Origin of the sequence: Sphaerospermopsis sp. FACHB-1094 (genome assembly GCF_014696195.1) — a bacterium.
GTDB classification, from domain to species: Bacteria; Cyanobacteriota; Cyanobacteriia; order Cyanobacteriales; family Nostocaceae; genus Sphaerospermopsis; species Sphaerospermopsis kisseleviana.
In genome coordinates this window covers 1-57,671 of record NZ_JACJPT010000023.1, presented here as the reverse complement: position 1 = coordinate 57,671, position 57,671 = coordinate 1, and the positions used below count along the sequence as shown (strand labels likewise).

Below are 57,671 nucleotides of genomic sequence, written 5' to 3'. Positions count from 1 at the left end.
GGTAAGGAGTTCATGGAAAAAACAACCGTTAACTACTGACGAACTGCAACAGTTGAAAACTGCACTGGATGAGTTAAACCAAGAAGCGATAACTACTTTTCAAAGGGGAGATAAAACCGCTGCTTTTGATATTTGGAATAGAGAATTACGACTGCTGCGCTTTTTAGGTTCTTTAGCCCAGGTGCAAGCTTTATCAAGGGTGGGGGCGATCGCTTGGCAGGAAAATGAGCGTGAACAGGTAATGTATATTACTCAGCAGTTGCAAGAGATTGAAAAACAGATGTTAAAGGAGAAAAGTACAGATTTACAATTATGGCGATCGCTTGGTGAAGCTTACCAAAATGTGCGTATTCCCAAATTAGCTGTAGGTGCTTACGAGCAGATTTTAACATTGGTGAGACAACAAAAAGATGTTAATACTGAATTAGCAACTTTAAATACTCTGGGGGAATTACATTTAAGTTGGTTTGATTATTCTCAAGCTGCTAAAACTTACGAAGAATTGCTCAATTTGGCTATTAATAGAGGTGATAGAAACAATGAATTAGCATATTTGCAACAACTAGCTTATATTTATGAACAGGGTAAACAACCCCGACAAGCGATCAATGTTTTGAATAAGTTAGCGGCAATTTATAATAGAAATAAGAATCTTACTCAAGTTCCGGCTTTAAAAATCAAAATAGCAGAAAATTATCAATCTTTGGTCAGAGAAAATCCCAATTTTCTGCAAGAAGCTTTTAATAATTATCAAGAAGCTTATGTTATTGCTTGGAAATTAGAACAGTATGTGGCGGCGAGTGAAGCTTTGCAAAAGTTAATTAGGTTGTATCGTTCCCAAAATCAAATTAATGAAGCTTTGCAAGCTAGTAGGATTTTGTTGGAAACGGAAACATTAGCAACCAATTTGTATGGTTTGATGCAAACTTATGATCAAATGGGAGAAATGTATTTAGAAAAGAAAGAAGAGGGAAAAGCATTAGCAGCGTTTGAAAAAGGGTTAGAAATAGCCAGACAACTTAAACATCAAGAGATATATTTTGCCCAGAAGATTGAAACATTGTCAAAAAAGAATTTGTAATAAGTAGTCGTGCAAAATAAATTTTATATTTGGGAGAGGGAACAGAGAACAGTGAACAGGTAAGGAATACAGACATTAGACATCTCCAGAAAAGAAATTATGGAACCTATTTATGGGGGCAGGTCGAAGCTTATGGGATATCTAGATGTCTGATTTTTCCGTTAAATTATCGCCCATAAGCTTCGCCCCTACAACTTATGACAAATTAATACATTCTATTTTGGAGAGGTCTATTTATCAATCCCTAGCCGCATTTATTTGCGTTTATCTGCGTTAAAATATATTCTCATAAAATCAAGATTTAGGAATTAAACAGTGCAGCAAGTAATCGGTATAGACTTAGGTGGAACAGCAATTAAGTTAGGACGTTTTACAACAGATGGTAAATGTTTACAATCTATAACTGTGGATACTCCCCAACCAGCAACACCAGAAGCTGTATTATTAAAGATGATAGAGGCGATCGCACAAGTTGATCCAGATAATCAAAGTATAGCTATCGGTGTGGGAACTCCCGGACCTGCTGATGCTGCTGGCAGAGTTGCCAAAGTTGCCATTAATCTGGTAGGATGGCAAGATGTACCCTTAGCAGATTGGCTAGAAGCAAAAACTGGCAAACCCACTATCCTAGCTAATGACGCTAACTGTGCAGGTTTGGGAGAAGCTTGGTTAGGTGCAGGCCGTAATTTTCAACATTTAATTTTATTAACTTTGGGAACTGGGGTTGGTGGTGCGATTATTCTTGATGGTAAATTATTTGTGGGACATCAAGGAGCAGCAGCAGAATTAGGTTTAATTACTCTCAACCCCGATGGTCCAATGTGTAATAGTGGTAATCAAGGTTCTTTAGAACAGCATACATCAATTGCCGCTATTCGTCGTCGCACAGGAAAAGAACCCGCAGAATTAGGTAAACTTGCCCAAAATGGTGATATTGAAGTCTTGACATTTTGGCAAGAATATGGTAAAGATTTGGGAATTGGTTTAACAAGTTTAATATATGTACTCACACCCCAAGCGGTAATTATTGGTGGTGGTGTAAGTGCGAGTTTTCAGTATTTCTTACCAGCAATGCAAGCAGAAATAGAAAAGCGAGTTTTACCAACATCCCGTTTAGGTTTACAAATTTTACCAGCAGAACTAGGTAATTCAGCGGGAATGGTAGGTGCTGCTAAGTTAGCTTGGGGACTGGTGACAGTTGACAGTTGACAGGTGACTGGGGAAGAAGCAGAGGAACAGGGTGCAGGGTGCAGGGGGAAATTATTTGTATTTTCCCAGTCACCAATCACCAGTCCCCAATCACCAATCACCAAATTAGGAAACCTGCACTGGTTTAGATGTATTCTTACTGTGATGAGTACGGGAAATAGCAGCTTCCATGAAACCTTTAAATAAAGGATGGGGTGTACTCGGACGAGATTGAAATTCTGGGTGAAACTGACAAGCTATAAAAAATGGATGTTTGGGATATTCAACTATTTCTACTAACCTTCCATCGGGAGAAGTACCACTGACAACGTAACCAGACTCTAATAAAGCATTGCGGTACAAGTTGTTAAACTCATAACGATGTCGGTGACGTTCATAAATGACTTCTTCTTGATATAAATCAAAGGCTATTGTACCCGGTTGCACTCGACAAGGATACAAACCTAAGCGCATTGTTCCACCTAAATCTACTACGTCTTGTTGTTCAGGTAAAAGATTAATAATGGGATTTGTGGTGTAGGGGTCAAATTCGGCACTGTTAGCATCTGCTAAACCTTCAACATTTCTCGCCCATTCAATCACAGAACATTGCATTCCTAAGCATAAACCTAAAAAGGGGATTTGGCGATCGCGTGCAAATTTAATCGCGGCAATTTTGCCATCTATCCCCCGACTACCAAAACCACCAGGAACGAGAATACCATCCACACCTGCAAGATAATTTTCCGCTGACTCAGTTTCTAGGGTTTCTGAATTTACCCATCTTATTCGTAAATCACCGTAAGTAGAAATCGCCGCATGACGTAAGGATTCAACCACAGAAAGATAAGCATCACTTAAACGCACATATTTACCAACAATGGCAATTTCCACGCTGTATTTAGGACTATACATTCTTTCCACCATTGTTTCCCACTGACTTAAATCAGGCTGGCGTTGTTCCATTTGCAACAAATCTAAAGTTTGTTGTGCCAGTCCTTCTTTTTCTAAAATCAGAGGTACTTCATAAATGCTACTAGCATCTTGGCAAGTAATCACACATTCTACCGGTACATCGCAAAATTCCGATAATTTTTGTTTTAAACCCACACCAATGGGGCGATCGCAACGACAGACTAAAATATCTGGTTGAATACCAATGGATCTCAATTCTTTAACAGAATGTTGTGTAGGTTTGGTTTTCATCTCCCCTGCTGAAGCAATCCAAGGGAGAAGGGTGACGTGCATATACAAAACATTCTGTCTTCCCACCTCTTTCCGCAACTGACGGATAGCTTCTAAAAATGGTAGAGACTCAATATCACCCACAGTCCCGCCAATTTCCGTAATTACTGCCGCTGGATTAGTTTCCTTAGCAACTCTTAAAATTCGGTCTTTAATTTCATTGGTAATGTGGGGAATTACTTGTACAGTCCCACCATTATAATCTCCCCGGCGTTCTTTATTAATCACAGATTGATAAATCAAGCCAGTAGTAACACTGTTTAACCGGGACATAGAAGTATCAGTAAAACGTTCATAATGTCCCAAATCCAAATCTGTTTCTGCACCATCTTGGGTAACAAAAACTTCCCCATGTTGAAAGGGACTCATAGTACCTGGATCAACATTAATATAAGGATCAAGTTTGAGAATAGAGACAGAATAATCTCTAGATTTTAACAACCTCCCCAAACTTGCTGCTACAATGCCTTTACCAATACTGGAAACAACGCCTCCAGTTACAAAGATAAACTTAGTCATATTATTTTCAATTTCTAGCAACTTCTAAAAATACATCCTGTCTCTTGAAGGATCAAGCGTGCGCCCAAGGGCTAAATATGAAGTAAACATTCAGCTAATGCTTAAAGGTAAGCTACCTCGTCAGCTTTTAGCAGTCAGGTTTTTAACGGTTACGCCAAAAATCATGATTCGTTCATTTACTGATTTATCAAATATTCTGACTCCTGACTCCTGACTTCGGAATTTTCACTTTTTATGCTTCATTCTTTATCCTTTATTGCCCATTGTCTCACAGTCATTATCGTAAAATCTTCTGTGTTTTGCCGTGAAAAAACTCTTAGGATTAGTAGTATTTAACTGTCTGCTTACCTCCTCCGTTGCTTTTGCACAAACATCGCTCCTAGTAGTTTTTCCCCCAACAAACTACCAAACCAGTAAAGAAAAAATATTTTTTATCGGTACTGCACCACCAGATGGAGAAGTTCTCATCAATGGTAGACTAATTAACCGCAGCAAGGCTGGTCATTTTTCTCCCAGTTTCCCTTTACAGTTAGGGGAGAATGTATTTAAGGTACGTTACCAAAATCAGGAACGAGAGATTAAAGTAACAAGGCTTTCTACTCAACCAGAATTACCACAAGGTTTAGGCTTTGCTAAAGATTCTCTGACTCCTGCTGTTGATATTGCCAAACTACCGGGAGAACTGATTTGTTTTGGTGCGGTTGCACCTCCTCAAGCTGGTGTTTCTGTCAAGTTGGCCGAACAAACCATTCCCTTATTACCACAACCACCACAGGCGCAATTACCTGCTAATTCAGGTGTACTAACGGGAAGAAATCAACCCACAACTTCTAGTCCTAACAAATATCAAGGTTGTACAACAGTGGCCAATGCTGCTGATTTAGGACAACCTCAATATAGTTTGACATTGAATGGTCAGACTATCACTGAAACTGGTAAGGGCAAAATTGAAATTCTTGCACCTGCACAGTTGCCAGTTGTGGAAGTGTCAGCAACATCAGGTGTTGCTCGCACAGGTCCTAGTACAGATTATTCTCGACTGACACCACTACCACAGGGAACAAGAGCAACAGTTACAGGTAGAGAAGGTGACTGGCTTCGCTTAGACTATGGGGCTTGGATCAATAGTAAAGAAACTAGAATTATACCAGGTGCAGTACCACCACATACTGTAATTCGTAGTGTGGGATATCGTCGCTTGTCTGATAGAACAGAAATCAGGTTTCCTTTACAAATGCCCATACCTGTAAGTGTGGAACAGAGCGATGGACAAAGCCCCACCTTCGGCGATCGCACTTTTAGTCTCACCCTTTACAATACTATTGCTCAAACAGACACCATTCGCCTGGATGATGACCCCTTAATTTATCGCCTGGATTGGCAACAGGTGAGTCCTAAACAGGTGAAATATACCTTTAACCTCAAAAACTTCCAACAGTGGGGATATAAGCTGAAATACGACAACACAACGCTGGTTTTGACCTTGCGCCATGCACCTAAGATTCACAACAGAAAACGCCTACCTTTATCTGGTATTAAGATATTACTTGATCCTGGTCACGGTGGTAAAGAGTCTGGTGCAATTGGTCCGACTGGGTATCCAGAAAAAGATGCCAACTTGGTAATTTCTAAGTTACTGCGGGATGAGTTGGTAAAACGGGGTGCAAAGGTGGTGATGACAAGGGAAGATGATCGGGATGTGTCTTTAGTGGAACGTCAGCAGATAATTGAAAAAGAAGAACCGGCGATCGCCCTTTCTATTCATTACAATGCTTTACCAGATGATGGCGATGCCGAAAAAACCAGAGGTTTTGGGACTTTTTGGTATCATCCACAAGCACATAGTTTAGCAATATTTTTGCAAAATCATGTAGTAAAAACATTGAAGAAACCTCATTATGGGGTATTTTGGAATAATTTAGCCCTGACTCGTCCTGCTGCTGCACCTTCAGTATTATTAGAATTAGGTTTTATGATTAACCCCCAGGAGTTTGAGGAAATAGTCAACCCCCAAGAACAGAGGAAAATGGCGCGGACTTTAGCGGATGGGGTGACAGAGTGGTTTAAAGCTGCGAAGTAGAAAAGAGTTTCGCGCAAAGACGCAAAGGAAGAGAGGGGGAAGCATTCAGGCAAGAAATTATCAATTTTATGACCAGGCTATTTTCCTGTAAGGGCGAAGCATTCGGGCAAGAAATTATCAATTTTATGACCAGGCTATTTTCCTGTAAGGGCGAAGCATTCAGGCAAGAAATTATCAATTTTATGACCAGGCTATTTTCCGAATGCTTCGCCCCTACTTCGCCCCTACGACTCCTGCTATATAGGAATTTTCACAGTAAAAGTTGTTCCTACACCCACTTTACTTTCTACAAAAATTTCTCCTTGATGTCGATCTACACATTTTTTCACAATTGGTAATCCTAACCCAGTACCAACAATACCTTCAACATTTTCCGAGCGATAATAAGGCTCATAAAGCCTCACCTGTTCCTCTGGAGAAATACCGATACCTTCATCTATCACTTGAAAAATAGTAGCATCCTGTTGAGCATTTAAAAACAAGTAAATTTTACCCCCTGGTGATGAATATTTGATAGCATTTAACAGTAAATTACTCAAAATAGAATATAGTAACTTTTCATCTAGATTAGCCCGAAAAGATTGACCATGTTTGATAAACTTAATAGTATGAGTTGTGCGACTAAACATTTGCACATCTTCCAGCAAATTTAAACAAAAATTTTCCACATTAATTAATTGAGGTTTATAATCTAGTTCACCTGCCTCCGCTCTAGTCAAAGTTAATATATCTGTTAATAGGTGATTCATTAACTTAGCAGAAGACTGAATCCGGTAGAGATTTTTTAACTCTTTTTCATCTACTAATTCTATCAAAATTTCCCTTAATAACTGACAAGATAGCAAAATTACACTTAAAGGAGTACGAAATTCATGGGAAATCATAGAAAATAACTGAACCTTGAGTTCACCAATCTTTTTTTCTTGAGCTAAGGAAGCTTCTAAAGATTTAATATGTTCTCGTTTCACCGATTGACTCTCAATTACAAAACATAAAATGCAAATTACTAACAAACTTAAAAAAGTTCCTATAATTTCCATGATTATTCGTAAGTGAATACCATTTTCTGACTGCTGGAGATAAGTTTTCAAGTAACTTTGTTCTTCCCCTTGAATTTCTAAAAATATCGTTATAATTTGCTCTCTGAGCTTAACACTAAGTTCGGTAATTTTATTTTGCCGTTGCCATGCGTTTTCATCTTTTTGATAAAGTTTTATAGATTCTTCTAACAGAGATAATCTTTGATTAAACAATGATTTTAAATTGTTTAACCTCTGTCTTTGATTGATATTTTTATGTATTTGAATATCTAATAGATTGAGGTCATTTTTAATATTATTGATAGCAGTTTGATAACGATCCAAATCTTGTTGACTGCCCAAAAATATATACCCCCGTCGTGCTGATTCAGCCACAGTCATTGCTGCATAAAAATCTGTCAAAGTATTGAGTGTTTGAGAAGTATGTTGAACTTGAGCAACATTTTCCTTAATTTCGGTAGTGTTGTTTAATGCAGCGAAAGTAACCAAAAGCATCAGAGATATAGCCAAAGAAACTCCCGCAGAAATCCAATTTACTGAAAAATGCAATTTCATAAATTACCTTTTTATTCAGATAGTCAATTTAAGTTAATATTTCCCTCATTACTTCATGACTTGCTGTGGAATAAGGAATAAATTATGCGAATTTTAATAGTTGAGGACGATATTCAACTGGCAGAAGCACTAATAGAAGCTTTAACCAGACGAAAGTATATAGTCGATGTTGCTCAAGACGGAGAAGCAGCTTGGCACGCAGCAGAGTCAATGAAGTATGATTTAGTGGTGCTGGATGTCACTTTACCAAAGTTAGATGGCATCAGATTTTGTCACCGCTTACGCACCACTAGCACCAACAGTCCAGCACATCGTAATTCAGCAGCACCCGTATTAATGCTAACTGCCCGTGATACCGTAGCCGATAAGGTTGCTGGTTTAGATGCCGGCGCAGATGATTATGTAGCAAAGCCCTTTGACTTAGAAGAATTAATGGCTCGGATACGTGCTTTACTCAGACGTGGTAGTGCTGCCAGTACAGTCAGTTTATCTTGGGGAAAGTTAACTTTAAATCCCAGCACTTACGAGACTACCTATGATGGTCATCTTATGTCCTTGACTCCTAAAGAGTATGCAATTTTAGAATTGCTGGTTGCTAATGGTAGAAGGGTATTGAGTCGTTCTAGCATCATTGAGCAGGTTTGGTCTGTTGATGACTCTCCAGTGGAGGAAACAGTAAGGTCACATATTAAAAGTATTCGACAGAAATTAAGAGCTTTAGGTGCGCCGGAAACTTTGATTGAAACTGTTCATGGTTTGGGATATCGTCTCAACTGATACAATTGATACAAAATTATAGGGAATTTGTTGTTAATCTGTTCAATGTAGAGGCGATTGATAAACTGTCTCTACCAGATTTTTATATCTCACAGGTTTCATTTATTAAATGCATTGTTAGAAAAGAATCAACTCACCATCATCATACAACTTTCTAGAAAATTTGATCTGCACAAATTCTGCACAAATCTTGCACAGTAATTGCATATATAGGTTATATCCTGAGAGAGTAAAAATTATTTTTGCTCAGGAAAGATTGGACTAATGAATTAGCATTTGAGTGATGATTGATTACTAAGAACAACAACAAAAACGCCTTTCCTCTATCTTCAAATCATGTATTAATCAAATTACTAGTTATCCAAGGTGCGTGAACTAAATCACATTATTTTCATCAAAGGAATAAAAAATGTTAACGAACATTGTAGACGATGGTCGTGGCAGTGGTAGGTTTACTCTAGGTGGTTTACCTTTTTGTGTGCCTGTGTAAAATTGGCATAGCAAACAACCCCCAAGCTAAACCAGTAATTAAACCAAAAGGAGTAACAATATAATTGTTAAAATCCCACAAACTAAAAACTTGCGCTGCTAACTCCAAAGGATAAGCCATCATTAACACACTAGCAAAAGCAGCACCGATCCAACCATATTGATGTAACCAGAAACGGTTTTTTCCCTGGGTAAAGATATACAAAATACGAGTAATTAACAACCCTGTAACCGTGCCATAACACCGCATACACACCGCCATAATGTGAGGTGGTGCTAACTCCAAACCCATAGTAGGTTGAGGACAGACATGATTACCCATAAAATAAATAATATCCCCAATATTAGGCAGTACCAAAAAACCAGAAGCGGCTAAAAAGGGAGCAATAGGAGGACCAAAAACCATTCCTACTAACAGGAAGTCAGCAAAAAAACTCACCCAATTAATTTTTTGAAGTTGAAAATTTTGTGATACAATAGCCCGTTGCATCTTCTCTCTGTGTCCTCTGTGGTTCGTTTGTTTGTAGATCCCCGGCTTCTTTTATATAAGTCGGGGATCTTAATGATTATAAATGATCCTCTGGATTTATACCCAATTCTCGCAATTTTGCAGCTAACTTTGCAGCTTTACTTTCTGCTTGTTCAGCCCTTTGTTGTTGTTGTTCAGTTCTCAATCTTTCTAACTGTGCTTCTTCCTTACCGACCAATAATAAATTACCCTGATTATCCCACCAACGCAACCAAACTTGATCGGGATTATTTAAGTAACTTCCTTGCCATAATCCTAATTCTACACCTAATGGCAGAATTGGATAATGTCCCCGTTCATTAGGTTGCATTTTGTAGTAAGAAAAATCTACCAAATGATAAACTTCTAAATTGCCACTATTAACTTCATAAATGGCATAGTAGGGAGCGCGAATAACTCTTTCATAAACCCAAAATTTACCAGGTTTTTCACCTGGTTGTAAACCCGCTAAAGGTGTTTTATCTCGTTCTTCTTCACCATTACCACTGGCTAATTCTATGACAATTAAAGGGGGAATATATTCCCGCCATAGAACATAGGATCGGCGAATTTTACCATCTAATCTTGGTGGAACATCAGGGACATAAAACCAATCTGGTGCTACTGTTCCCTTTTCCGGTGGTTCTGTTTCTCGCCAATAAATCCCGCAATCTTGACCTATACAAAATTGTCCATCGGGATGTAACTTTTGTAAAGTTTGAATAATTGAATCTGTGATGATTATGCTTTGGGGATGTTCTTGAAAGTTCTTCACGAATGTACCATCAGACTCCGGTAGTTGAGTATGATCAGGAAACTGCGGTGGTATAGCAATATCAGCCAGGGTTTCACTCATACTATTTAAAGGATTGCAGTAATCAGCAAAAGTGTAAGATTGGTTAGAATCAATTATTGGTTTTTTTCCATAGTTATTTTTTTCAGCTTCCATGTTTTCACAAGCTAATTTTGAGTTAATTATGTTTTTTCTTAGTTTTCTTTATATTATAACTCTCTGCGTTCTCTGCGCCTCTGCGTGAAAAAACAAAGACACAAAAACGCACAGAAAAAACCTTTGCGTCTTTGCGCCTTTGCGTGAGAAAATTCTTAACCTACATTAGCAACATAAGGACTCGTCAACTTATCCAACTGTTGAATTAACAAACTCAGAAACAAACCCACATCCGTAACCACACCTACAGACTCAATTGAACCGCGATCGCTCAATTTTGTCACCACCGCAGGGTTAATATCCACACATACCATCTTCACCCCTGCTGGTGTCATATTTCCTACACCGATGGAATGCAGCATAGAAGACAGCATCAATATCATTTCCGCACCTTGAATGATTTGAGCATATTCTTGCTGTGCTAAAATCAAATTCATCTGCGTATCCGGTAGGGGTCCATCATCCCGAATTGAACCAGCTAACACAAAGGGAACGTCATTTTTCACACATTCATACATCACACCGCTAGTAATTACCCCAGCATCTACCGCTTTAGTGATGCTACCAAAACGGCGAATGGCGTTAATTACCTTTAAATGATGTCGATGTCCACCACGTACAGCTACACCGCGTTTCATATCCACACCGAGAGATGTTCCCATCATATTTTGTTCGATGTCATGAACTGCGATCGCATTTCCCCCTAACAGTCCTTGAACATAACCTTCACGAATCAATCTAGAAAGATGTTCTCCGCCGCCCGTATGAATTACCACTGGACCAGCAGTAACAACTACTTTACCGCCAGCATCCCGAATTTTACGTAATTCCCAGGCTACCTGTTCCACAACTAATTCTACCCGTCTTTCACTGGAAACACCAGAAGACATAAAGCTAAATTCCTGGGCGTTGCGTTGTTCGCGGGATTCGGTTTTGCGGATAGTGCGGATACCTTGAACGTCAACTACTACCTGTTCACCAATTTCTAGATCACGCAAAATTTTACATCTAGCAACTAACCCATTGGCTGTACTAGAAATAGCGATCGCCCCATCCATGCGTTGATTTTCTACTTTCAGCCATTTTCCATTTACCCTTACTTCGGTAGGATAAATCGTACTTACATAGAAATCATCAGGAGCAACACCCGCTTGTAAAACAGGTTCGAGTTTTGCATCTCTTTCATCTTGGGGTAAGTCAACCGCACCCAAATCAATCAACTGGGATATAATCTCTTCCATCACCTCGTGAGATGGTGCAGAAACCCTGACTTCTGCTGCTGAAGTGCTTTGACGTTGTTCTCCCAAGTTGAACTTGAGAACTTGGAAACTCCCCCCCATGTCTACGATCAAATCTAAAGCGCGGTTAATTAAACCCGCATCTAATAAATGACCTTCTAAACTAATTATCCGACTTTCGACTTGAGTTGTAGCGTGTACTTCTTCCCGTACAGGTTCAGTCACTCGTAAAGTTAAGCATTTAGCCGCACCACCAGCTTTGAGAAATTCAGTTAAAGGGGTTTCAATCACTTGAAAACCAACTTCCGCTAACCGTGATTTTAAACTATCACTGGCTTTGTTCATAATCACGATGCTTTCGATGTTCACCGCATTACAAGCAAAGTTAACCGCATCAGCTTCTGCAATGGCAATACGTTTTTCTGGTGCAACGCGCATTTCTATCACCCGGTTAGAGTAGGAGTCAAATGCACCGGGGTAATACAGCAAATACCCATTAGCTAGGGGACAGAAACAGGTATCAAGATGATAAAATCTTTCATCCATCAACCGCAGAGAAATCACCTCAATATCTAGCCATTTAGCCAAATAGGGGTGAGAATCTAACTCAGAACGGAAACCATACCCCGCCCATAACCAGCGCCCTTCTCTGTCTAGCAGTGCGTCACCTGCACCTTCAAAGGGTAAGTCTTTAGGAAGTGTGTAAACCTTAAAACTATTATTTTCAAACCACTGTTGAAAATACGGTTCTTCTCCTTGGCGTTCTTTATGTAAAAAACGGCTGAGAACCACATTTTCACCAAGAACTAAACCAGCATTGGCACTGAATACCATATCTGGCCAACCTTTTTGGGGTGTCACTAAATCGACAATGGCGTGATTTTTGATAACATTGTATAATTTATTCCACTGTTCTACAGCGCGATCGCGTGATGATTTGTGAATATTCCCTTCCATCCACGGATTAATCACATAGTCTACATCGTAGTGGTCGGGAGCGCACATTAAAAACCGAATTTGGGAAACCATAAAAAATTTTACTTTGCTTTTCAGTAATCTCTTCTGGATACAGAGTTTTGGTGTTCTAAGTCTGTCAAATCTGCTACTTAATTTCTACCTTTTGCTCTTGGTAGGCTTTACAAGGATATCGTTTTTATTCTATTACTGCTATAGGGAAATAGAGGGGGAGGAGGGAAAAATGAATTGTGGGGGATGTAAACTACTGGCACTTACATTTTCAACTAACTCATACTGAGTTAATTTTTATGAAAATTTGTATTAAAAAAATAATTCATTTTATGTATAACGACTGATTGCAAAAACTTACACTGAATCTAAAATCATAATTGTCACAATTAAGCACTTACACACAGAAGAATACCTATTGCATGAACCACACAGTCTGTTTGAGGATTTCCATATTAAAATTGTAGTATGACTTGATATTTACGAAATGGAGAAGATACCTATGTCAGCTAATCATATCTATCCACCAGAAATCAAAATTCTTAAAGAAGGAGAAGAGGTGCTGAATTTATGGCCTACAGATACAGGCTACCACGTTGTTATCAAAAATCAAAAAGGAGAAGTATCTGTGATGTCCATAAGTCTAGATGAGGATAAAATTCCCAGAATTAACCAAACTCCCAACTTAATTATTACTCACATGGATGAAGCTGGCATCGCAGAAGTAGTTACTAAGCAAGAAACACCAAACGGCACAGTAACAATGTCTAATTTCTAGAATATAGTGTCATGTAGTTTTGTATTTTGTATCCACTCAATCAAGGTGTTAACCATATCCAATAAATCAGATAGAAATAGAGCGATTAATGTCAGAATTGATATGTTAACAGAAACGGAACAAGAACAGCTTGCGAGTGGAATTAAAAAACTAAAAAAGCAAATTGCTCCTGAAGCAAGAGGTACAATAGTTGAAGGTAATATGAAATCTCTTCCTGCTAAGGAATCGAAATTACTGGATTCAAGTGACAGTAATGAATAATTACTTTTAGTTATATGTTATGAATTAAATTTCATCCTCTCCTGTTCTGTCAATTAAAAATAAATAATTGAAAACATCTAGAATAGGGGAGGAAATAATTTTTGATTGATAAGTTATCAGGAACATCGAAATGGGAAAAAAAAGATCTTACGAACATAGAAAAGTGCAAAAGGAAGTAAAAGAAGTTGATGGATACCAGTGTATGGTTTGTGGAAAAATAACACAACAAGCGCATGGACATCATCTGATTCCTTACAGTGAAGGAGGAGAGGCTGACCTGCAAAATATGATCACTTTCTGCCCAGAGTGTCACCGTAAATATCATAGTGGTGAATTGAATATAGATATTGATAGGTTTTGATTTAGTGGGATAATGATCAGTCAATTAACATTGAGATTACCAGCTACATTACACCAACATTTAATCAAATTAGCTGAAACTGAAGGTATTTCATTAAATCAATATATAGTTTATGCTTTAACCCGCCAAGTTGTATCCACAGATTTTGTTCAAGCAACACCAGAAAAAGAAATAAGTGAACAGGAACAAAGTTTTCAAACACTACTACAAAGACTAGGAAAAGCCTCTGAAGGTCAAATTCAATCAGTTTTAGCTGAACGTGAAGTTGTAGAACCAGAAGAAGAATTAAGTAATGAAATTATCGCTTCTCTTCAACAAAAAATAAATAACGCAATCAACAAAGGACACAATAACCAATAAAAATAAAGAATTTTATATAAGCGTTACCGGATTAGGCGTTAATGTAATTAGCTTAAACGGATAATTTGCTTAGATGTTAATTGTTCACGTAACGATATGTAAAAGTTTCTGTCACTTCTTCCCCGAAAGTTAATTTCCGTGCCATGATGAGAAGTGAGAAGTAATTCGGCGACGGCGTTTGTTTTTAATATTAATAGGTTTTTTCCTTTTGGTACTTACAGACTTTTCTCCGAAATCTAAATCTCTACACTTTTATGATTTTGGAGAAAATCTATGTCAATTTATGTAGGCAACCTCTCTTATGAAGTTACCCAAGATACTCTAACTGCGGTTTTTGCAGAATACGGTTCTGTAAAGCGCGTTCAACTACCTACAGATCGTGAAACAGGAAGACTGCGCGGTTTTGGGTTTGTGGAAATGAGTACAGATGAAGAAGAAACATCTGCTATTGATGCCCTTGATGGTGCTGAGTGGATGGGAAGAGATTTAAAAGTTAACAAAGCTAAACCCAAGGAAGATAGAGGTGGTGGTAATCGCAGTGGTGGTGGTGGTTATAATCGCAATCGCTACTAAGTTATAAAATCAAGCATTTTTGCTAATGCAATAGTTTTAGCAAATTAATTGAATTAATTAAAGGCTCAGGTATGACAAAATAGTAATACTTGAGCCTTTTTAATGAATAATCTCAGATTAGGGCTGTTCAGAAATCTGCACAATTAATTTACCCATTTTTTCACTATTAAAAAGTTTGAGAATAGCTGTAGGTGCATTTTCCAAACCCTGGACAATTTCTTGCTGATATTTAAGTTTTCCCTGTTGTATCCATTGTCCCATCTCCCTAAAAGCAAGATCCCATTGACTCACATAATCAGTGACAATGAAACCTTTTATTAACACCCGCTTCATTAAAATCTGACTGAAATTATAAGGTCCAGGTAAAGGTTCTTCAGTATTATAAGTAGAAATCAAACCACAAAGAGGAATGCGGGCATTTAAATTCACTTGTGTTAAAACAGCGTCGAGAATTTCCCCACCAACGTTTTCAAAATATATATCAATTCCATTGGGACAAGATGCAGCTAAAGCGGGACTTAAATCTGCGGTTTTATAATTTATTGCAGCATCAAAACCCAGTTCTTCTAATAAATAGCGACATTTTTCATCGGAACTGGTGATCCCCACTACATGACAACCTTTAATTTTCCCTATTTGTCCGACTAATGAACCTACAGCACCAGAGGCCGCTGAGACTACCAAAGTTTCTCCTGCTTGAGGTTTTCCTATATCTAAAAGTCCAAAATAAGCGGTGCAACCAATAAAGCTAAGAACTGCCATAAAAGCAGTGAGGGGAACTGTTAAGGGTTGGGGAATTTTGGTGATGTAAGGAAGATTTCCAGTAGTAATTAAAGCGTAATCTTGCCATCCTAACAGTCCAGAAACGAGATCCCCCCGTTGAAAGTTGGGATTTTTAGATTCTTCCACTATACCCAGAACTAAACCACGCATGACTTCCCCAATTTCCACAGGTGGCATATACTGGGGGCGATCGCTCATCCAAATGCGATGGGTAGGATCTAAGGAAAGATAGATATTGCGGATCAGTATTTCGCCTGCTTTTGGTGTGGGAATGGGTTCTTGACGATACTCAAAGTCACTTACTTTGATGTCACCCACAGGACGAGATGCTAAACGCCATTGACGATTAATAGATGATTTCATAAATTTGAGTTTGTTTGTCAGGATTTTTGCAGATTAGCAAGAATTTTTATTAAAACTTAGCATAATTATCGGGCAGTAAGTAAGGGCAAAATGTCAGCATTCAGCCGTCAGCCAGAAACTGAAAAGTATCAGTAATAGGCTATAATCTACTCTCATGAACACTGATGTAAGTTAACAAAACTATGCATCTTTTTACTAACTCAGTCTTACTCAAGACAAAAGCTGTTAGCGTAGCGTGGCGTAGTCATTTACTGATTACTGATAGCTGAATACTTACGGCAAAATTAGTCACAAAATGTTAATTTATAAAATTATAACTAATTATAACTAAGTTAAACTGCTCTATATCTACCAATGCCTTATCTTACTACTGCTGCGGAAATCCGTTCTCAAATTGCTAAATACACCAAATCTAAAACTCTTTGGATAGATACAGAAGTGGCTGATTATAAAAGTCGTAATCCTCGATTATCCCTGATTCAAATATTGGATCATCCTCAAGATATGACTGGTGACAGTGTTTATATTTTGGATGTTTTAAATAAGTCTGATGTGATTGCTGCTTTTATTGAGCAAATCATGATGAATGAATCTATTGAAAAGGTTTTTCACAATGCAAGTTATGACTTGAAACTTTTAGGCAATAAAAAAGCCAAAAATATCACTTGTACTTTAGAAATGGCTAAGTCCATACCATATCATATTCTACCATTGCCTAATTATCAACTGAAAACTTTAGGTAATGTGTTGTGTAATTTTTATGGTATTGATAAACAGGAACAAGGTAGCGATTGGGGTATAAGACCTTTAAGCGATGAGCAATTAGAATATGCTTATTTTGATTGTATTTATCTGGCTCAAGTACATTCAAAATTATTAGCTTTACAGTCTCAAGTTATTACAAAACCAGAAACGGAAGATTTATCTGTACTTTCCCAAAAATATACAGAAGTGGAACAGCAAAAAAAACTGATTAATTCTGAATTTGATTATTTACAAGAAAGATTAAAAAAAGCGATGCAAATTCAAAATGTATCCGAAACTGAATATTATCAACTCAGTGGTTATGAACGGAAATCTGTTAAGGTGAAATTTACGGAGTTGGTGAGATTAGTAGAAAATGAAGATATTGATTTGGATTTTACCATTACTTTAACTGAGAAATTACAAAAAGAATTAGGCAGAAATTTAGAACAATTAGATGTAGATATTGAAAAAACTTCTGTTTGGCGGTTAATTACTAAATCTCAGGAAGAAGATGTTAAAAATGATTAATGGAATGCAAAAGCCAGAATTTATTATATTTTGAACTCACAGAACCCTGACTTATTTAATAAGTCGGGGTTTTAATTATTTATATTTACGTAAATGTATCTTAATCAACATTTTATAAAAGCTGAAATAGAATTATTTATACATTAAATTTTCCAATTACTGGTTAAATTTTGAAAAAGTAATTCATGGAATCTATTAGTTTCTTTTAGTTTCTATTAGATTTTGGTAACAATTTTTTCCGGGTATGCAAGTGATTGATAAGAACTTATGAAATGGCAGTTATTGACATATAATAGACAAGTGCTAGGTAGAATATTAAAAATAACAGTGATTACTGTTTTCAGTGGAATTTTATGCGTTTCTTGCAATCAAAATCAGGATGTTTTAGTAACAGAAATAGGGGTTAGTCCTCCGAACCGACTGACATCTAGAACATCCAAAGCAGGAGAGTTTTATATTCAGGGACAAAATCAGCACGCTAAAGGTAATTCTGAAGCGGCTATTGCTGCTTATAGTCGTTCAATTAGTCTTAATTCTCAATATGCACCTGCGTTTAAAAGTCGGGGTTTAGCATATTTTGATATTGGTAATAAAGAAGGTGCGATCTCTGATTATAATCAAGCATTACGTCTTAATCCTAATGATGCAGAAACCTATAATAATCGTGGTAATGCTTTTGCATCTTTGGGAGATCAGCAAGCAGCTATTTCTGATTATAATGAAGCGATTCGTTTAGCTCCAAATTATGCCGAAGCTTTCAATAATCGCGGTAATGCCCGTGCAGCCATAGGTGATAGAAATGGGGCAATAGAAGATTATACTGAAGCAATTAGAATAGATGAAAATTATTCTGTTGCCTATAATAACCGCGGAAATGCTTACGCTGCCCTGGGAGATCCACAAAAAGCGATCGCAGATTACAATCAAGCCATTCGTTTAAATCCTAATTTTGGTCCTGGGTTTAATAACCGAGGAAATGCTTTTGCTGCTGCTGGAGATAAACGCAGTGCATTACAAGATTTACAACGGGCAGCAGCTATTTTTGATCGAGAAGGTAACAAAGAATTGTATCAACAAGTAATGAAAAATATTGAAGATTTGGGAAGGTAAAAAGAATAGGAGTCAGGAGATCAAGGAGTCAGGAGTTAGAAGAAAGATAAATATTCCCAGTCCCCAATTACTATTCTTCAAAACTAGGAGTGCGTAAATCTTCCACTAAAGCTTGAATATCTTCAGGAGGTGGAGGAGTAAAACGGGAAACTATCAAGGTGACAATAAAATTAATGACCATTCCTAAAGTGCCGATCCCTTCAGCAGAAACGCCAAAAAACCAAGGTGTCATTCCGGCAAACTTCACACCAATAATATAGATGATTGTGAAAATTAAACCACTCAACATTCCCGCAATAGCACCTTGAGAATTTGTCCGTTTATCAAAAATTCCTAACACTATCACCGGGAAAAAACTAGCAGCAGCTAAACCAAAAGCAAACGCCACTACTTGAGACACAAAACCGGGAGGGTTAACACCAAAATATCCTGCTAAAATTAAGGAAAAACCAACAACAACTCGCCCCACAAATACCCGTTTTTCTTCTGAAGCTGTTTCATCAAAAATACGATAATAAAGATCATGGGCGACAGAACTGGAAATCACCAATAATAAACCGGAAGCTGTGGATAATGCAGCAGCTAAACCACCCGCAGCTACTAAAGCTATAACCCAAGCTGGAAGTTTAGCAACTTCAGGAGTTGAAAGGACAATAATATCATTGTCAATGGTAATTTCGTTAGTTTGTTTATTCGGTGTTAACTGCAATTTTCCATCTTGGTTTTTATCTTCAAACGTCAACAGTTTAGTTTTTTCCCACTTATTTACCCAGTCTAATTTTCTCACTTCCTCAATTTTTTGATCATTAAAAGTCTGGATCAAATTGTAACGGGCAAACATGGATAAAGCTGGAGCTGTCGTGTAAAGAATGGCGATAAATAATAAAGCCCAACCTGCGGAAAATCTCGCCGCCCGCACATTAGGAACAGTGTAAAATCGGACGATAATATGAGGCAACCCAGCAGTTCCCACCATCAAAGCAATAGTGATGAATAGGACATCTAACATAGTTTTATTAGCAAAAGGTTGGGTATATTCTTTAAACCCTAAATCCACCTGAAGTTGATTTAAATTATTAGCAACATCACTAAAAGTAAATGCTAATTGGGGAAAAGGATTTCCTGTAAGTTTATTTGCAATAGCAATGGCAGGAATTAAATAAGCTAAAATCAAAATGCAATATTGGGCAACTTGTGTCCAAGTAATACCTTTCATTCCTCCCAAAACTGCAAAAAAACCAACGATCACAATACCGATCATGACACCAGTATTGATATCAACTTGCAAAAAGCGACTAAATACAATTCCTACCCCGCGCATTTGTCCGGCAACATAGGTTAAAGAAACGAAAATTGCCGCCACAACTGCAACTAAACGAGCGAGATTTGATTTATAGCGATCGCCTACAAAATCTGGTACTGTATATTTACCAAACTTCCGCAAATATGGGGCTAATAATAAAGCTAATAAAACATAGCCACCAGTCCAACCCATCAAATAAATTGAACCATCATAACCCAGGGAAGAAATTAATCCAGCCATCGAAATAAAAGAAGCCGCAGACATCCAATCTGCTGCGGTTGCTGCACCATTAGCAATAGAAGGAATACCCTGTCCAGCTACAAAAAAATCCTTGGTATTTTCTACTCTTGACTGCCAACCAATGTAAATGTAAAGAACAAAAGAAAGTCCTACTAAAATAATCGTCCAAAGTTCAACTGACACCGTTTATCCTCGCTTTGTTTTATTTTTTGATATTATATTTTCGGTCTAATTTATCCATTTGGAAAGCGTAGGTAAAAATCAAAACTACAAAAATCAAAATTGATCCTTGTTGTGCCATCCAAAAACCAAAAGGAACACCAAAAAACTTGATTGTGTTTAATGGTTGAACTAATAAAATGCTGAAAACTATGGAAGCTAAAGCCCAAATAATTAACAGATTTCTGATTAAATCAGTGTTAGCACGCCAATAAGCACGGCGTTGTTCTTCATCCATTGTTGTTATCCTGGTTGAATCATAGATAATTTCAATAGCCGTTATTATCTAACAAGAATCCAATTTTTCATGTTAATTTTTTTGAATTTTTGTAAATTATCTTTTGTAAATAAACTTCCGCAAAGTTGATTAACCATACTATGTACATATAGGAATCTGATTTGATATCTGAAATTATCTATGTAGGCAGGCAAGAGGCAAAAGGGTTTTAGAGAATTTAGGTGTACGGAGTTTTTTTCAAAAATCAAATATTATTCCTATAGTAAAATACAATTATTTCTAAATTTTTATTTCATCCTACATTCCGCAGAAGCGTAGAGTTAAAAAATAATTATCCCCAAAAGCCTTTATTGGTAATGATTTTCAGGATTTTAGTTAAAATGAACCATTATTCCCAAACTTGAAGAAAGTAAAACTGTTCAAACGCATATAAGATGTCATTTTTAACAAACTAAAATTGATACTGTCTCCCTTTGTTGATCAATATCATCAATAATAAAATCATATACTTGTCTATCAAATTGTTTCAAATTTTCAATATTATCGCCGCCAAGTTGGCAATAAAATTTATATTCATAAGTTGTCAGATATAAATTTTCGTCAAAACTAACTATAATTAAATCGTCTTTTTCAACATTTCCATTAGTTATAATAAAATCATTGTCAACAATTCCCAAATGTTCGTCTTTTATAAACCAGCTTTTCTCAACTGAGTTAGCTTTCATCAATCAGCAAATGTAATAAATATGCCTAATATGCAAACTATGACTCGAATTCGAGACATTGTACACACAGCTTTAACTACTGGCTATTTAACTTTGGCAGCAGAAAATCAACTTAGGGAACTTTTAACTACCCGATATGACAGTGAGGATTTTAATGCCTTTATGGCTTTGCAAGAAGCAGCAATGATGGGTCAAATAAAACAGGAGTCAAGAGAATCAAGAAAGCAGTTTAGCTTAAAGCAGACCGAATCACAAATTTCTGTGTCATAAACTTACTAGCGAGGACGTTCATTATTATCATCAAAATCTTCCTCTTCATCTTCAAAAAAACCCCAATCATCATCACTTTGATCAGTAGTTGGGGGTTGATAAGGAGGGATAATTACTCGGTAATCAGCATCATAAATTGATTCGGTTTTTCCTACACCAGTATTTTTCGGTGATTGAGAACTGTAGGAGTAAACAGAATCAGACTGAGATACATTTTTCCGAGCTTGCTGATTTGGGTAGGGTTTCGGGCTTGGTGTCTCGGCTGGTTCTGCAAAATCCCAATCATCAGCTTGATTAGGATCTGTTTCCCAATCATCAAATTCATTACTGGTAGTGTAATCGGTTTCTGTAACTGGCCTGCGTGGGCTACTGGGAGATGGTATAGTTTCTTCCCTGGGATTTGTCTTAACACGCGGTGCTGTTCTCGTTGACCTAGATGAAGATGCTTTTTCAGTAAAATAAGTAGTAAATTTAAACAAGGTGGTAATTAAAAAAGATGTTACACCACCAGCAGCAATGCTAAATAAAATCCATAAAGCCAGTGGTAATGGTTGAGTTCGCATCCCCAAAAATACTAAGGGGAGGGCAGGAGAAAAATTTTGAACTAACAATAGTGTTAGTCCCCCCAGCACCACTACCAACAAAATTACACGAATTCCAGCCATTTTTGTTATTAGTTATTAGTCATTAGTCATTAGTCATTAGTCATTAGTCATTTTTATCCAATCACCAGTCCCCAGTCCCCAGTCCCCAGTCCCCTTAAATATGACCTTCCCAGCGTTGAATGGGAATACAATCAATATCTAGTTGATCTAAAGCACGGGCTACGACAAAATCAACTAAATCTTCAACTGTTTGGGGGTTGTGATACCAGGCGGGAATGGCGGGAACAACTCTCACTCCTGTTTCTGCTAAGGTGGTTAAGTTCCGCAGGTGAATCAGGCTAAAAGGCGTTTCTCTGGGAACAATCACCAGTTTACGCCCTTCTTTGATCTGTACATCTGCTGCCCGTTCTAGTAAGTCTGAACTTAAACCCACTGCTAGTTTAGCTACTGTACTCATGCTACAGGGGATAATGATCATCCCCAAAGTTTTGAACGAACCACTAGCAATACCAGCACCAACATCACTCCAAGGATGACAGCGTAGTTGACCAGATAGGGTTACTCCGGCTTGAGTTCGCCAAAATTGCTCTTGTGCTTGGGGATCTGCTGGCATTCGGATATTTTGCTCTGCTTGCCAAACCATGTAAGTTGATTTAGATGCAACCAGTTCAATTTTATACTCAGCTTCTAAAAGAAATTTAAGAGCGCGAATGGCGTAAATCAGTCCGGATGCACCTGATACGCCTAAAATAAGTGGTTTACTGTTATTGGACACGAAAATACCCAGAAAATTTACCTAAGAAGAATTTAGAAGTCAGGAGTCAGGAGTCAGGAGTCAGAATGAATTCTGTGCAACTGGTGGATGAATCGGGGTTTAAAGCCCCCAGATTTATCCGTGAAGAAAAGAAAAAATTTTCGCGAGGTGTTACCCCTGACTATGCCTAGGGCACGTCTACGACGAACAGGCATGGGGTATTCTGACCGCTGAATTCTGACTTCTCTTCATTCATCTTCACTATAGGGATCTAAATCAAAAGATTTGATGTGATTTGGTAAGTAAATATCTGTGCCATCTTCATTAGCAACACTTACTCCTGAACCTTTGACCATACCATCAGCGCCAACTGTGACTAAATCAATTTGTTGACGGTAGTAGTCTACACTTTTGACTTGTACGGAGACGCGATCGCCTAATCTATAGGAAGCGCGATTTTTCCGCCCAAATAGTGCTTGTTGTCTAGCCCGATATTCATACCAATCATCTTTTAGTGAACTGACGTGTACTAATCCTTCTACCCGCAAAGGTGTACTTAGTTGAGAGCCGATTTCTGACTCTGTAGCTGGGACTTCGATTTCTACAAAGAAACCGTAGGATTGAACGCCTGTAATTACACCGGGAAAAACTTGACCGATGCGCTGTTTCATCAGTTGGGCCTTTTGTAGTCCAGCTAAATCGGCTTCAGCTTCTTGAACTTCTTTTTCTCGGTCATTAATCTGGACAAGGACTCTATTTAAATCGCTTTGTAGTTCTTGTTGTAGTTCTGGTGGGAGAACGTTCCAGTTAATTTCCAAATGAGAAGAAGAGTGACGCAGGTTAACACGCTCTTTAACACGGGTGTTGCGGCGATCGCGCCCATATTCCAATAAGGCATGATATACCCTTTGCATGAGTAAATCTGGGTAACGCCGCAAGGGTGAGCTTATGTGAAGATACTGTGGCAGTGCTAAACCAAAGTGAGATCCTTTGGTGGTGCTGTACATAGCAGGTTTGAGAGTATCTTGCAGCAGGTAGGTAAGAACTTGCTCAGATGGTGATTCAGCGAAAATACCGGTTAATTGCTGATAATCTAGGGGTTGAATTTCCAATTCTGGATCAAGTGTTAATTCCACACCTAAATTAATTGCCAGTTTCAGCATTTCCTGGACATCTTCAGGATCAGGTGTACCTTGAACTCGCCAAATAGCAGGAACTCCCAAGGCGCTGAGTTGATCTGCCATTAGTTCATTTACCATCAGTACAAACTCTGTGATGAGCGATCGCACTGATGAGTCATGAGGTACTACCGCCCCCATATTACCTTCATCATGATAAGGATTTTGGCTAGGTGGTAGATTCAACTGCAAGCTACCGCGAGATAAGCGAGCTTGTTTGACTGTTGTCGCCAAAGTTGCCAAATCACGTAATATCTCTGTACTTTCAACAGATGCTTTTGTTGATTCACCATTGAGTATTGCTTCCCCTTGCTCTTTGCTTACAGCCGTATCAACATTAATCACACTCGGTTGAATTTCCCACTCAATCACTTCTCCCAGTTGGGGATCAATGGTGATGACAAAGGAGAGTGCGAGGCGATCGCTGTCCGGTATCAATGAACAACGTTCCCCTACCGCATCAGGTAACATCGGCAAAATTAAATCTCCGAGATACACTGACCTGCCCCGCTTGAGTGCTTCTCTATCTAATATCTCGTCAGCCTGAATAAAGTGAGATAAATCAGTAATATGAACAATTAACCGCCAGGGTTGACTGGGGTTTTTCTCTAAGCTAAAAGCATTTTCTACTACTCTATCGTCACCGTTTACCCCTTCTATCGTCAGAGTAAACAAATCCCGTAAATCTACGCGATCTTTTAAATCTGCTTTCAGCAGCTTTTTAGGTAATTTCGCGGCTGCATCCAAGACATTTTCTGTAAAAGTCCGAGATAAATCGTGTTTGCACGTTACCAAGTCTATATCAGCAGCGGCTTCAGCATCGCTACCCAGAATTTGTACCACCCGCCCCAGGGGTGGATATTGAGCTAAGGGATAACGCAAGACTTCCACATGAGCTAAGTGGTCGATAGCTGCTTCTAAGTTAATGCCATTGGTGAGCAGTTTCAATTCAAACAGCAAACGATCATCCAAAGGTACAGCACGGAAACCCCCTTCTACTTGCTTAATCCGTGCTAGTAAAGTGTGATTAGAACGCTCCAGAATCAACTTTACCTCACCTTCAGGAGAACGGCGACGACTACCTTCTTTTAGAACTCTCACCAAAACGCGATCGCCATTCCAGGCATTACTGAGATGGCTTTCCCGGATATAAATATCCTCCGAGCCTTCCACATCCTGAATTGCAAAACAAAACCCCTTACTAGAACAGCGGAGTTTCGCTTCAATCAGCCCCTCTTCTGATACACGACGATACTTACCCCGATCTTTGACTAACAGTCCAATTTTTTCCAGCACCTCCAAAGCAATGTGAAGTTTTTCCAAACTATCTTCATCTTCACAACCCAGTTTTTTTTCCAAAACCTTCCGAGCTACCAATTTATCATCAGTAAAATTGGCAAGAAGTGTAGCGATTGAAAATTCCATGCAGTGAACCGACCTTTGGTCAAAACATCATTTTTCGTGTAATCTGGTTCTTCCGCTTTACTAAACTTACTCAAATCTACCTAAAGACTTGCAGTTAGCTTCCTGCTTTACTTAAGAGTGACGGCACTTACTTAATCCACAGGCTTTTGGTTTGGACAAAGCTTGCCCTACCTTAGAATTTTAGGATTTTCCGGCTTGGTTATCGCCTAAAAGGTATTTTAGATGAACTAATTTACCTTTTTCAAAACCTTGTTTACTTAAATTTGAGCAAATTTAAGTATATTTAGGTAAAATTTTGAGTTCAGTTGTTAGCTCTGTATCTCCTCACAGCCAACAGACACTCGTTGCCAACGAATTACCCTAGAGTGGTCTCTCGTAGATAAGACAAGGCAGCACAAGTTCCTTTCAGAGCGAGGCTCTGCTCGGAATTCTCACTGCACGACCAGAATTCACTTGGGTTCAACCTTCTTCACCTAACCAATCTTACACAGCACTCCTGATACTCGATTTCCACCTGATAATTACGCAATGGAATTTTGAGAGATTTGGTTTAGAGAACTCTTCAATTTCCACTAGCTGATACAAAAGGCAAGTAACAGATGTTTGATTGTCTAGATTTCAACAGGTACTACCATGAGAATCTGAGTTTTAACTAGGAGACACAGCCGATTAACCTAATTTTCCCCTCTGTAGAATCGGTAACAATCAGGTAAGCAGCTGAACAAGCAATGAGGGCGAACCTTATCTTTATTATTGTAGATTTAGAGCGCACTTCCAGAAAATACTTCTAGATATCTAGTTGGGTGATTAGTATAGCATTGAAAGGAAGACACCTGATTCAGTCAGCAGTAACTAAAATTTTCTGCGAATTATGCACAAATTAGTTGCTGCTACAATCTTGACTGATGATCATAGCGCAAAAAGTCGTAGGGGCGAAGTAGGGGCGAAGCATTCGGAAAATAACCTGTGATAAAAATTAATAATTGTTCGCCCGAATCCTTCGCCCGTACAGGAGGCAGGAGGCAGAAGTTCAAGGAGTCAGGCGTATGGCTTCGCCACGCTTCGCTATCAGGACGTATTACCAAGTAGTTAAATATCTATATAAAATCAAACAAATCTACAAAGTACAAATAAAGTAAAACAGATTGAGATGGGTGGAAATATGATGTTGGCTCAGTTCCAGAGATTGTATCCTAACGGAAGTATTATTTCTGAATTAGTAGAGATTTTTCAAGGTAAATATATCGTCCGAGTCAGTCTACAAATTGAAGGTGTCACCCGTGCCACTGCTATGGCGGGATCAGACACTGTGGAAGCTGCTGAAGACCAAGCTAGAAATCGGGCGCTGATGGTTTTGGGAATCACAAATACAACCAGGGAAAATGCTGCTGTTTCTGTTTCCCCTGTAACCGTGAATCCTTCCCCAAAAACTACCACAGTTTTCAATGAATCTGTCCCTAGCACTGGTGATGTTGCCAGGGGTCAATGGTCACTGGCTAACAACACTAAAAACGATACCTACAACCAAACTTTAGATCAAACTTTAGATCAAACTTTAGATCAAAGTTTTTCTGAAACTACTCCCACAGAAGAAAAAGTTCATACCTCAGCGCCTAACCTGAATCTAGTATCTAATCCCGAACCTGAACTTCAACCTTTACCAGAAATTCCTCCTAGTAATGTCACCCCATTTACTCCACGTAGTTATTCTTCTGTTGAAGATACTGGTTTGCGCTTAGGGATAGGCAAAACCAAGAGAAAAAGCGAACCAGTTAATTTATCTGATGTCATTGCCCAAACCGATGTCCAAATAGAACGCTTGGGCTGGACTAAAGAACAGGGAAGAGAACATCTCAAGAAAACCTACGGTAAACTGGGGCGTTCTTTACTGAGTGAGGAAGAGTTACTCGATTTTCTCAACTACCTCAAAGCTCAACCTGATCCTATAGCTGGATTTTAAAAGGAGGGGACTGGGGACTGGGGACTGGGGACTGGGGGAAATTAATTAGGGTTTGCTGAATAAACCTAAAACCTTGATATATCAAAGGTTAGAGGCTGATAAACACAGAAATTAGTGCAAGGGTTTTGAAGGGTATACCGGAAAAAGTGTGCATTTTTTGGGATTTCAAGAGATGGCAAAGAAATTTTCAAATCTTCTCCTGACTCCTGACTCCTGACTCCTGACTCCTATGCCCTCACGGAAAGACTTTCTCAGCAACCCCTAATTATTTGTATTTTCCCAATCACCAATCAGCAATCAGCAATCACCAATCACCAATCACCTACACTACAACCATTGGACGGCTACCGGCGGAGTGACGGTCAATCACTTGGTCGATTAAGCCGTATTCTTTGGCTTCTTCTGGAGACATGAAAAAGTCGCGTTCTGTATCTTCGGCAATACGTTCAAAAGGCTGACCAGTGTGTTCGGCTAAATACTCATTCAGCTTGCGCTTGTGGTATAAAATTTCCCGTGCCTGAATTTCAATATCAGTCGCTTGACCTTGAGCGCCGCCTAAAGGTTGGTGAATCATAATCCGTGAATGAGGTAAACTCATCCTTTTACCTTTAGTACCTGCACTTAATAGGAAAGCGCCCATACTCGCCGCTAGTCCGGTACAAATGGTACAGACATCGGGGCGGATATTTTTCATGGTGTCAAAAATGCCCATCCCCGCCGTCACTGAACCACCAGGAGAGTTGATATACATATAAATGTCTTTCTCCGGGTCTTCAGAATCTAAAAACAACAATTGGGCAACTATCAGGTTAGCCAGACTGCTGTCCACCTGTTGTCCCAAAAAAATGATCCGCTCACGTAACAGCCGTGAGTAGATATCAAAGGCGCGTTCGCCTCGACCCGATTGTTCAATAACGATAGGAATCATTGAGCGTATTTGTATCTATTTGCTATTTATTCTATCTATGAGAGAGGCTGATTGTGTTGATTGTCAAATTTGGATATCTCGACAATAACAGATAAATTTTTGATCTCCTAATCATCTGCTCTGAGCAAACAGATTTTTCAATAGCAATACTCTAGAATCAAATATCTCATCGCCAAAATTTTTTTTAACAGGCACTTTTAGCGACTGATAGCAGTCTCAAGAATTGTGGCGATGTCAAAAGCGGGAGAATTCAAAAGTTCATCATCATTAACAGATGATTAACTTACATTCTGACACTAGCTGTCTGCGTGCCTATTTATTGACCTATAACTTTAGCTTGCCTTGTGTTGGCGAATCTATATTATTTGGTCGAAATTCTTTTTCAGGTATTAGTAACTTTTTTCACAATTTTTAACCTGAACCTGGTTAATTTTCCGGACATATTTTGCAAATCCGGTAAATCGGGACTATCTGGTGTATTTAGATTAACCAATCTAAATTTAAATGCTATTTTTCAAGAGAGGAGTGCTATGCTAGAAAGACTTATGCAAGCTGCTTTAATCACTTTTTTGCTGCACCTAATCGCAGCACTAAACCCCAGTACCCAAATTCCTCGCAAGTCTGTATCACCTGTATCGGAAATTCCAGCCCCTGTTCTCGGTTCAACTATTCGTTTTTCCAAATAAAAGGTGATTGGTGATTGGTGATTGGTGACTGGGTAAAAATAACTAATAAATAATAAATAATAACTAATGACTAAAAAGTAATAAGCTGATAAACCTTTAATTTGCACAACCAATGCGGGCAGGATGCCCACCCCACAAGAGTTTCAATTTTAGATAATATGCAAGTTAAATGTCCAACAGCTTAACTTTAAAAACGCTAGACTGGTCAGAAAATGGTGGAAAACTATTATCATGACTAATCGACTAGCTGACACAAAAAGTCTTTATCTCCGCAAACACACTGAAAACCCGATTGACTGGTGGCCTTGGTGTGATGAAGCATTGGAAACTGCAAGGGCGCAAAATAAACCGATTTTTCTTTCTATTGGTTACTCTAGTTGTCACTGGTGTACGGTGATGGAAGGTGAGGCGTTTTCTGATTTGGCGATCGCCCAATATATGAATGCCAATTTTCTCCCCATCAAGGTAGACAGAGAAGAAAGACCCGACCTTGATAGCATCTATATGCAAAGTTTACAAATGATGACTGGTCAAGGGGGTTGGCCTCTTAATGCTTTTCTCTCTCCTGATGATTTAGTCCCTTTTTACGCGGGTACTTATTTTCCTGTTGATCCCCGTTATGGTCGTCCGGGTTTTTTGCAGGTTTTACAAGCTTTACGCAATTACTACGATACTGAAAAAGAGGAGTTACGTCAAAGAAAAGCTTTAATTCTCGAAGCTTTGCTGACATCTGCGGTGTTACAAAATGATGGCAGTCAGGAAGTAGCTGATCAAGAATTATTACAAATAGGTTGGGAAGTTTGCACGGGGATCATTTCTCCTAAGCAGGTTGGTAATAGTTTTCCGATGATCCCCTATGGTGAGTTGGTTTTGCGGGGTTCTCGGTTTAATGATCAATCTCGGTATGATGGATTACAAGTTTCTACTCAACGGGGTTTAGATTTAGCTTTGGGGGGTATTTATGATCATGTTGCTGGTGGTTTTCATCGCTACACTGTTGATCCTACTTGGACTGTCCCCCACTTTGAAAAGATGCTTTACGATAATGGTCAGATTGTAGAATATCTGGCTGATTTGTGGAGTGCGGGAATTGAAGAACCGGCTTTTAAACGAGCGGTGGCTGGAACTGTAAAATGGTTACAACGGGAAATGACAGCACTTAGCGGTTATTTTTATGCTGCTCAAGATGCGGATAGTTTCACTAACCCCATAGATACAGAACCGGAGGAAGGTGCTTTTTATGTCTGGAGTTATCAGGAATTACAACAACTGTTAACAACTGAAGAATTAACGGAATTAGAACAACAGTTTACTGTTAGTGTTAATGGCAATTTTGAAGGGAAAAATGTTTTACAAAGGTTACATCCCGGTGAACTGAGTGAAACTTTAGAAGTTGCTTTGAGTAAGTTGTTTACTGTGCGTTATGGTGCAACTCCTGATGCACTAGCAACTTTTCCCCCAGCGCGAGATAATCAGGAAGCGAAAATCACTAACTGGCCTGGTCGCATTCCTGCGGTGACTGATACTAAGATGATTGTAGCTTGGAATAGTTTGATGATCTCCGGTTTAGCTAGAGCAGGGGAGGTTTTTCAAGAACCTAGTTATTTGGAGTTAGCAATAAAAGCGGCTAAGTTTATTTTAGATCATCAATTTGTGGATGGACGTTTTCACCGACTTAATTATGAGGGTGAAGCGACGGTATTAGCTCAATCTGAAGATTATGCTTTGTTTATTAAAGCATTGTTGGATTTACAGCAAGCGGATTTAGAAAATGCTGATTGGTTGGAAAAAGCGATCGCTCTCCAAGATGAGTTTAATGATTTTCTTTGGAGTGTAGAATTAGGTGGTTATTTTAACACATCTAGCGATAATAGTCAAGATTTAATTATCAGGGAGCGGAGTTTTGCGGATAATGCTACACCCTCAGCTAATGGGGTGGCGATCGCCAATTTAGTCAGGTTATCTTTACTTACTGATAACTTACATTATCTTGATTTAGCTGAATCAGGATTAAAAGCCTTTAAAGGTGTAATGAATGAATCTCCTCAAGGTTGTGCTAGTTTATTTACTGCTTTAGATTGGTATCGGAATTGTACATTGATTCGTAGTACCACTGAGCAGATTAAGTCATTAATGCCTAAATATCTACCCACTACCGCTTTTTCAGTTGTATTAGATTTACCAGATGGAAGTGTGGGTTTAGTGTGTCAAGGGTTGAAATGTCTTCCCGCACCAGGGAGTTTAGAGGAGTTGTTGTTACAGGTGCAAAGAAGTCAGAATAGAGGGTGAGGTGACAGGTAACAGGTGACAGGTGACAGGTGACAGTAAGAAGGGAATAGGGAATAGGGAGGAAGATTTTAGATTTTAGATTTTAGATTGGAGTTAAGAAAAACAATCCAAAATCCAAAATCCAAAATCCAAAATCCAAAATCCAAAATTAATAACTCCTGACTCCTGTACGGGCGAAGCATTCGGGTGATCAATTCTCGATTTTTCCCCAATATTGTTGTCCGAATGCTTCGCCCCTACGACTCCTGACTCCTGCGGTATTTACCTTTTTCCTATTTTCCAATCTTCACCACCAGGTAACTGAGTTAAAGTTTCTGCAACCATAGCAGGTAATTCTTTAGGTGAATAGGAATAAGTTAAATTGAGGAATTGTAAAGCAGTTGCAATTAACTGTTTTCTATCTATAATTTCTCCTAGTTGGAATTGGTTATAAATACCATTCATCACTTCCAAACTAGCATCAGCGATCGCATCTTCAATCACCTCTTCCTCCATAAAACTTTCCCATTCATCTTGATTGATGTAATAGGATTTCTTATTATCTTTAATATTGATCTTTTTAATTTCTCGGATAGCATTACGAATAGATGCAGACCAAGAATTTGTTAAACGCTGTTCGATTTGATTTTTAATTAAATGAATTAACAAAATCCTTACATACGACTGGATATTGCCCAAAATAGCTTGTTTACTCATTCCTTCTAACTCGTCCACAATTGCCAAAGCATCTGCGTAACGTCCTTGTAAAATACTATTTCTGAGGTCTATTAATTCTTGGGTCATATTTGTTAACCTCTCATCTAGCTATGTTTTATATTTTAACATAAAGGTGATACATCATTAGTCAGCAGTCACAAGTTTCAACAAATCAAGAGATATTTAATCAGAGATGTGACTGCAAAATAAAGTCATTCCCACACAGAGTATGGGAATGAGAATATTAGAAAGAAGTAAATATTAACATTAACGCAACTGTGATAACAAATTTTTCATTTGAGGAGTAGATAGAAATTTCTGAGCATCAGTAATCATACTTTGACCCCAAAAATGCTTTTTCATCCAGTGAAAATCAGCAAATTTTCTATCTAACTTTAATGCTGTTTCTGCTAACTTATAAGCCTGTTGTTGTTCTCCTTTACCATATAAAGCTACAGCTAAAGCTAAGGTGGCCTCAGCAGATTTATTGTTAATTTTAATCGCTTGTTGCCATTGTTGAATCGCTGTTTCTTTGTCTCCTTGTTCATATTTAATGAACCCTATATTATTGATAGCTGCTAAGTTGTTGACATCTATAGCAACTGCTTGATTATAATCAGACATAGCGGTGATATAATTTCCTAGTGGATAATAAATAATACATCTTTTAATGTCAGAATCCGCAAAATATGGCTCTATTTTGATACCTGTTCATAGAAAATGTACATTTTACTGAACCTTATTTAAGGTATCAATAAATATATTGATATAAATTTAACACTTATTAATACTTGATGATTAGACGTATCAATAAAGATTTTGTTCCTATGACTACATTAAGCGCCGTAGTTCTTGCAGGTGGTAAAAGTTCTAGGATGGGAAAGGATAAAGCTTTGATTCCTATTCAGGGAATACCCTTATTACAAAAAGTTGGCAATGTCGCTAAAAGTTGTACGGATACTATATATATAGTTACACCTTGGCCAGAAAGATATCAACACTTACCGTTACCAGAATGTGAATTTATACAAGAAAACCCCCATAACACACAAGGACCTTTAGTGGGTTTTGTAAAAGGTTTAGAGAAAGTAAACACAGAATGGGTGTTATTATTAGCTTGCGATTTACCAAATTTGCAAGTTGAAGTGTTGCAAGATTGGGTGAAAAGATTAGATAATATAAAAGGAGAAAATATTGCTTGTTTGGTAAAAAATACCCAATGTTGGGAACCGCTTTGTGGTTTTTATCGCAGTTCTTGTTTACCTCTAATTTTAGATTTTATCAATCAAGGAGGACGATCTTTTCAACAGTTTCTAAAATTACATCCTGTGGAAACTTTACCTTTGTTAAAATCGGATATGTTATTTAATTGTAATACTCCTGAAGATTTAGATGAAGTGACAGGTGACAGGTGATAGGTGACAGGTAACAGAGGTAAAAACCTTGTTTGTTGCTAGAAGTTGCTATAATTTGAAAAAATAAAATTGCCGATTCCCAAAAAATAAGAAATGAGAAATCAAAACAATATTATGCGTCATAAATCATTTTTAGTATCAATTTTTTTAAGTTTGTTTTTGTTGTCTTGTGCTACAGAAACCAGCCAAACACAAGCAGTAAAACCAGAAATTACACCAGATATTACCATTGCACAAAAATCACCTAACACATCTGTGAAAAGAGTGGTTGCGCTTTCTTCGCTGTCTGCTGATATTATTGCTGAACTAGATCAAACAAAATTAGTAGGAATTGTTGGTAGTAAGTTATTAAAAGATGATCCTCGATTTAAAGATATTCCTCAAGTTAGTCAAGGACAAAATGCACCAAACTTAGAAAAGATTGTAGCATTAAAACCAGATTTAGTAATTGGTGTAGCAGGTTTTTCTGATGTACCATTACAAAAACTGCAACAGCTAGGAATAAAAACTTTATCCACAAAAGTATATAGCTGGGAAGCTTTGGAAGAACTCACTAAAAATATTGCAGAGAAAATAGGTGCAGATCCCCAACCTTTATTAAATAGATATCAAACTTTTTTACCGGAAAAGAAAAATCAAAAAAATCAGAATCTTTCGACTTTAGTTTTAGTAAGTCGTCAACCAATTTTAGCACCAAATAAAAACAGTTGGGCAGGTGATATAGTTTCTCTGTTTGGTGCGAAAAATGTCGCCGCAGAATTACAAGGTAATAGCCCTATTGGTGGTTATGTAACACTTTCAGCCGAAAAAGTTTTAGCAGCAAATCCTGATGTTTTAATTGTGGTTAGTGCTGAAGCAACTTTGTTAGATTCTTTGAAAAAAGAGCCGTTTTGGCAGAAATTAAAAGCTACTCAAAATAATCAAGTTTATGTTTTTGATTATTACGGAATGGTGAATCCTGGCAGTATAGCTGCAATTGAAAAATCTGCTCAGGAATTAAAGAAAATCTTTTGAGTTGTATTTAACAGGAGTCGTAGGGGCGAAGCATTCGGAAAATAACCTGTGATAAAAATTGAGAATTTATTGCCCGAATGCTGATGCTTCCAGCACGCTTCGCGAACGCCCTTACAGGAAAATAACCTAGATACCCGACTTCTTGGTATCTGGGTTGATATAGAATGCTATTTTTCAGCGACAGGAATATTTTTTTGTTTTTGCATATTTCCACCCATGATACTGCGAAAATACAAGCCACCAATACTAATTAAAAACACTAAATATCCAACTGCTTGCACTATATAAAGTTTATCTCTATAGCCAAATAAAGATTTGAGAATAATACCAGGAAACTTGCTATCAGGTAAAATGTTAGCAGTATTCCAAACCATTGGACCTAAAATACAAGAGTGAATTTTAGTAAAGTGTTCATAATAAAAACAAAGATTTTCCGAGGCGCGGTTGCTGAGTGCTAAACTAGCCATTGCATCATCAAAATGTTTTAAAGCCGAAATTACTAAACCAGCGACAATTAAAACTAATAAAACGCCCATAATTTGGAAAAATTGGCGAATATTAATTTTCACACCCCATTTAAATAATAAAACACCAATTCCTGCTGCTGTTGCTAAACCACCAAGTGCGCCTAAAGTTGGTAATAAACCTTGTTGAAAATTGGCAGCTACAAATAAGACTGTTTCAAAACCTTCCCGCACAATAGCAACTAAAATTAAACTAAAAACCCCCCATCCAGCATTTGAATTTTGTGTTAATGCTTCGTTAACTGCACCTTCAACTTGAGCTTTCATAAATCTGGCTTGTTTTGTCATCCAGATCAGCATCCAACTCAGCATAATGATTGCTAAAATACTAAATACACCTTCTAATGTTGGTTCAACTACAGAGGTGTATTGAGGATTTATAGAACCTAAAAATTTAATGATTCCAGTGAATAAAACGCCAATTAAAGCACTAACAATAATACCAACTCCAACACCTGCATATACCCATGAATTGAGATGAGATTGTTTGGCTTTTTTCAATAAAGCGAGGACAATACCCACAACTAGGGCAGCTTCTACACCTTCTCGGAGAGTAATAACGAAAGTAGGTAATGCAATACTAAAATTCATTTTTATTAGTGGTTATGAACGCTTGATCACTATTCTTGATTGTGTAAAAAACTGAGAACTATCAAATTTCTTTTTTCTTTGCTCGTTCCTACACATAGTATAGAAACGAACGAAAGAAAAGAAACTAAAAAGCTGAATCTTGACTCCTCGAAATATTAGCTGAAATCGCGTAACATTTTCTTGAGTTCTAAATTATGTAACTCTTCTTGTCCGATCATGCCACGGGCAAATTCTTCCAGATAAATACTAGCATCTTCAACTGTATTTAGTAGAGTTTTATACATATCCAATGCTTTCTTTTCATGGGATAAACTTTCTTCCAAAATGTCTTTGACTGAATGTTTGAAAGTTTCTTCCATTTGGGCAATTCTCAAGGTAGGATGTCCATCTAAACCGGTGAGAATTTCTCCTACTTGTTGGGCATGAAGTAATGATTCACTGGCTTGGGCTTTGAAAAAAGCGACAATAGGTAAGCGGTTTGGTCCTGTTACCATTAGGGAATAATGAGTGTAGCGAACAACGCCAGCTAGTTCAAATTCCATGATGGCGTTGAGGATGTCAATGGTTTTTTGGTGGTCGAGTTCTCGCATCAGTTGTTAAGATGAGCAAAATTAAATTTGGAGAGGATTTTAGTGAGTAGCTATACACTTTTTATCTTAGTTCAATGTAGATAATTTTTTTAGTGTTTCACTTTTCACTATTTCCTCTATTTTCACTTATTTTAAGCTGTTTTTTGTGGATGTCCAATGGTGTGCAAATACTAACTTTGTGCTTTCGTGTTAGTTTGAGATAACACTTTTTGAGTGTTTTCCTCTATAATTTTTACCATTTTGGTAACATCTTCAGGGGTTTTGACTGCTTGTACGGGTGGAATAACAGCAGGCCAAACTTTTAATAGTTCTGTGAAAGCTTTATCTATGGCTTTGTGTGCTTCTGGGTTTGCTTGAGCCATTTGTCCAGAAATTCCTTGATATAGTTCATGGGAATAGACAACAAAACCACGAGAGTCTTGATATTCTATTGGTTCGGTAATTTTACCTTTTGCTACTGCTGCTCCATATTCGGCGTTAGCTGCGTCTAATAAACCATTAATTACTTTTAACACAAATTCTGGTTTTGAGCGTTCTTGAGTTGGTAATGCGGCGATCGCACTATCCACAGATGCCATAGAATTGGTAAAATTATCTTTGATTTTAGCATCTTGAGGATTAGATTTTACCAAGTTCGTCAAATTCACTAAATTAGTTTTAAATTCTTTGACTTTGCGTTCATTAAGTTGTTCTTCTACATCAACATAAATCTCCTCAACTGGATGTCCTATATGGGGTTCGGCTTGTTTGGGTTGATTTTGTGCTAACAATTCTTGTGCTACTAAAAGATGTCCTTTCATTAATGCCAATTTTGTCATGTAATCTACATCTTTTGCTTCTCCTGTGAGTACAACTTCTTCAACTGTCACCATGTCTTTAATTTGCTCAAACTGTGCTTGAGTAATTACTTTTTTGGTGACTAAATCTTCTGGAGAACTGTAAGGACGACTGGCTTGTATTTTATTAGATAAAGCGGGTACACCAAGTTGAGCTTCAAATTTGTCTAACTCGGACAAAATAGCATCATTAATATTAATTTTGGCTTTCCTACTATGACTACTGTGGGCGCTGGCTTGCGTCACTGCTGGGGTTGAAGTCGTTTCTGCGGTGGGGGTATTCCCCGCACAAGAACCAAGGGTAACAATCACACAAGCCGCTATTGATAATAATATGTAACGTGATTTAATCATTGATTTGCTCCTGGAGACGCTAAAACCCAATAATGGACAAATTTACAGAATTGACTGGTGAGTATAATTAAAAGTAATTTGCATTAGTAATTATATTTTTTTAGCATAAATGACAAATTATAGTAACTATTTTTAACCAGCAAAAGTATAGTTTAATCATTTCTTAACCAAGTGTTAGGTAAGTTCCATGACTTACAAATTTCTGTCACCTGTCACCTGTCACCTGTCACCTGTCACCTGCGATAACTTCAAACTGTCCCATACATCCATTTTCAGCGATCGCATCCTGATGGGGATGAAACATATACTTACCCGGATAACGAAACGCAAACTCTAAAATGTGCCTTTCTGCTACACCCATTGTTAAAACATCCGTCTTTTCACTGGGAGTCATCGTCATCCCCGAACGATAAACATCAAAAAAGTTAGCGTGTAAATGGAAGGTGACAGCAGGATCAAACTCAATAATATTCAAAACATAAGCTCTAATCAATTGATTGTGATAAACTTTAATCGGATGGTGCATATAATGATGAGGCAAACCATTAAATGCGTAATACTCATTTTCGTTATCATCATTTATGTCATATCCAGACATAATTAAAACAATTTCATCAGCAGGAGGACGGGGTTGAGGCGGATCAATAATAAACATTCCATATAAACCCTTAGCAATGTGACGGGTTACAGGTGCAATATGACAGTGATACAAATGCACACCATAGGGTTCTGCATCAAATTCATAGATAGTTGCTTTACCATTACTCACAGGTTTTACACCATCCATTTCTGCGGGATGCACCCCATGGAAATGTAAAGAATGGGAATGTCCAGCCTTATTGAGAAATAATACTCTTATTCTTTCCCCTGCTTTTGCTCTTAACGTCGGTCCAGGAATACGCCCATTTAAATCCCAAATATTGTAAGATACCGCATTATTTAGCTGAATGGTGGAAGTACCTGCTATTAACTCAAATTCTCGAATAGTCCGCCCATTTTCCTGCTTTAATGTCCCATAATCAAAGTTTCTCAGCACCTGTATGGGTTTGGTAGCACTGTTAGTAGCATTATTAGATGATTCCATTTCCATTGGGGGAACTTTAACAGTGACATTATTTTTTGCATTTATAGTCTGTAAAATTGCAGTTGCACCAATTACACCACCGCCAAATATGCCCATTGTTATCAGTTGGCGGCGATTTAAAAGTATATTTTTACTCCGACTAAAGTTTTCAGACATTTTTCAGACATGAGGTGATGAGGAGGGAACACAAATAGGAAATTGCAAATTATTTGCAATTACCATTAGTTATAGTATAGGAATCAGGAATTATTGTCAATAATTATGGAAACTATGGAGAAATACAGGGCATAGGTGAAAATCAAGAAATTTGGCGAATATAATTCGCTACTACGCTTTTTACCCTTTTTTGGGTAATTTTGATTGGTAATTTTTAACTCTTGCCTTTTGCAAGACAGCTTTTTGTCACCCGTGATGAAGAATACCGATATACTTGGAAACGATATCATATTTTACTAATTTTTACTATTGGTTCAGGTTAACTTCTAGACAAATCACTCACTATCAAGTAAGCTAGTATGAGTGATTTCCACAGGGGGCTGTGAGAAGTCTATTGATCAGGTTAATTTGTAGGTTGGACAATGCAAACATCAGGGAAAAATAGTTATCAAAAATTACTTTATCAAATAAGTAATCAAATTTTTAACTTAATGGGAAAATTGTTAGTGAAAGAATGGGATAAAAGACTGTTAGGTTTATCCCAACTTCCGGTTAAATCTGTGATTGATATTGGTGCAAATGAAGGTCAATTTGCCCGCAGAATTATCAAGATTTTTCCTCATGCACATATTTATTCATTTGAACCTTTAAATATTCCTTTTCAACAGTTATCCCAATTAGCAAATCACCATACTCAAAAAATTACCGCTTTTAATCTAGCTTTGGGTGATAGTATTCAACCTGTTGAAATTTACAGTCATTTATATTTTAATCCATCTTCTTCTATTTTACCAACTACTCAACTATGTGAAACAGTATATCCAATGGTAAAAAAACAAGAGAAAATCCTCATTGAACAATCTACTTTAGATGAGGTTTTTGGTGATTTCTCTTTTCCTTTACCAGAACCAATTTTAATTAAATTAGATGTTCAAGGTTATGAAAATCAAGTCATTAAAGGAGGAATCGCAACTTTTAAAAAAAGCACCGCTTGTATTGTCGAAGTTTCTTTAGATCAACTTTACGAAGGTCAAGCGCAATTTCGAGAAATTTTTAGTTTATTAGATAATTTAGGTTACGCTTACGCTGGTAATCTTGATCAAGTCTTGGGAAAAGATGGTCATGTTCGTTATTTTAATGCTGTCTTTATTAAAGAATAAAAGCAGAAAAATTTCTACTTGGTTCTACTTGAAATAATTAACTGTGAGGTTGAAAATCATGCGTGTTGAATCTTGTTGTCAATCATTATTAGCAGAAATTATCCAGGAAATTGATCCCCAAAAAGAAGGATTTTGTATTGATGTTGGGGTGGGGACTTTTGCTTTTTATTGTGAAGTATTTGCTAAATTAGGTTATCCCACTATTGCAGTTGAACCCCTTCCTGTTAAGAAATTAAAACAGATTAGTGCTAGTTATGGAATTAAAATTTTGGAAAATTGTTTATCTAATATAGATGGAAAACAACTGCTATATTTAGGGAATTTTGCAGGTCTATTTAATAGTAATTTTAGTTCTCTTTCTCCTGAGTGGTTTGGTTCTTCTCCTAAAACCAAAGAAGTAGAATCTATCACTTTATCTACTTTATTATCCAGAATTAAACCTGATAAAATTACTTGTTTGAAATTGGATATTGAAGGTTGGGAATTTAATGTAATTGAGCAATTGCCAAACATTGATAACGCTTTACTTCCCCAGGTAATTATGTTTGAGTATGGTGGTGGAGTCAATAAAAAACAAGGTCAAAAAGGTTGGTCAAAGGATTTTTTAGAAAAAACCTTAAATTGTCTGAAGATTTTGCAAAAATGTGGTTATCAATCGTGTATTATGATTGATTTTGCTCCCCAAAGTAAAGAGAGATTTTTTGATCTGCAATCTGTGAATATAGCAGTTGATCAATTATTTGATGATCAATCTGTTTATGGTAACATAATTACCTTGAAAAATGGCAATATTTCACCAGCCAAAATTCACACAATTTGTCAACCTTATTATCAAGCTTCTCTGATTGATCTTTTGGTTCATCAGTTAGTTTCTAGATAGTTAACCACAAACACTGCAAATTCCTGACTGATTAAATCAATCAGGAATTAATATTTACAAAAATAAACAATAAATATACAAATATTCATAATTTAATAAATAAATACAAATTTGGATGTATTTTTTATTATAAAAATTTTCCAAATCCCTGCCAAAACATCCTCCAATGGGGCATTGTAAATATAGGGGAAATTTAGTTTCCTATAAATTTAGAATTGTCATGCTATCTTTTGCAGTTGTAATTCTATTGCTGAAATTAGTGTAAAAAAAAGCGAAAAACAAGGATTTTCATGCATATACCAGATGGATTTATTTCTGTTCCAGTAGCAGCAGCTACAAGTTTAGCCAGTGGAGCAGCTTTATTTGTGTCCTTTGGGCGATCGCAAACAGCTTTTGGTGTTCGTCGCGCTCCCGTATTAGGATTAACCACAGCCTTTATTTTTGCCGCCCAAATGATTAATTTTCCCGTAGCGGGAGGTACTAGCGGACACCTGTGCGGCGGTGCTTTAGCGGCGATTATGTTAGGTAGTCCTTGGGCAGCAATGTTATGTATAGCAACAGTTTTAATAATTCAAGCAGTGCTATTTGCTGATGGTGGTATTACTGCCTTGGGTGCAAATATTTTAAACTTGGGAGTAATCAGTGTTTGGGTAGCTTGGTTCTTAACCCAGACCTTACAGCGACTACTGGGTGGTTCTAAAGGGCGTTTACCCCTAGCCGCAGGTATAGCAGCAGGTGTTAGTGTAGTGGCAGCAGCTATAGCTTGTGCTATTCAGTTAGCCCTTTCTGGGACAGCACCAGCGAATATAGTTTTACCTGCAATGACAGGTGTACATATTTTGATCGGTGTAGGTGAAGGCTTGATTACTGGTGGTGTGTTAGCCTATTTAGCCACAGCACGTCCAGACTTGTTACCAGGAGAAGAAGAGAAATTTGGAGGCTGGTTGATACCAGTGGTGAGTATTTTCCTAGTTGCAGGTGTTTTATCTTTATTTGCTTCCGCTTGGCCAGATGGGTTAGAAAGAGTAGCAGAAAACTTGGATTTTATCAACAAAGCCGAAGAAGTCAGAGTTGTAGTACCAACACCCTTAGCTGATTATGAAATTCAAGGTTTAGGACAAATCGGTACAAGTATTACTGGTTGGGTAGGTGCGACAGCTTGCTTTGCTGTGGCTTTTGGTATTGCTAAAGTGATGAAACCTAAAAATGCTTAACATTTCCTTGGCATTACGCTTGCAATTATCCCTGATCATTGTGATTGGGGCAGCTTTTTTAAAGCCTCATAGCTGGTCAAATTTGCTGGTGTATGGTGCGATCGCACTTTTGTGGGTATTTATATTCCGGGTTTCTATTCGCAAATTAGGGAGTTTACTAGGTGCAGAATTGATTTTTCTGTCATTGGTAGCGTTACCCTTGGGGTGGGAAAAAGCAAGTTTTTTACTGGTGCGATCGCTAATTTGTTTAATAGTCATGAATAGCTTTTTACTCACCTTACCCCCCCACAGTTTTGGCATCGCCCTTAAAGGTTTACCCGTACCCGCCCCATTAAAGGAAAATTTGCTCCTAGCTGGGCAATATCTAGAAATTTTACTCTCAGAATTAGCCAGAATGCAGCGTAGCGCCCAACTACGAGGTTTAAATGGTGCTGGGGGATGGTTACGTTATGCCAGTGCAGCTATGATCGGCTCTTTGTATCTGCGTACTTTAGACAGAGCAGAACGAGTTTATGGTGCAATGATCACTCGTGGTTACAATGGTCAACTACCTATAGACTCTACCCTTAACCCAAAAGAACGTTTTACACTAATCTTAGTCTTCATTATTGCTGCTTGTATCACCGTCAGTTCCTATTTTTAATACACCAGGAAACAGGAAGGGGAGATGGGTAGATGGGGAGGAAAGGGAAGTTAATAACCCAATCACCAATCACCAATCACCAATCACCAATCACCAATCACCAATCACCTATATTTGAGTTGTGAATCTTGACATCCTTAACTTCTCATCCCCAAACTTTTATCTTTCATCCTCATACCTCTGTCGTTGAGGTGAAAAATCTGGTGTATGCCTACTCACACCAGCAACCCGTATTAAAAGATATTTCCTTTACCTTAAATGCAGGCGATCGCGTCGCTTTAATGGGTGCAACAGGTTCAGGAAAAAGCACTCTCCTAGAAAATCTCATCGGTTTAAAACATCCCCACAGTGGCACAATTTCTATTAACGGTATTCCCGTAGAACCAAATACGTTCCCCCAAATACGCAGACACATCGGTTTTACTTTTCAAGATGCCAATGATCAATTATTTATGCCGACAATTTTGGAAGATGTCACCTTTGGACCACGCAACTATGGTATTTCACCAGCAGTAGCAACGGACAAAGCACGACAGTTATTAGCTGATTTTGGTTTAGAAGAATATGCTCACCGTTCCGCACACGAACTTTCTGGAGGACAAAGACGTTTAGCCGCCCTAGCATCAATATTAGCTCTAGACCCAGCAATTCTGATTTTAGATGAACCAACCAACGGACTTGATCCTGCATGGCGACGACATTTAGCCCAAGTATTATTAAAGTTGCCTGTGCAGGTAATGTTAATTGCTTCCCATGACTTACAGTGGTTAGGGAAAGTGACCCAACGTGCTTTAGTCCTTTCAGGTGGTCAAATTCATATAGACAGCCAGATCCATCCGCTATTACAAGATGGCAAAACCTTAGAACAGTTAGGTTTACCAGTAGACTGGTGATGAGATTGACACTCTCCGGGCTAAAGCCACGGAGATTTTACATTCTACGTCAGAATTTGCTTGAGATATTTGTCTATGCTTTTTGGAACTATGAAATTAACATAAGTTTACTTTTTACTAAGAATTGTCGTATATTTTTAATATTTGACACAAAAGGAGTTAATAATGCTTACGTCGGAGGCACAAAAGCCGCTGACAATCCCGCCCAAAGAACTTTTAGCACCTCCTGGGGATTTTAATCCCACAATGTTGCTATTTTTTACAGTAGTGACAATGTTGGTATTTTCCAACTTTGGTTATTGGGTATGGGAATGGCCGCATTGGCTATGTTTTAGCATTAACACTCTGGCTTTACACTGTTCTGGGACGATTATTCATGATGCTTGTCATCAGTCCGCCCATCGTAACCGGGTGATTAATGCGATGTTAGGGCATGGTAGCGCCCTGATTTTGGCTTTTGCTTTTCCAGTATTTACACGAGTACATCTTCAGCATCATGGTAACGTCAATCACCCCAAAGACGACCCAGATCATTACGTTTCTACGGGTGGTCCATTATGGTTGATAGCGGTGAGGTTTTTGTACCATGAAGTATTTTTCTTTCAACGGCGATTGTGGCGCAAATATGAGCTACTAGAATGGTTTATTAGCCGTTTGATTGTAGTTTCTATTGTTTATATTTCCGTCCAATATCACTTTTTGGGCTATATTCTCAATTTTTGGTTTATTCCAGCGTTTATAGTGGGAATAGGACTAGGGTTATTTTTTGATTATTTACCCCATCGTCCCTTTGTAGAACGCGATCGCTGGAAAAATGCCCGCGTATATCCTGGTAAAATTCTCAACATCCTGATTTTAGGACAGAATTACCACCTCATTCATCATTTGTGGCCTTCAATTCCTTGGTATAATTACCAACCCACTTACTATTTGATGAAACCGCTGTTAGATGAAAAAGGTAGTCCTCAGACTTCAGGGTTATTGCAGAAAAAGGATTTCTTTGAGTTTGTCTATGATATTTTCATAGGTATTCGCTTTCATCACCACAAAGAATAGGTAAATTTTTAAGGTGGGTTAACGACTGTTTAACCCACTAATATAAATAGGGGTTGCTGAGAAAGTCTTTCCGTGAGGGCATAGGAGTCAGGAGTCAGGAGTCAGGAGTCAGGAGGAGATTTGAAAATTTCTTTGCCATCTCTTGAAATCCCAAAAAATGCACACTTTTTCCGGTATACGCTTCAAAACCCTTGCACTAATTTCTGTGTTTATCAGCCTCTAACCTTTGATCCCACATTCCGCACCCCCCAGTGTCACAATCGGTAATTTCGGATTTTTGAAGACCTTTGAGGATAATTTTAATACAAAATGGTCTAAAGTTTAGGTAGCGATAGCGAAGCGCTGCTGCAAGCAGTTCGCCAATCTCAAATCCCCAAATGACCATTTTTCGTTGTGTGACAGTTTAGGGTGCGGAAGGTGGGTTAAAATGAATCTGACGATAAAAACAGAATCTTCAACCTAGCATTTGCTAACTCTCAAATTCCTCATCGTCAGATTTATAAATCAGTCAAATTACAAGAACAGAAAGTTTCAAAAAAGCGGTAGAAATTAAAAATTAAAACAGATAATTGTTGGGTTTTAATTTTCAATTTTCAATTTTCAATTTTTAATTCTTTACGGTGTTCCCACCGCACCAGAATAAACCAAACCCCGCTGCATATCCAAAGTCAAAATTGACCCATCTTTTATTACCTGCGTCGCTTCCTTCACACCAACAATAACAGGTACACCAAGACGTAAACCAATTACTGCTGCGTGACTAGTAAGACTTTCATCTTCAGTAATAATACCACTAGCTTTGCGAATCGCATCAACAAAATCAACGCCTGTACTCGATGCCACCAAAATATCGCCATGATTAAAATGAGTCGCATCTATACCAGTACGCACAACCCTAGCGCGGCCACTGACAGAACCTTGTCCTAAACCAATACCTTGACCTAGTACCGCTGTCACCACTTCCACTTTAATCAAATCTGTTGACCCAGAAACACCTTGCAGTGTACCAGCAGTCATCACCACTAAATCACCCTCACTCAACAGGTTTTTTTCCTGGGCTACATTAATAGCAGCTTGGAAGGTTTGACCAGTAGAAGGTAAATCTAACACCAACAACGGTTTTACACCCCAAACCATCTGCAATTGTCGCGCCACATTGACATGGGGTGTGATGGCTAAAATTGGCGTTTTCGGACGGTATTTAGAAACATTCCGCGCAGTTGCTCCCGTTTGTGTCAAAGTCATAATTGCTGCTGCACCTAAATTCTCAGCAATTTGACCAACTGCTTGACTGATAGCATTAGGAATAGAACGTTTATCATCTCGCGTCAAACGGGAAGGATGTTCTGCTTCTTCCTGTTCAATGCGTTCAGCAATTCTCGCCATAGTTGCTACCGCTTCCACAGGATAACTACCTACAGCAGTTTCGTTGGAAAGCATCACCGCATCCGTACCATCTAAAATCGCGTTAGCCACATCAGATACTTCTGCACGGGTAGGACGGGGGTTGCTGACCATGCTATCTAACATTTGGGTAGCGGTGATGATGGGAATACCCAAACGGTTAGCAGTAGCAATTAACCGCTTTTGCAACACAGGTACATCTTCTGCTGGCAATTCTACCCCTAAATCACCTCTAGCCACCATCACCCCATCACACAAAGACAGAACCGCTTCCATTTGTTCTATCGCTTCGTGTTTTTCAATTTTGGCAACTACAGGAACGTTTTTCCCCGTGCTGGAAATTAACTCTTTAATTTCGATAATATCCTGGGGGTTGCGAACAAAGGAAAGTGCTACCCAGTCTACACCCTGATCTAGACCAAACATCAGATCCTCGCGGTCTTTGTCGGTCATGGCTTTGATGGATAAGTAAACTCCCGGAAAATTAACACCTTTGTTGTTAGAAAGTTTACCTGCTACTGTAACCCGACAATGTAAATCGCCTTTATCGCGGTTAATTTCCTCAACAACCATTTCTACCCGGCCGTCATCGAGGAGAATTTTGGAACCGACGGGGACTTCTTCTGCTAAATAATCGTAGGTAACGCAGCTAATTTCTTGAGTTCCTACCACTGGGCGGTTTGTTAAAGTGAAGCGATCGCCCTTAGACAACATGATAAAACCATTTTCAAATTGTCCCAAGCGAATTTTTGGACCTTGCAAATCTTGTAAAATTGCTACAGGTCTATTCAGTTCAAAAGCGGTTTGTCTAATTAACCGGATACTGCGCTGATGGTCAGCATGAGTGCCGTGGGAAAAATTTAATCGCAGTGTCGTTGCACCCGCTTCAATAATTGCTTTCAGCATTTCTGGACTACTGGTAGCAGGTCCAACAGTAGCAACAATTTTGGTTCGGCGCAGAGAATCTCTTAGTTGCGTCATGGGCGGATTTTAGAATTTTTTGGTTCTATCTGGGAAATAATGGTAAATTAAGCAGTCAATTCTTTTCAGTCACTGCTATATCAATGTCAATTAATATCAAAAGCAGTGAAAGTGGGGGTGAAGTATAGATTTGATTTCGTACAGTTAGTAACTTTATAGAAAAATCTCCTCAAGCCACTTCCCCTAATCAGCAAGACTCCGGTTAAATCTTACTATACAGAATCCCCAGAAAAAAGTTAGAAATAACTCAGGATTAAGTTATAGACAAGTCAGAGTTAATTTTACTTCTCAACAGACCTGATAGACACTTCCAGCTTGTCTAACCTGTAATCTTGGATTTGATTAGCAGCAATCACTTCCTGCCTGATCAGCTTCATTTCTGATTTAATCTCGTTGAGCTTTTCCCACGCAGCAAACCCCCAATTAGCAGCTAAAGTCCAGTTGGCCTCAAAATAGTCAATAGCGTTATCAACATCATCACCGGTTCATTACTCATGGGTGGTTTTTCTGTGTTCATAAAATCCGCATTAGTAAGGATGTATCAATAATTTTTCAAAAAGCTACTCAATTAAGAGTGGTTTTTGTTTTGGGTGTAGAATTGGATTATCCTGAATGGGTTTTTACTACTTTTAGCATATTCATATTAATCGTGCGTAAGTATACAGTAATTGCTCCTGTGAGCCTAAGTATTGCTTTGTTGATGACTGGTTGTAATGAGAGTAAAATCTCTCAGTGTCAACGATTGGTTAAAGTTGTGAATCAAGGGACTTCTTTGATTGATAACAATAAAGGAACACAAGTAACAACTAGCTTGCAACTCTCCAAAGATTTGCAAAATGTCACTAAATCAATTCAAGAATTAAGATTAGCAGATCCCAAACTCCAAGAATTTCAAAGTAGTTTTGCGAAAGTTTTTGATAATCTCAGTCAAGCGATCGCTAAAGCTGCTAATGCTCTGGGTACAACTAAAACAGCAGAAGCTTCTACAGCAGGTAGGGTAAAAATCCAAAAGGCCAGAACAGATATTGACTCAGCATTAACAGCAGCAGCTAAAAGTGCTGGTAAAGAATCAGATACCTTTGGGAATCAGTTAAATGAATACTGTAGTCAATCGCAATGATTTTTGATTTTTTACCCCTCCTGTGGGGAGATATTTGACCATTTTGGGCAATTAATTTATAATCAGTAGGAATTTAAAGATATTTTAAACCTTCCACCCAAAATATTTTATATTTTGGGTTATTTTTTGGCTGCTTGTAGAGCAGGTGAGATGGGGCGATCATGTTTGCGCTCTCATTATAGCCAAACTGCGAATAGTTATAGCTTGCTGAATAAATGTAAAACCTAGAGAAATTAAAGGTTTGAGGCTGATAAACAGAAAAATAGGTGCAAGGATTTTGAAGGATCTACCATCACTGAAATCTTGAACCAACAAAAGTTTTTTACATATTTAGTCCAGGCGTTATTTCCTACCACTTATAGCCTCTTTCCCTTCCCCAATCAAGCCATGCTTTAGTCATTTCTTTTGTATTTCCTCTGTACTCTGGAGGCACAGGATCTTCTCTAGAAATAGATTTTAATGCCCAAAACCATCTTCCAGATTTTTTCTCTAATTCTCTCAGTAATAAAGGTATTACAGGTTCACCCATACCTATAATTTGTTGATAGGCAGGGTGCATACACATTTGGTTGGTTGATGATACACCACGAGTTTCTTCACGCCACTGGTTGACAAGTGTAGTGAAAGTTGTTTCTATTTCTTCGGGTCTGGAGGAGGTTTGTAGTTTTTCCATTTTATTTATTTTTACAATACCTTTTTGAACAGCTACCTAACTAACAACTTACCTTGATTTCTTGCAGTATTAATAAAATTATTATTAGCTGTAAACACTTGAATGCCAGGCACAGTTAAATAATCCCCATCATCTGTAATAATTTTTTTAACTCCAACTTTATTCATCGCTTCTAATATGAGTAAGTCATAACCATCAAGTAATTGTGTTTGAAATCTTATTAATGATTTATTAGTAGTGTTTTCATCAACCAAAATTTCCACACAATCTGCAATTGATGTAACTGTACTCCATGCTGTTTGAACTTCATGGACAACTTTATTTCTCTCTGATGGATAGTTATGACGGTATATTTTCGGTTTTAAGGTAGGATTAAAAAATTTTCTTTCCTCTTCTTCTATTTGGTGAGCTAGTTCTGCTAAAGAAAGCCCAGAATATAAAAGTCGCGATCCAGTAATATAAGCTGTGTTCACATAAGTAGGATAATGTGATATTTGATAAGGTAAAGCGTTTGTACTGGCATTAGTATAACTATACCAATACCAGACATTACTATCTACTAAAAAAATGTCATCTGCTTTGGGCGTATCAAACTGGATATTAAATACCTCAGCTTTAACTTTGTAATTAGGTTTAATCGTAGCTGGCATTTAAAGATGATCAGATTTTTCATTTATTACTTGGTCTAATCTACTACGAAAAATAGGATCCGAGTAGTATCGCTTGGAGTTTTCTATTACTAAACTGATTATTTGATTGCCAAGAGGTTTAATATTATTTATTTTTAATAACTTGCTGAGGTTTTCTGGCTGTATATCTTTCAATAATTGTCCGATAGCAAAGTTAAAAAATGGAGCAGCAAAAACTTCCACTCCTGCAAAGTCTAATTCTACAGGTTGGTTAGCTTGTAATTGTCGATGAACCAAATCATAAATTTTTTGTCCATCGTTCACTGTAATACAGGTTTTACCTACTAGGTCGAAAACTTCATATTTTGTAAATACTTTAACTTTACTATTACTGGGAGGCAATATACCTCTTTTGAATAAGAATAAATTGTTAGGATTATTCTCACTGACTCTTTTTTTTAGATTTAAATAATTCCAGTCCAACTTGTTTGTGAGGCTGGCTTTATTCATTTCATTAGAATCTTGACTAGGTACATAAGCAAGGGGAAAGTGCTTCAAACTTCGCTGCTTCTTAGGAAACCAAGAGCTAACTTTTTCTGCTACTGTCATCTTTATAACCTCTACTCTACATCTAGATCATTTAAGTATGGAATATTTGCTTTATTTAGCATTGACTCAATAGCTTTTACTTTTCTATCTGCTATATCTAACTGTTCGCGTAATTGTTTTAAATCATTTGCATCCAAAGCTACAAAAAACTCATGTTTACCATCTAAATCTACATATTCAATTTTCAGCATATTAACTATAGCTACCGCTGCTGTACTGTCTTCTAAGTCAGATTCAAAAACAGGACGCATATCAGTGTGAATCCGTGAATTTTGAAATAGCCGCTCATGGTCGCGTATAACTTCAATGGCTTTAGATGTAAAATTAAGAATACTATCAAAATCTAAAAAAGTAACTAAACGCCTCTCAAATTCCTGTTTTTGTTCTTTAGTAATCTCAACTTCTTCATCATCTTCAACAGCTTGACTAATTTTTTCTACTACTTCATCTGTAGAAGCATCATTATTTTCCTGAAGGTAGTCTCTAAGGTTATGTATAGAAATCAGAGTTTCTATGACATCTTTGACTTCTTTTTTTGTCAAAGTATTAACCCTTGAAGTAACTGCTGATACTAAATCATTAATCTGTAATGGCTGTGCTTGTTGAAAAGCATCAATAAAACCCTGTAAAGTTTTTTCATCAATGCTTATCAGTAGCTTAAAACCAGGCTTAAATTCTTCTGGTATTTGCAGTTCTGTCATATTGCTCCTAAAGCATTAAAACAATTTAAAACTTACAACAATTTCAAAATAATAGTTTTTTACAAAAATTTATTCTAGTGATTTACTAAAATTCTAGCAAATCTATTGTTGCTAATAGCTTATTCCTTTTGATTTTGCATAGTCAGAACCAAAATCCCCCACCTTGCGGCAGGGGATTTTTTAGTTACTTACCTAAAACCAGTAGTCAAGATCAACCGAACTTACCAGCAGTAGAAGCAATGAGGAACGCTGCGTAGGTGACGATATAGCCAACGGTGAAGTGAGCTAAACCAACCACACGAGCTTGAACGATGGAGAGAGCAACGGGCTTATCTTTCCAGCGAACCAAGTTAGCTAGAGGAGTACGCTCGTGGGCCCAAACCAAGGTTTCAATTAACTCTTGCCAGTAACCTCTCCAGGAGATTAAGAACATGAAACCAGTTGCCCAAACCAGGTGTCCAAAGAGGAACATCCAAGCCCAAACAGAGAGGTTGTTCATGCCGTAGGCGTTGTAACCGTTGATCAACTGAGCAGAGTTCGCCCAGAGGTAGTCACGGAACCAGCCCATCAAGTAAGTGGAGTTTTCGTTGAACTGAGCAACGTTACCTTGCCAAATACCCAGGTGTTTCCAGTGCCAGTAGAATGTTACCCAACCAATGGTGTTTAACATCCAGAACATAGACAGGTAGAAAGCGTCCCAAGCGGAGATGTCGCAAGTACCGCCACGGCCTGGACCGTCGCAGGGGAAGGCATAACCGAAGTCCTTTTTATCGGGCATCAGTTTAGAACCACGAGCATCCAAAGCACCTTTAACAAGTACCAAGGTGGTGGTGTGGATAGCCAAAGCGAAAGCGTGGTGAACCAAGAAGTCGCCAGGACCAATTGTTAAGAACAAGGAGTTTGTTCCAGAATTGATAGCATCTAACCAGCCAGACAACCAAACGTTACCGTAGTTGGGGTATGCTGTGTAAGCAATGCTGTCAGGGTTAGACAACAAGGTGTCTAAGCCGTAGAGAACTTTACCGTGAGCAGCTTGAATGAATTGAGCAAATACTGGTTCGATGAGGATTTGTTTTTCAGGAGTACCGAAAGCAACTACTACATCGTTGTGAACGTACAAGCCCAAGGTGTGGAAACCAAGGAATAAGGATACCCAGCTGAGGTGAGAGATGATCGCCTCTTTGTGCTGTAACATCCGGTCTAATACGTTGCCTTTGTTTTGTTCGGGATCGTAGTCACGAACCCAGAAGATTGCGGCGTGTGCAAAAGCACCAACCATCAAGAAACCAGCGATGTACTGGTGGTGGGTGTACAGTGCTGCCTGTGTGGTGTAGTCCTTAGCGATGAAAGCATAAGGAGGCAGAGCGTACATATGTTGAGCAACCAAGGAAGTAATTGTTCCTAACGCAGCCAAAGCCAAAGACAATTGGAAGTGTAAGGAGTTGTTGATGGTGTCGTACAAACCTTGGTGGGGCAGGTTAAACTGACCTTCGCTCTTGCTACCGGGAACTAAACCGGACTTGGAGTTGAGCATTTCTTTGATGCTGTGACCAATTCCGAAGTTAGTGCGGTACATATGACCAGCGATGATGAAGATAACAGCGATCGCCAAGTGGTGGTGAGCCATGTCAGTCAACCACAAGGATTCTGTTTGGGGGTGGAAACCGCCCAAGAATGTGAGGATCGCAGTACCAGCACCAGTGGAAGTACCAAAAAGATGGCCGGCAGTGTCAGGGTTCTGAGCGTAAACACCCCAGTTACCAGTGAAGAAGGGGGTTAAGCCTGCGGGGTGGGGAGCAACGGACAGGAAGTTATCCCAGCCTACGTGGATACCACGGGATTCGGGGATAGCAACGTGAACCAAGTGACCAGTCCAAGCTAAGGAGCTAACACCGAACAAACCAGCCAGGTGGTGGTTCAGACGGGGTTCAGCACTCTTGAACCAAGAGAGGCTAGGACGGAACTTGGGTTGTAAGTGCAACCAACCAGCGAACAGGAACAATGCAGCCAACAGCAACAAGCCCAAAGAACCTACATACAGTTCTTGGTTTGTCCGCATCCCGATGGTGTACCACCAGTGATAAACACCGGAGTAAGCAATGTTTACAGGATTGCTTGCGCCAGCTTGAGTGAAAGCGTCAACTGCTGGTGCGCCGAAGTGGGGGTCCCAAATCGCATGGGCGATAGGACGGACATGAAGGGGATCTTTAATCCACTGTTCAAAGTTACCTTGCCAGGCTACGTGGAACAGGAGGCTGGAAGCCCACAAGAAAATGATTGCCAAGTGACCGAAGTGAGTGGCGAAAATCTTTTGGTAAAGATTTTCTTCTGTCATGCCATCGTGGCTCTCAAAGTCATTGCCCATGGCGATCGCATACCAAATGCGCCGCGTAGTTGGGTCCTGTGCGAGATCCTGGCTAAATTTTGGAAATTTTGTTGCCATAGGGTTGATGATTCCTCTGACCTTTAGCCATTGCTATCACTGCTACCAGTGAAATTTTGGATTTTGGGTTGGAGATTGATCCAAAACCCAAAATATTCACTGAAATTTTTTAACCTACTGAAAGGATGTGTGCGTGGAAGAATGCCCAGGTGGTGGCTATTCCTCCGAGTAGATAGTGAGCTACACCTACTGCCCGACCTTGAGTGATGCTCAAAGCACGGGGTTGAATTGTAGGAGCTACTTTCAGTTTATTATGCGCCCAGACGATGGACTCAATTAATTCTTGCCAGTAGCCACGACCACTGAACAGGAACATTAAGCTGAATGCCCAAACAAAGTGAGCGCCTAAGAACATCAGTCCATAAGCGGACAGTTCACTACCGTAGGAGTTGATTACTTGTGTAGCTTGCGCCCACAGGAAGTCACGTAACCAACCGTTGATGGTGATAGCACTTTGTGCAAAGTTGTCACCTGTGATATGACTTACCACACCATCATCTACTGTACCCCATACATCAGACTGCATTTTCCAGCTAAAGTGGAAAATTACAATTGACAAGGAGTTATACATCCAGAACAGTCCCAAGAATACATGGTCCCAACCAGAAACTTGGCAAGTACCACCACGGCCTGGACCGTCGCAAGGGAAGCGGAAGCCTAAGTTGGCTTTGTCTGGAATTAGACGAGAACTGCGAGCGTACAATACACCTTTGAGCAGAATCAGCACAGTCACGTGAATGGTGAAGGCGTGAATGTGGTGAATCATGAAGTCGGCTGTACCTAAAGGAATTGCAGCAGCAGCTACTTTTCCGCCTACAGCTAACACACCACCGCCAAACACATAACTTACTGTTTCTAGGGCGTTAGGTGCGGTTGTTCCTGGTGCTAGTGTATGTAGGTTTTGTACCCACTGAGCAAACACTGGTTGCAATTGAATTGCAGCATCAGAGAACATATCTTGGGGACGACCCAAGGCACGCATGGTGTCGTTGTGGATGTACAAACCAAAGCTGTGGAAGCCGAGGAAAATACAAACCCAGTTGAGGTGAGAGATGATTGCATCACGGTGACGAATCACGCGATCCAATACGTTGTTTTGGTTCACAACGGGATCATAATCACGCACCATGAAGATTGCTGCGTGAGCAGCACCACCCACAATCAAGAAGCCACCGATCCAAATATGGTGAGTGAAGATACACAACTGAGTAGCGTAGTCAGTTGCCAAATAAGGATAGGGGGGCATCGCGTACATATGATGCGCGATGATGATTGTCAAGGAACCCAAGAAGGCCAGGTTAGTAGCCAACTGAGCGTGCCAAGAGGTGGTCAAGTTTTCATAAAGTCCTTTGTGGCCTTCGCCTGTGAAAGGACCTTTGTGGTTTTCTAGGATATCTTTGATGCTGTGACCGATACCCCAGTTGGTGCGGTACATATGACCGGCAATGATGAACAGCACTGCGATCGCTAAGTGGTGATGAGCAATGTCAGTCATCCACAAACCGCCTGTTACGGGGTTCAATCCGCCTTTGAAGGTCAGAATGTCAGCATAAGTTCCCCAGTTCAAGGTGAAGAAAGGTGCTAAACCACTAGCAAAGCTGGGATACAACTCTGTGATTAAGTCTTTGTTCAAAATGAACTCATGGGGCAAGGGGATGTCCTTAATGGCAACACCAGCGTCTAATAGCTTGTTAACTGGTGCGGACACATGGATTAAGTGACCTGTCCATCCCAAAGAACCGCAACCTAGCAATACTGATAGGTGGTGATTCAACATTGACTCCACGTTCTGGAACCATTCCAGTTTGGGAGCGCGTTTGTGGTAATGGAACCAACCAGCGAACAGGAACAAGCCCGCTAATACTAAGCCGCCAATGGCAGTTACGTATAGTTGGAAAGAGCTAGTGATACCCCAGCCACGCCATACTTGGAACAATCCAGAGGTGATTTGAATGCCGTGGAAACCACCGCCCATATCACCGTTTAAAATATCTTGTCCCACAATAGGCCAAACTGTTTGGGCGCTGGGCTTGACTCCTAATGGATCAGCCAGCCAAGCTTCATAGTTGGAGAACTTAGCGCCGTGGAATAACATTCCGCTTAACCAAATTGTCACTACAGCCAAGTGGCCAAAGTGAGCAGAGAAGATTTTGCGAGAAATGTCTTCTAAGTCGCTTGTATGTGTATCGAAGTCATGGGCGAGGGCGTGCAGGTCCCAAATCCAGGTGGTGGTTTTTGGTCCTTTAGCTAAGGTTCTGTCGAAGTGTCCTGGTTTAGCCCATTTCTCAAATGAGGTGGGTACAGGATCGTTATCAACGATGACTCTTGCTTTTTTCTCCTCTCGCTCCGGAGGACTAATCGTCATTCGACCTCCTCTGTGAATAGGGAATGAGGAATCATGTACACCACAGAGTGAATTTCACTCTTTGTCCCCAGATGTTTTTTGGGGACCTGTGGATTTGTTGTTTCTGTTGAATTATAGAGTCTGTACTTGTACTTTGTTGGAGACATTTTAACAATAATTCAAAATCGCCAGATTTATTGTCATATCTGCCTTTTTATATTCAAAGCTATTGTAAAAAAGTCAATACTTTTTCTATTAAATTTACAAACTATAACAATTCTTAAAATTTATGGTTAATCTCTAATACAGCTATAAATCATCATGTTGTAACTGGATATGTTGCTTCTGCTGAAATTTAAATCTGTAAATTTAGTGATAAATATTACTTAATTTTCATATTTTTCATCTTTATGAAAGAGATGAACCAAATTTTCTGTAAATCACAAAGTTACAACAGCTTGCCGTTTTCAGCAGTTAGTTTGCAGCAGCATAACCGTTGATATGTAAGGCTTTTTGATGTAAATTTATAACTAAGAAACCTGCAATTTGCTGTATACCCCAGTCTGGGTTTATGGTATCTGGGGTGTAGGGTGTAAAGTGTAGTTAATAAATTTTGCTGAATAAAATCATAGGTATAACAGCATGAAATGTAAACGAAAGCAAGCTTTTAATGAAGCCTTAAACAAGAGCTTACCTATTTTTAAGTGGCTCTTGACTTTGGTGCTGGTGTTAGGTTTAAGTAGTTGTGCTGATAAAGCTGGTGGACAAGACGTATTTATTAATAAGCAAAAACCAGTTGCTGAAATTGCCCAAGTTGATCGTAAATTTTCAGAAACTGCTCCTCCAAAGCTAATACAAGAACTAAGAGGAGATTTGGAAAGTTATCAACCACAGGTAACAATACTTACGCCTACAGCAGATGAGATAATTGAAGATAATACTGTTACAGTCCGTTTTCAGGTTAAGGACTTACCAATTTTTAAAGATCCCAAATGGCAACTGGGACCACATCTGCACGTAATTCTTGACAATCAACCTTATATAGCTGTTTACGACTTAAATAAGCCTTTAGTATTCCCTGATTTATCCGCAGGTACTCATACTTTGCGTGTATTTGCGTCTCGTCCTTGGCATGAAAGCTTTAAAAATGAAGGTGCTTATGCCCAAACCACATTTCACGTCTTTACTAAAACCGACGATAACAACCCTGACCCTAATTTACCTCTTCTCACCTATAGTCGTCCTAATGGTAGTTATGGTGCTGAACCAATTATGTTGGATTTTTACCTAACTAACGCGCCTTTGCATCTTATGGCTGAAGATCATCCTGAAGACACAATGAGCGATTGGCGTATTCGTTGCACAATTAATGGTGAAAGTTTTATTTTTGACCGCTGGCAAACAGTCTACCTCAAAGGTTTTAAACCTGGTAAAAACTGGGTAGAACTAGAATTTCTTGATAACCAAGGCAACCCAGTAAAAAATGTCTTTAATAGTACAGTGAGAGTGATTAATTACCAACCGGGTGGTAAAGATACCCTTTCTAGAATGGTAAGAGGGGAAGTTACGGCTGATGAAGTGCGTGGTATTGTAGACCCAAATTACACAGTTGAGATTCCTATTACTGAACCTAGACCGACTGTAACGCCCAAAGTTGAAGAAATTCCAGCACCTCAACCACAGATAGAAGCTAAAGTAGAAAAACCCACAGTTCCAGAAATTGAAGTTTCTCCTATTCCTCAACCCCAGATAGAACCTAAAGTAGAAAAACCCACAGTTCCAGAAATTGAAGTTTCTCCTATTCCTCAACCACAGATAGAAGCTAAAGTAGAAAAACCCACAGTTCCAGAAATTGAAGTTTCTCCTATTCCTCAACCACAGGTAGAACCCAAAGTAGAAAAACCCACAGTTCCAGAAATTGAAGTTTCTCCTATTCCTCAACCACAGGTAGAACCCAAGACAGAAAAACCCACAGTTCCAGAAATTGAAGTTTCTCCTATTCCTCAACCCCAGGTAGAACCCAAAGTAGAAAAACCCACAGTTCCAGAAATTGAAGTTTCTCCTATTCCTCAACCACAGGTAGAACCCAAAGTAGAAACAACTCCTACTCCTGAAATTGAAATTCGTAAAACACCCGCTGACTCATTAGAAACAGAGGAGTTGAAACCAGAAACAACAGAAAAAACAGGGTTAAACAGATTAAGTGAGTATTTTAAGAATCGAAATGTAATTAAACCCGAAGAGCAAGTCCTAAGTTGACAATTTCATAGACAAAACTATACTTATATTGACAAAAATCAATATATTTTTAGGAAAAAATCAACTACTTGATATATAATACG

General features: G+C 38.6%; 53 protein-coding genes (1 of these 53 running past the window's edge). 25 read left to right on the top strand and 28 right to left on the bottom strand.

Annotated features, from left to right (window positions below):
- From H6F47_RS09980 to H6F47_RS28485, 3 genes are all read left to right on the top strand, one after another.
- Positions 1 to 1,081 carry the 3' portion of a hypothetical protein gene (locus H6F47_RS09980; protein ID WP_190648967.1) on the top strand. 143 nt of this gene lie to the left of the window's left edge, so only the last 1,081 of its 1,224 coding nucleotides appear in the window; its start codon lies off the left edge, out of view; its stop codon occupies positions 1,079 to 1,081.
- 315 nt (positions 1,082 to 1,396) lie between these two features.
- Positions 1,397 to 2,290: an ROK family protein gene (locus tag H6F47_RS09975; protein ID WP_190347228.1), complete on the top strand. Its 894-nt coding sequence runs from the start codon at positions 1,397 to 1,399 to the stop codon at positions 2,288 to 2,290.
- A complete protein-coding gene (locus tag H6F47_RS28485) occupies positions 2,287 to 2,418 on the top strand; it encodes a hypothetical protein (protein WP_277876978.1) in 132 nt (43 codons plus the stop codon). The genes H6F47_RS09975 and H6F47_RS28485 overlap by 4 nt, the downstream gene beginning before the upstream one ends.
- Here H6F47_RS28485 and H6F47_RS09970 read toward each other — a convergent pair.
- On the bottom strand, positions 2,396 to 4,033 hold the full coding sequence (locus tag H6F47_RS09970) for a CTP synthase (protein ID WP_096565322.1): 1,638 nt from the start codon (positions 4,031 to 4,033) through the stop codon (positions 2,396 to 2,398). The two genes, H6F47_RS28485 and H6F47_RS09970, sit on opposite strands and share 23 nt — an antisense overlap.
- 304 nt (positions 4,034 to 4,337) lie before the next feature.
- On the opposite strand from H6F47_RS09970, the gene H6F47_RS09965 reads away from it, so the two are divergent.
- The gene (locus H6F47_RS09965) at positions 4,338 to 6,113 is read left to right on the top strand and encodes an N-acetylmuramoyl-L-alanine amidase (protein WP_190648949.1); all 1,776 of its coding nucleotides are present in this window, start codon (positions 4,338 to 4,340) and stop codon (positions 6,111 to 6,113) included.
- 236 nt (positions 6,114 to 6,349) lie between these two features.
- Here H6F47_RS09965 and H6F47_RS09960 read toward each other — a convergent pair whose 3' ends face one another.
- The gene (locus H6F47_RS09960) at positions 6,350 to 7,708 is read right to left on the bottom strand and encodes an ATP-binding protein (RefSeq protein ID WP_096565326.1); all 1,359 of its coding nucleotides are present in this window, start codon (positions 7,706 to 7,708) and stop codon (positions 6,350 to 6,352) included.
- A gap of 84 nt (positions 7,709 to 7,792) precedes the next feature.
- Here H6F47_RS09960 and H6F47_RS09955 point away from each other — a divergent pair, with 84 nt between their 5' ends.
- Positions 7,793 to 8,485 carry a response regulator transcription factor gene (locus tag H6F47_RS09955; RefSeq protein WP_096565328.1) on the top strand — a complete coding sequence of 231 codons (693 nt, stop codon included), beginning with the start codon at positions 7,793 to 7,795 and terminating at the stop codon, positions 8,483 to 8,485.
- Between the two features lie 466 nt (positions 8,486 to 8,951).
- Here the strand turns inward: H6F47_RS09955 and H6F47_RS09950 are convergent, their stop codons facing one another.
- The 3 genes from H6F47_RS09950 to H6F47_RS09940 form a co-directional block, all read right to left on the bottom strand.
- Entirely contained in the window at positions 8,952 to 9,464 is a 513-nt protein-coding gene (locus H6F47_RS09950; protein ID WP_137666980.1) for a DUF2085 domain-containing protein, read from the bottom strand.
- A gap of 76 nt (positions 9,465 to 9,540) precedes the next feature.
- Complete coding sequence (locus tag H6F47_RS09945) at positions 9,541 to 10,338, bottom strand: Uma2 family endonuclease (RefSeq protein ID WP_190648964.1); 798 nt, start codon at positions 10,336 to 10,338, stop codon at positions 9,541 to 9,543.
- Between the two features lie 248 nt (positions 10,339 to 10,586).
- The gene (locus tag H6F47_RS09940) at positions 10,587 to 12,698 is read right to left on the bottom strand and encodes a TIGR00300 family protein (protein ID WP_190648947.1); all 2,112 of its coding nucleotides are present in this window, start codon (positions 12,696 to 12,698) and stop codon (positions 10,587 to 10,589) included.
- Between the two features lie 439 nt (positions 12,699 to 13,137).
- Here H6F47_RS09940 and H6F47_RS09935 point away from each other — a divergent pair, with 439 nt between their 5' ends.
- From H6F47_RS09935 to H6F47_RS09915, 5 genes are all read left to right on the top strand, one after another.
- Positions 13,138 to 13,413, top strand: a complete 276-nt coding sequence (locus tag H6F47_RS09935) for a hypothetical protein (RefSeq protein ID WP_096565334.1) — start codon at positions 13,138 to 13,140, stop codon at positions 13,411 to 13,413.
- A 45-nt stretch (positions 13,414 to 13,458) separates the two neighbouring features.
- Entirely contained in the window at positions 13,459 to 13,674 is a 216-nt protein-coding gene (locus H6F47_RS09930) for a hypothetical protein (protein ID WP_206755145.1), read from the top strand.
- 130 nt (positions 13,675 to 13,804) lie between these two features.
- On the top strand, positions 13,805 to 14,035 hold the full coding sequence (locus H6F47_RS09925) for an HNH endonuclease signature motif containing protein (protein ID WP_190648942.1): 231 nt from the start codon (positions 13,805 to 13,807) through the stop codon (positions 14,033 to 14,035).
- Positions 14,036 to 14,047: 12 nt separating this feature from the next.
- Positions 14,048 to 14,395: a toxin-antitoxin system HicB family antitoxin gene (locus tag H6F47_RS09920; RefSeq protein ID WP_199291119.1), complete on the top strand. Its 348-nt coding sequence runs from the start codon at positions 14,048 to 14,050 to the stop codon at positions 14,393 to 14,395.
- Positions 14,396 to 14,668: 273 nt separating this feature from the next.
- Complete coding sequence (locus H6F47_RS09915; RefSeq protein ID WP_096565339.1) at positions 14,669 to 14,968, top strand: RNA-binding protein; 300 nt, start codon at positions 14,669 to 14,671, stop codon at positions 14,966 to 14,968.
- A gap of 117 nt (positions 14,969 to 15,085) precedes the next feature.
- On the opposite strand, the gene H6F47_RS09910 is transcribed toward H6F47_RS09915, so the two are convergent.
- Positions 15,086 to 16,114, bottom strand: a complete 1,029-nt coding sequence (locus H6F47_RS09910; RefSeq protein WP_137666984.1) for an NADP-dependent oxidoreductase — start codon at positions 16,112 to 16,114, stop codon at positions 15,086 to 15,088.
- Between the two features lie 354 nt (positions 16,115 to 16,468).
- Between H6F47_RS09910 and H6F47_RS09905 the strand changes: the two genes are divergently transcribed.
- Together H6F47_RS09905 and H6F47_RS09900 are read left to right on the top strand one after the other, a co-directional pair.
- On the top strand, positions 16,469 to 17,389 hold the full coding sequence (locus H6F47_RS09905; protein ID WP_096565343.1) for a ribonuclease D: 921 nt from the start codon (positions 16,469 to 16,471) through the stop codon (positions 17,387 to 17,389).
- 267 nt (positions 17,390 to 17,656) lie between these two features.
- Positions 17,657 to 18,499, top strand: a complete 843-nt coding sequence (locus H6F47_RS09900; RefSeq protein ID WP_190347223.1) for a tetratricopeptide repeat protein — start codon at positions 17,657 to 17,659, stop codon at positions 18,497 to 18,499.
- A 70-nt stretch (positions 18,500 to 18,569) separates the two neighbouring features.
- Here H6F47_RS09900 and H6F47_RS09895 read toward each other — a convergent pair whose 3' ends face one another.
- From H6F47_RS09895 to H6F47_RS09885, 3 genes are all read right to left on the bottom strand, one after another.
- Positions 18,570 to 20,225 carry a VC_2705 family sodium/solute symporter gene (locus H6F47_RS09895; protein WP_190648940.1) on the bottom strand — a complete coding sequence of 552 codons (1,656 nt, stop codon included), beginning with the start codon at positions 20,223 to 20,225 and terminating at the stop codon, positions 18,570 to 18,572.
- 19 nt (positions 20,226 to 20,244) lie between these two features.
- The gene (locus H6F47_RS09890; protein ID WP_096565347.1) at positions 20,245 to 20,499 is read right to left on the bottom strand and encodes a DUF4212 domain-containing protein; all 255 of its coding nucleotides are present in this window, start codon (positions 20,497 to 20,499) and stop codon (positions 20,245 to 20,247) included.
- A 443-nt stretch (positions 20,500 to 20,942) separates the two neighbouring features.
- Positions 20,943 to 21,224: a hypothetical protein gene (locus tag H6F47_RS09885; RefSeq protein ID WP_137666988.1), complete on the bottom strand. Its 282-nt coding sequence runs from the start codon at positions 21,222 to 21,224 to the stop codon at positions 20,943 to 20,945.
- A gap of 39 nt (positions 21,225 to 21,263) precedes the next feature.
- Between H6F47_RS09885 and H6F47_RS09880 the strand changes: the two genes are divergently transcribed.
- Positions 21,264 to 21,494, top strand: a complete 231-nt coding sequence (locus tag H6F47_RS09880; RefSeq protein ID WP_137666989.1) for a hypothetical protein — start codon at positions 21,264 to 21,266, stop codon at positions 21,492 to 21,494.
- A gap of 5 nt (positions 21,495 to 21,499) precedes the next feature.
- Here the strand turns inward: H6F47_RS09880 and H6F47_RS09875 are convergent, their stop codons facing one another.
- The 3 genes from H6F47_RS09875 to H6F47_RS09865 form a co-directional block, all read right to left on the bottom strand.
- Positions 21,500 to 22,159 carry a LapA family protein gene (locus H6F47_RS09875; protein WP_190347220.1) on the bottom strand — a complete coding sequence of 220 codons (660 nt, stop codon included), beginning with the start codon at positions 22,157 to 22,159 and terminating at the stop codon, positions 21,500 to 21,502.
- A 94-nt stretch (positions 22,160 to 22,253) separates the two neighbouring features.
- Positions 22,254 to 22,874: a flavin prenyltransferase UbiX gene (locus H6F47_RS09870; RefSeq protein WP_096565351.1), complete on the bottom strand. Its 621-nt coding sequence runs from the start codon at positions 22,872 to 22,874 to the stop codon at positions 22,254 to 22,256.
- Between the two features lie 227 nt (positions 22,875 to 23,101).
- The gene (locus tag H6F47_RS09865) at positions 23,102 to 25,456 is read right to left on the bottom strand and encodes a ribonuclease R family protein (RefSeq protein WP_190648937.1); all 2,355 of its coding nucleotides are present in this window, start codon (positions 25,454 to 25,456) and stop codon (positions 23,102 to 23,104) included.
- 1,165 nt (positions 25,457 to 26,621) lie between these two features.
- Here H6F47_RS09865 and H6F47_RS09860 point away from each other — a divergent pair.
- Positions 26,622 to 27,416 (top strand): hypothetical protein, encoded by a 795-nt coding sequence (locus H6F47_RS09860; protein WP_190648961.1) that lies wholly within the window; start codon positions 26,622 to 26,624, stop codon positions 27,414 to 27,416.
- 322 nt (positions 27,417 to 27,738) lie between these two features.
- Here H6F47_RS09860 and clpP read toward each other — a convergent pair whose 3' ends face one another.
- Positions 27,739 to 28,344, bottom strand: a complete 606-nt coding sequence (clpP, locus tag H6F47_RS09855) for an ATP-dependent Clp endopeptidase proteolytic subunit ClpP (RefSeq protein WP_096565355.1) — start codon at positions 28,342 to 28,344, stop codon at positions 27,739 to 27,741.
- Positions 28,345 to 28,858: 514 nt separating this feature from the next.
- Entirely contained in the window at positions 28,859 to 29,161 is a 303-nt protein-coding gene (locus tag H6F47_RS09850) for a hypothetical protein (protein WP_190347217.1), read from the bottom strand.
- 100 nt (positions 29,162 to 29,261) lie between these two features.
- Between H6F47_RS09850 and H6F47_RS09845 the strand changes: the two genes are divergently transcribed.
- Positions 29,262 to 31,319 (top strand): thioredoxin domain-containing protein, encoded by a 2,058-nt coding sequence (locus tag H6F47_RS09845; protein WP_190347216.1) that lies wholly within the window; start codon positions 29,262 to 29,264, stop codon positions 31,317 to 31,319.
- 261 nt (positions 31,320 to 31,580) lie between these two features.
- Here the strand turns inward: H6F47_RS09845 and H6F47_RS09840 are convergent, their stop codons facing one another.
- Positions 31,581 to 32,102: a DUF29 family protein gene (locus tag H6F47_RS09840; protein WP_137667677.1), complete on the bottom strand. Its 522-nt coding sequence runs from the start codon at positions 32,100 to 32,102 to the stop codon at positions 31,581 to 31,583.
- A gap of 180 nt (positions 32,103 to 32,282) precedes the next feature.
- On the bottom strand, positions 32,283 to 32,639 hold the full coding sequence (locus H6F47_RS09835) for a tetratricopeptide repeat protein (RefSeq protein WP_137667678.1): 357 nt from the start codon (positions 32,637 to 32,639) through the stop codon (positions 32,283 to 32,285).
- Between the two features lie 203 nt (positions 32,640 to 32,842).
- Here H6F47_RS09835 and H6F47_RS09830 point away from each other — a divergent pair, with 203 nt between their 5' ends.
- Both H6F47_RS09830 and H6F47_RS09825 read left to right on the top strand, forming a co-directional pair.
- Positions 32,843 to 33,430: a molybdenum cofactor guanylyltransferase gene (locus tag H6F47_RS09830; protein WP_190648932.1), complete on the top strand. Its 588-nt coding sequence runs from the start codon at positions 32,843 to 32,845 to the stop codon at positions 33,428 to 33,430.
- A 93-nt stretch (positions 33,431 to 33,523) separates the two neighbouring features.
- Positions 33,524 to 34,444, top strand: a complete 921-nt coding sequence (locus H6F47_RS09825; protein ID WP_236104068.1) for an ABC transporter substrate-binding protein — start codon at positions 33,524 to 33,526, stop codon at positions 34,442 to 34,444.
- A gap of 167 nt (positions 34,445 to 34,611) precedes the next feature.
- Here the strand turns inward: H6F47_RS09825 and H6F47_RS09820 are convergent, their stop codons facing one another.
- From H6F47_RS09820 to H6F47_RS09805, 4 genes are all read right to left on the bottom strand, one after another.
- Positions 34,612 to 35,559 carry an FTR1 family protein gene (locus tag H6F47_RS09820; protein ID WP_190648929.1) on the bottom strand — a complete coding sequence of 316 codons (948 nt, stop codon included), beginning with the start codon at positions 35,557 to 35,559 and terminating at the stop codon, positions 34,612 to 34,614.
- Positions 35,560 to 35,714: 155 nt separating this feature from the next.
- Complete coding sequence (locus H6F47_RS09815; protein ID WP_096565368.1) at positions 35,715 to 36,149, bottom strand: ferritin-like domain-containing protein; 435 nt, start codon at positions 36,147 to 36,149, stop codon at positions 35,715 to 35,717.
- A gap of 170 nt (positions 36,150 to 36,319) precedes the next feature.
- Positions 36,320 to 37,339 carry a helix-hairpin-helix domain-containing protein gene (locus H6F47_RS09810; protein ID WP_190648927.1) on the bottom strand — a complete coding sequence of 340 codons (1,020 nt, stop codon included), beginning with the start codon at positions 37,337 to 37,339 and terminating at the stop codon, positions 36,320 to 36,322.
- Positions 37,340 to 37,565: 226 nt separating this feature from the next.
- Positions 37,566 to 38,579 carry a multicopper oxidase domain-containing protein gene (locus H6F47_RS09805; RefSeq protein WP_190648924.1) on the bottom strand — a complete coding sequence of 338 codons (1,014 nt, stop codon included), beginning with the start codon at positions 38,577 to 38,579 and terminating at the stop codon, positions 37,566 to 37,568.
- Positions 38,580 to 39,001: 422 nt separating this feature from the next.
- Between H6F47_RS09805 and H6F47_RS09800 the strand changes: the two genes are divergently transcribed.
- The 6 genes from H6F47_RS09800 to crtR all read left to right on the top strand — a co-directional run bounded on the left by H6F47_RS09800 (position 39,002) and on the right by crtR (position 44,425).
- Positions 39,002 to 39,739: an FkbM family methyltransferase gene (locus H6F47_RS09800; RefSeq protein ID WP_190648921.1), complete on the top strand. Its 738-nt coding sequence runs from the start codon at positions 39,002 to 39,004 to the stop codon at positions 39,737 to 39,739.
- A 58-nt stretch (positions 39,740 to 39,797) separates the two neighbouring features.
- On the top strand, positions 39,798 to 40,619 hold the full coding sequence (locus H6F47_RS09795; RefSeq protein ID WP_190648918.1) for an FkbM family methyltransferase: 822 nt from the start codon (positions 39,798 to 39,800) through the stop codon (positions 40,617 to 40,619).
- 290 nt (positions 40,620 to 40,909) lie between these two features.
- A complete protein-coding gene (locus H6F47_RS09790; protein WP_096565376.1) occupies positions 40,910 to 41,833 on the top strand; it encodes an energy-coupling factor ABC transporter permease in 924 nt (307 codons plus the stop codon).
- On the top strand, positions 41,826 to 42,476 hold the full coding sequence (locus H6F47_RS09785; RefSeq protein ID WP_190347210.1) for an energy-coupling factor transporter transmembrane component T: 651 nt from the start codon (positions 41,826 to 41,828) through the stop codon (positions 42,474 to 42,476). Before H6F47_RS09790 ends, H6F47_RS09785 begins: the two co-directional genes overlap by 8 nt.
- Before the next feature lie 128 nt (positions 42,477 to 42,604).
- Complete coding sequence (locus tag H6F47_RS09780) at positions 42,605 to 43,369, top strand: ABC transporter ATP-binding protein (RefSeq protein WP_190648916.1); 765 nt, start codon at positions 42,605 to 42,607, stop codon at positions 43,367 to 43,369.
- A 165-nt stretch (positions 43,370 to 43,534) separates the two neighbouring features.
- Positions 43,535 to 44,425, top strand: a complete 891-nt coding sequence (crtR, locus tag H6F47_RS09775) for a beta-carotene hydroxylase (protein ID WP_096565382.1) — start codon at positions 43,535 to 43,537, stop codon at positions 44,423 to 44,425.
- A gap of 615 nt (positions 44,426 to 45,040) precedes the next feature.
- On the opposite strand, the gene pyk is transcribed toward crtR, so the two are convergent.
- Positions 45,041 to 46,810 (bottom strand): pyruvate kinase, encoded by a 1,770-nt coding sequence (gene pyk / locus H6F47_RS09770; protein ID WP_190347207.1) that lies wholly within the window; start codon positions 46,808 to 46,810, stop codon positions 45,041 to 45,043.
- Positions 46,811 to 47,450: 640 nt separating this feature from the next.
- On the opposite strand from pyk, the gene H6F47_RS09765 reads away from it, so the two are divergent.
- Positions 47,451 to 47,930, top strand: coding sequence for a hypothetical protein (locus H6F47_RS09765; protein ID WP_190648959.1), 480 nt, complete (start codon positions 47,451 to 47,453; stop codon positions 47,928 to 47,930).
- Between the two features lie 159 nt (positions 47,931 to 48,089).
- Here H6F47_RS09765 and H6F47_RS09760 read toward each other — a convergent pair whose 3' ends face one another.
- The 7 genes from H6F47_RS09760 to psaA form a co-directional block, all read right to left on the bottom strand.
- Positions 48,090 to 48,245 (bottom strand): hypothetical protein, encoded by a 156-nt coding sequence (locus tag H6F47_RS09760; protein ID WP_190648911.1) that lies wholly within the window; start codon positions 48,243 to 48,245, stop codon positions 48,090 to 48,092.
- A 34-nt stretch (positions 48,246 to 48,279) separates the two neighbouring features.
- On the bottom strand, positions 48,280 to 48,603 hold the full coding sequence (locus H6F47_RS09755) for a hypothetical protein (protein WP_190648908.1): 324 nt from the start codon (positions 48,601 to 48,603) through the stop codon (positions 48,280 to 48,282).
- A gap of 32 nt (positions 48,604 to 48,635) precedes the next feature.
- The gene (locus tag H6F47_RS09750; protein ID WP_199291118.1) at positions 48,636 to 49,253 is read right to left on the bottom strand and encodes a hypothetical protein; all 618 of its coding nucleotides are present in this window, start codon (positions 49,251 to 49,253) and stop codon (positions 48,636 to 48,638) included.
- Positions 49,254 to 49,841 carry an STAS-like domain-containing protein gene (locus tag H6F47_RS09745; RefSeq protein ID WP_228051724.1) on the bottom strand — a complete coding sequence of 196 codons (588 nt, stop codon included), beginning with the start codon at positions 49,839 to 49,841 and terminating at the stop codon, positions 49,254 to 49,256. It abuts the gene before it with no gap.
- An 11-nt stretch (positions 49,842 to 49,852) separates the two neighbouring features.
- Complete coding sequence (locus tag H6F47_RS09740; RefSeq protein WP_137667721.1) at positions 49,853 to 50,542, bottom strand: hypothetical protein; 690 nt, start codon at positions 50,540 to 50,542, stop codon at positions 49,853 to 49,855.
- Between the two features lie 211 nt (positions 50,543 to 50,753).
- Positions 50,754 to 52,985 (bottom strand): photosystem I core protein PsaB, encoded by a 2,232-nt coding sequence (gene psaB, locus H6F47_RS09735; protein ID WP_190648905.1) that lies wholly within the window; start codon positions 52,983 to 52,985, stop codon positions 50,754 to 50,756.
- A gap of 109 nt (positions 52,986 to 53,094) precedes the next feature.
- Positions 53,095 to 55,350, bottom strand: a complete 2,256-nt coding sequence (gene psaA / locus H6F47_RS09730) for a photosystem I core protein PsaA (RefSeq protein WP_096565396.1) — start codon at positions 55,348 to 55,350, stop codon at positions 53,095 to 53,097.
- A gap of 621 nt (positions 55,351 to 55,971) precedes the next feature.
- On the opposite strand from psaA, the gene H6F47_RS09725 reads away from it, so the two are divergent.
- On the top strand, positions 55,972 to 57,588 hold the full coding sequence (locus H6F47_RS09725) for a hypothetical protein (protein WP_242027377.1): 1,617 nt from the start codon (positions 55,972 to 55,974) through the stop codon (positions 57,586 to 57,588).
- Positions 57,589 to 57,671 lie beyond the last annotated feature (83 nt).

What these genes read in the sequence shown, in the direction of transcription:
- H6F47_RS09970 (WP_096565322.1), bottom strand. Translation starts at nt 4,033, where the DNA reads ATGACTAAGTTTATCTTTGTAACTGGAGGCGTTGTTTCCAGTATTGGT.
- H6F47_RS09960 (WP_096565326.1), bottom strand. Translation starts at nt 7,708, where the DNA reads ATGAAATTGCATTTTTCAGTAAATTGGATTTCTGCGGGAGTTTCTTTG.
- H6F47_RS09955 (WP_096565328.1), top strand. Translation starts at nt 7,793, where the DNA reads ATGCGAATTTTAATAGTTGAGGACGATATTCAACTGGCAGAAGCACTA.
- H6F47_RS09950 (WP_137666980.1), bottom strand. Translation starts at nt 9,464, where the DNA reads ATGCAACGGGCTATTGTATCACAAAATTTTCAACTTCAAAAAATTAAT.
- H6F47_RS09945 (WP_190648964.1), bottom strand. Translation starts at nt 10,338, where the DNA reads ATGAGTGAAACCCTGGCTGATATTGCTATACCACCGCAGTTTCCTGAT.
- H6F47_RS09940 (WP_190648947.1), bottom strand. Translation starts at nt 12,698, where the DNA reads ATGGTTTCCCAAATTCGGTTTTTAATGTGCGCTCCCGACCACTACGAT.
- H6F47_RS09935 (WP_096565334.1), top strand. Translation starts at nt 13,138, where the DNA reads ATGTCAGCTAATCATATCTATCCACCAGAAATCAAAATTCTTAAAGAA.
- H6F47_RS09925 (WP_190648942.1), top strand. Translation starts at nt 13,805, where the DNA reads ATGGGAAAAAAAAGATCTTACGAACATAGAAAAGTGCAAAAGGAAGTA.
- H6F47_RS09920 (WP_199291119.1), top strand. Translation starts at nt 14,048, where the DNA reads ATGATCAGTCAATTAACATTGAGATTACCAGCTACATTACACCAACAT.
- H6F47_RS09915 (WP_096565339.1), top strand. Translation starts at nt 14,669, where the DNA reads ATGTCAATTTATGTAGGCAACCTCTCTTATGAAGTTACCCAAGATACT.
- H6F47_RS09910 (WP_137666984.1), bottom strand. Translation starts at nt 16,114, where the DNA reads ATGAAATCATCTATTAATCGTCAATGGCGTTTAGCATCTCGTCCTGTG.
- H6F47_RS09905 (WP_096565343.1), top strand. Translation starts at nt 16,469, where the DNA reads ATGCCTTATCTTACTACTGCTGCGGAAATCCGTTCTCAAATTGCTAAA.
- H6F47_RS09900 (WP_190347223.1), top strand. Translation starts at nt 17,657, where the DNA reads ATGAAATGGCAGTTATTGACATATAATAGACAAGTGCTAGGTAGAATA.
- H6F47_RS09890 (WP_096565347.1), bottom strand. Translation starts at nt 20,499, where the DNA reads ATGGATGAAGAACAACGCCGTGCTTATTGGCGTGCTAACACTGATTTA.
- H6F47_RS09885 (WP_137666988.1), bottom strand. Translation starts at nt 21,224, where the DNA reads ATGAAAGCTAACTCAGTTGAGAAAAGCTGGTTTATAAAAGACGAACAT.
- H6F47_RS09880 (WP_137666989.1), top strand. Translation starts at nt 21,264, where the DNA reads ATGACTCGAATTCGAGACATTGTACACACAGCTTTAACTACTGGCTAT.
- H6F47_RS09875 (WP_190347220.1), bottom strand. Translation starts at nt 22,159, where the DNA reads ATGGCTGGAATTCGTGTAATTTTGTTGGTAGTGGTGCTGGGGGGACTA.
- H6F47_RS09865 (WP_190648937.1), bottom strand. Translation starts at nt 25,456, where the DNA reads ATGGAATTTTCAATCGCTACACTTCTTGCCAATTTTACTGATGATAAA.
- H6F47_RS09860 (WP_190648961.1), top strand. Translation starts at nt 26,622, where the DNA reads ATGTTGGCTCAGTTCCAGAGATTGTATCCTAACGGAAGTATTATTTCT.
- clpP (WP_096565355.1), bottom strand. Translation starts at nt 28,344, where the DNA reads ATGATTCCTATCGTTATTGAACAATCGGGTCGAGGCGAACGCGCCTTT.
- H6F47_RS09845 (WP_190347216.1), top strand. Translation starts at nt 29,262, where the DNA reads ATGACTAATCGACTAGCTGACACAAAAAGTCTTTATCTCCGCAAACAC.
- H6F47_RS09840 (WP_137667677.1), bottom strand. Translation starts at nt 32,102, where the DNA reads ATGACCCAAGAATTAATAGACCTCAGAAATAGTATTTTACAAGGACGT.
- H6F47_RS09835 (WP_137667678.1), bottom strand. Translation starts at nt 32,639, where the DNA reads ATGTCTGATTATAATCAAGCAGTTGCTATAGATGTCAACAACTTAGCA.
- H6F47_RS09830 (WP_190648932.1), top strand. Translation starts at nt 32,843, where the DNA reads ATGACTACATTAAGCGCCGTAGTTCTTGCAGGTGGTAAAAGTTCTAGG.
- H6F47_RS09825 (WP_236104068.1), top strand. Translation starts at nt 33,524, where the DNA reads ATGAGAAATCAAAACAATATTATGCGTCATAAATCATTTTTAGTATCA.
- H6F47_RS09820 (WP_190648929.1), bottom strand. Translation starts at nt 35,559, where the DNA reads ATGAATTTTAGTATTGCATTACCTACTTTCGTTATTACTCTCCGAGAA.
- H6F47_RS09815 (WP_096565368.1), bottom strand. Translation starts at nt 36,149, where the DNA reads ATGCGAGAACTCGACCACCAAAAAACCATTGACATCCTCAACGCCATC.
- H6F47_RS09810 (WP_190648927.1), bottom strand. Translation starts at nt 37,339, where the DNA reads ATGATTAAATCACGTTACATATTATTATCAATAGCGGCTTGTGTGATT.
- H6F47_RS09805 (WP_190648924.1), bottom strand. Translation starts at nt 38,579, where the DNA reads ATGTCTGAAAACTTTAGTCGGAGTAAAAATATACTTTTAAATCGCCGC.
- H6F47_RS09800 (WP_190648921.1), top strand. Translation starts at nt 39,002, where the DNA reads ATGCAAACATCAGGGAAAAATAGTTATCAAAAATTACTTTATCAAATA.
- H6F47_RS09795 (WP_190648918.1), top strand. Translation starts at nt 39,798, where the DNA reads ATGCGTGTTGAATCTTGTTGTCAATCATTATTAGCAGAAATTATCCAG.
- H6F47_RS09790 (WP_096565376.1), top strand. Translation starts at nt 40,910, where the DNA reads ATGCATATACCAGATGGATTTATTTCTGTTCCAGTAGCAGCAGCTACA.
- H6F47_RS09785 (WP_190347210.1), top strand. Translation starts at nt 41,826, where the DNA reads ATGCTTAACATTTCCTTGGCATTACGCTTGCAATTATCCCTGATCATT.
- crtR (WP_096565382.1), top strand. Translation starts at nt 43,535, where the DNA reads ATGCTTACGTCGGAGGCACAAAAGCCGCTGACAATCCCGCCCAAAGAA.
- pyk (WP_190347207.1), bottom strand. Translation starts at nt 46,810, where the DNA reads ATGACGCAACTAAGAGATTCTCTGCGCCGAACCAAAATTGTTGCTACT.
- H6F47_RS09755 (WP_190648908.1), bottom strand. Translation starts at nt 48,603, where the DNA reads ATGGAAAAACTACAAACCTCCTCCAGACCCGAAGAAATAGAAACAACT.
- H6F47_RS09750 (WP_199291118.1), bottom strand. Translation starts at nt 49,253, where the DNA reads ATGCCAGCTACGATTAAACCTAATTACAAAGTTAAAGCTGAGGTATTT.
- H6F47_RS09745 (WP_228051724.1), bottom strand. Translation starts at nt 49,841, where the DNA reads ATGACAGTAGCAGAAAAAGTTAGCTCTTGGTTTCCTAAGAAGCAGCGA.
- H6F47_RS09740 (WP_137667721.1), bottom strand. Translation starts at nt 50,542, where the DNA reads ATGACAGAACTGCAAATACCAGAAGAATTTAAGCCTGGTTTTAAGCTA.
- psaB (WP_190648905.1), bottom strand. Translation starts at nt 52,985, where the DNA reads ATGGCAACAAAATTTCCAAAATTTAGCCAGGATCTCGCACAGGACCCA.
- psaA (WP_096565396.1), bottom strand. Translation starts at nt 55,350, where the DNA reads ATGACGATTAGTCCTCCGGAGCGAGAGGAGAAAAAAGCAAGAGTCATC.
- H6F47_RS09725 (WP_242027377.1), top strand. Translation starts at nt 55,972, where the DNA reads ATGAAATGTAAACGAAAGCAAGCTTTTAATGAAGCCTTAAACAAGAGC.